The sequence below is a fragment of the Alteribacillus sp. HJP-4 genome (assembly GCF_042139015.1).
In the GTDB taxonomy this organism is placed as follows: domain Bacteria; phylum Bacillota; class Bacilli; order Bacillales; family Marinococcaceae; genus JBHIKY01.
In genome coordinates this window covers 1-57,671 of the sequence record NZ_JBHIKY010000016.1, presented here as the reverse complement: position 1 = coordinate 57,671, position 57,671 = coordinate 1, and the positions used below count along the sequence as shown (strand labels likewise).

Genomic DNA, 57,671 nt, shown 5'->3' with positions numbered 1-57,671 from the left:
GATACAGCTGTAAATTAACGATCGCTTCTGCCTGCTCATCGGTGAAGCCGAAGGACGAAATTAAGTTATCCTTTGCATCTTTTTTGTCTTTTGAAGCACGGATTTCAGCAATAACTTCATCTAGAATGGAAATCGCTTTGATTAGTCCTTCTACGATATGTTGTCTTGTTTCAGCTTTATTCAAATTATATCGAGTGCGGTTAAGGACTACTTCTTTTTGGTGGTTGATATAGGCATCTAACATCTGCTTAATTCCAAGCAGCTGGGGGGTCTTATTATGAATAGCCACCATATTGAAATTATATGACACCTGCAGATCCGTCGTTTTATATAAGTAATTGATGATGCTGTCAGGGTCAGCTTCTTTTTTCAGCTCTACTACAATTCGAAGGCCTGTACGGTCAGTATCATCACGAACCTCTGCAATTCCTTCTACTTTTTTATCAAAACGAATTTCATCCATTTTTTTGACGAGATTCGATTTTACGATATCATAAGGAATTTCAGTTATAACGATTTGTTTCTTTCCGCCGCGGATCGTTTCAATTTCTGTTTTGGCACGAACAATGATTTTTCCTTTGCCGCTTTCATAAGCTTTTTTTATACCGTCGGTTCCTTGAATAATTCCTCCCGTTGGGAAATCAGGGCCTTTTATGACAGTCATTAATTGATCGACCGTGCAGTCAGGCTTATCAATCTGCATCATGACAGACTCTATAACTTCTCCAAGATGATGAGGAGGAATATCAGTGGCATACCCGGATGATATGCCGGTAGATCCGTTGACTAAGAGATTTGGATACATTGCCGGCAGGACGACCGGCTCTTCTATCGTATCGTCAAAATTTAAAATATGCTCTACGGTGTTTTTTTCTATATCTTTCAATAATTCTGCAGCAATTGGTGATAATCTAGTTTCGGTATAACGCATGGCGGCTGGCGGGTCTCCATCGATGGAGCCATTGTTTCCGTGCATCTCCACCAGCAGATTGCGTACTTTCCATTGCTGACTCATTCGGACCATCGCTTCATATACAGATGAATCACCATGGGGATGGTAGTTGCCGATAACGTTACCGACAGTTTTTGCTGCCTTTCGATACGGCTTGTCAGAAGTATTACCGTCCTGCAGCATTGCATATAATATCCGGCGCTGTACGGGCTTTAAGCCATCTCTCGCATCCGGGAGGGCTCTTTCCTGAATGATATATTTGCTGTAACGGCCGAATCTGTCGCCGAGTACTTCTTCTAATGGTAAATCAAGATATTTCTCTGCTTCTGCCACTATTGGCCCTCCTCGGTATGAAGGTTTTCGTTGTCGAGGATGTTAGATTCTTCCTCAAGTCCGAACGCAACGTGAGATTCAATCCATTTTCTGCGAGGCTCCACTTTATCGCCCATCAAGGTAGTCACGCGTTTATCCGCTCTCGCTAAATCATCCACAGTAACACGGATAAGGGTGCGTGTCTCCGGGTTCATCGTCGTTTCCCAGAGCTGGGTCGCATCCATTTCCCCCAGACCTTTATAACGCTGGATTGAATATCCCCTCCCAACTTTTTTTATAGCATCCTTTTGGCCATCCTCATCCCAGGCGTATTCAACTTTTTGCTTTGCCCCGGTTCCTTTGCTTACCTTATATAATGGCGGCAGTGCAATATAAATCTTGCCTGCTTCTACAAGAGGCCGCATATAGCGGTAAAAAAAGGTAAGCAGCAGTACCTGAATATGAGCGCCGTCTGTATCAGCATCTGTCATGATGACGACCTTATCGTAGTTACGGTCAGCAATCGTGAAATCAGCACCGACGCCTGCTCCCAGTGCATAAATAATTGTACGGATCTCTTCGTTTTTCATGATATCATCGAGCTTTGCTTTTTCCGTATTTATCACTTTTCCACGCAGCGGCAGTACCGCCTGAAACTTACGGTCTCTCCCTTGTTTCGCCGACCCTCCGGCAGAATCGCCTTCTACAAGATAAAGCTCGTTTCGCTCCGGGTTTTTCGATTGTGCGGGAGTCAGCTTTCCGCTTAAAAGAGCGTCTTTTTTACGGTTCTTCTTTCCACTTCTTGCTTCCTCGCGTGCTTTGCGGGCTGCTTCTCGTGCCTGCGAAGCTTTAATTGCTTTTTTGATAAGCATTGAGCTGATGGTCGGGTTTTCTTCAAAGAAATAGGTCAGTTTATCGGAGACGACCTGATCGACTGCAGAGCGGGCTTCTGTGGTGCCGAGTTTACCTTTAGTCTGCCCCTCAAATTGTAGGAGATCCTCTGGTATCCGGATGGAGATAACGCCTGTAAATCCTTCACGGATATCAGAGCCGTCCAGGTTTTTCTCTTTATCCTTGAGAAGACTCATTTTCCTTGCGTACTCATTCACTGCCCTGGTAAGCGCTGTTTTTGCACCTGATTCGTGTGTTCCTCCATCTTTCGTTCGAACGTTGTTAACAAAGGAGAGGACGTTTTCTGTATAGGCATCATTAAATTGAAACGCAATCTCTACTTCGATGTCGTTGTTTTTACCTTCGAAATACACGACTGGGTGCAGCACTTCTTTATCTTCATTCAAGTACTCGACAAATGCTTTAATTCCGGTATCATACGCATAAACTTCTTCAATCTTATCTGTTGAACGTTCATCTCTAAGCCGGATGGCTACCCCATTTAATAAAAAGGCAGCTTCTTTCAGCCGTTCCGACAATATATCAAATTGGTACGACGTAGTGCTGAATATTTCCGGATCTGGTTTGAAATGAATCGTTGTGCCGGTGCGTTTTGTCTTTCCCTGCTGTTTTAAGTCCGTAATAGGTTTGCCCCCATTAGCAAACTCCTGGGTATATACACTGCCGTCCCGGTGGATGGTCACTGTCAGCCATTCGGAAAGTGCATTAACAACAGAAGCACCGACCCCGTGCAGGCCTCCACTGGTAGAATAACCTCCCTGCCCGAACTTGCCTCCGGCGTGAAGAACAGTGAAAATTACTTCAGCTGTTGATTTTCCAGTTCGGTGCGTTCCGGTTGGAATACCCCTGCCTTGATCGGAAACGGTCACACTGTGATCCTTGTGAAGAATAACGTCAATCGTATTTCCAAACCCTGCCAAGGCCTCATCTACAGCATTATCTAATATTTCGAATACCAGGTGATGGAGGCCGCGGGAATCCGTGCTTCCAATATACATCCCCGGTCGTTTGCGAACAGCGTCAAGACCTTCCAGCACCTGGATGGCATCATCATTGTAATCAAAGGCTTGTTTCTGCGACAATGGCTCTTGCTCCTTTCTGAAACTCAACCAAACATAATCTATACTATAACATAACATATTGGAACGTATGTTTCATATTGATAAGTAAGGTTCAATATACTCCTCATTTTACCTGCTTCTTTCAAAAAGCCAAGAAATTTTTATACTAAACCAAGTTATTCTTTATGAAAAAGGAGCGCTCATTTTTAGGAGCGCTCCAGCTTTTTCTATTATTTTATCCTTTGATATTCAACTTTAATACATTTATCCATAATTACTGTCATTCCTGCCCCATTTGCTGTCTCATAGGCTTTCTCATTTGAGAGACCAAGCTGAGCCCAGAAAACTTCGCAGTCCAATCCGGCTGCTTCCTCTGCGACTTCTGGTAAATGCTCACTGCGTCGAAATACATTAATGATATCCACCGGTCCTTCGATTTCTGTCAATGATGCATATGCTGGCTGGCCCAGCGCTTCTTTGATTGTCGGGTTCACCGGCAGAATTTCATAGCCTGCTTCCTGCATAACCTTGCTCACCTGATAGGAAGTGCGCTCTGGATTATTAGAAAGCCCAACCACCGCAATTCGTCTGCTTCTGTTCAAAATATCTTTAATTTCTTCCTGGCTTGGATTTTTAATAGTAGTCATGTGTGTGCCTCCTTTATCATTCGAGAAATCCGTTTTCTGTCAAATAGTCCTCTGCAACTTCGGAAGGGTCTGCATCTTTATAGTCTACCATATAGTTCATGTCCTGCATCTCTTCATCAGAAATTTCGCCGCCAAGTTGATTGAGGATATCTTCAATCTCTGGATACTCCTCTAAGGTCTCCTCTTTCAGAAGAGGAGCGCCTTGATATGGCGGGAAGAAATCCTGATCATCCTCTAATAATGTTAAGTCAAACTCTACAATATCTGCATCTGTTGCGTATGCATCAATCACATCGACATCTCCAGTCTGCACTGCTCTCGTGCGCAGCCCGGGCTCCATTGTTTCTACTGTATCAAATGTAAAATCATAGACATCACTCATTCCTTTATAGCCGTCGCTCCGGTCGGCAAATTCAAATGTGAAGCCGGCAACCAGATTATCGGCTTCAGATGCTGCATCTGAAATTGTCTGCACTTCTAATTCTTCAGCCAGGTCCTCATTCATTGCCAGTGCATACGTGTTATTAAATTGCATCGGCTCAAGAAGTGCCATATTGTGCTCCTCGCTCATACCTGCTCTGGTTTCTTCATAGACATCTGCTTCACTGCTTCCTGGTTCCGCTTCTTGATTCAACAGCTCTACAAGCGCTGTGCCCGTGAACTCGAGATACATATCGACTTCATCAGAGCGAAGGGCATTAAAGGCGACATCAGTGCTTCCCATCCCCGAGTCAACCGCAACACTAATATCTGTTTCCTCTTCAATCAGATGTTTATACATGTTTGCAATAATTTCCGGTTCTGCGCCAACTTTTCCTCCTACGACCAGCTCTGTCTGCTGGCTTGCAGTTACAAGCGGAGTAAATACAATGGCAAGAGAAATACCGAGCACTACCATAATCGGCGTAATGGATTTTCCCTGCGATTGTTTTTCCATCATTCGTAAAATAAAATCAAAAAAGAGAGCAAGCAGTGCAGCAGGTATCGCCCCGAGAAGAATGTAAGCATTATTAGCCCGGTCAATTCCTGTCATGATAAAATCACCGAGTCCCCCCGCGCTGATCAGTGCAGCAAGAGTAGCTGTTCCGACAATAAGTACCATCGAAGTGCGGACACCAGCCATGATGACAGGCATAGCCATTGGAAGTTCAATTTTCTGCAGACGCTGCATGGAGGACATGCCCATTCCTGTTGCAGCTTCAATCAACGAAGGATCCACACCTTTAATACCGGTATATGTATTGCGAAGAACAGGCAGCAAAGCGTATGCCGTAAGGGCAACCACTGCAGGAACAGTACCGATTTGATTTAATAATAAAATCATAAATCCAAGAAGGGCCAGGCTGGGTATAGTTTGCAGCACGGCTGCTACACCAATGACCGGTTCTGCTATTTTTTGTTTGCGTGATAGCATAATACCGAGCGGAACAGCAATTAACACAGCACAAAGCAAAGACAGCACTGACATGTAGATATGCTCCCACATTAAATTCCAAAATTGATCCTGGCGCTCAATAAACATGCTCGCTACTTCTGAAAAAATGCTCATTTAGATACGCTCCTTTTCTTTAGCAGCCTGGTCTTTCTGCATAAAAAGAACGATATCTTTATAGCTGAGCACCCCGATGACTTTTTCGTCATCTACAATCTTTAGAGCCTGTTTTTCTGTTTGATCAAAATAAGGAACTGCATCTCTCAGAGGAAGATTCGAATGCACAGTCACACCTTCCGCTATGTCTCTTTCTTCAGCCCGGTCATCGGATAGAATATCTTTGACAGGAACATCCCATGCGCTCCGCCGATCCCCGATAAAGTCTTTGACAAAGTCGTTTTCCGGAGAAGTGGTAATTTCCTGAGGCGTGCCGATCTGAACTACTTCTCCTTCTTTCATAATACAAATGCGGTCACCAAGAGCAAGAGCCTCATCTATATCGTGAGTGACAAACACAATCGTTTTTTTGATATCTGTCTGAAGCCTGCGGATATCTTTTTGAAGCTGTTCCCGGCTGAGTGGATCGAGGGCACTGAATGGTTCATCCATAATAACCACGTCAGGATCTGCCGCAAGGGCACGGATTACTCCGATGCGCTGCTGCTGGCCTCCTGAAAGCTCGGAAGGCACCCTCGTTTTGTAAACTTCCGGTTCGAGTCCAACCATATGGAGAAGTTCGTTTACTCGCTGCTTTATTTTGTCCCTGCTCCATTTTTGGAGCTCCGGCACTACGGCAATATTTTCTTCAATATTCATAGTTGGAAAAAGTGCGATCTGCTGTAGAACATATCCTGTCTTCCAGCGGAGCTCCTGCACATTCCAATCCTTTAAATACTTACCTTCTCGGGAAATATTACCTCCTGTCGGCTCTTCAAGCCGGTTTATCATTTTTAAAGTGGTCGTTTTTCCACAACCGCTAGGACCGATAAGAACAAATAGTTCCCCTTTTTCGATGGTAAAATCGATATTGTTTACAGCTAGTGTTCCATCCTTGAATTTCTTTGAGACTTGTTGGAATGAGATCATAGCGTTATCCTTTCATAGGTCTTAATTCTATCATTTACCCGAAACTAGTACTTTCAAACGAGACAAAGCAAAAAACCTGCCACAATTCTTGTGACAGGCAGCGTGTAATTTATTTAAATGACGACACCTCCATCGACGCTAAGGACCGTTCCGGTAATAAAACGGGCTTCATCGGACGCGAGAAACGCATAGGCATCAGCTATATCCTCTGGGCGTCCAAGGTCCTGGAGGACTGATTTTTCTTTCATCGTCTGCAGCACTTTTTCCGGCATTTTCTCTGTCATTGGGCTTAAAATAAACCCGGGGGCCACTGAATTAACTCGAATCTGATAGCGTCCCAGCTCTTTTGCCCACGATTTAGTCATTCCATTGAGGCCGGCTTTTGTGGCGGCGTAGTTTGTCTGCCCAAAGTTACCGTACATGCCAACAACAGAGGAAGCATTTAAGATCACCCCGCGGTTTTTTTGTTTCATGTGAGGAGCGAGAGCTTTCGTCATCAAAAAAACACCCTTCAAATTTACATTTATTACTTGATCCCACTGCTCTTCTTCCATTTTTAAAAGCTGGGCATCCGAAGTAATGCCGGCATTATTAACGAGAATATGAATGTCTTCGAAATGAGAAATCGCTTTAGAAACGATGGCCTCAGTATCTTGTTTACTAGTGACATCCCCCTGCAGCGCCAACACCTCCCCACCCTTTTCTTGTAAAATTGAGGCGGTTTTCAATACATCTTCGAGATGAAGGTCAACTAACACTACTTTTGCCCCTTCACGGACAAATTTATCTGCGGCTGCCGCACCGATTCCACGGGCAGCGCCAGTAATAATAGCGGTTTTATGTTGTAATCTCATTATTGGATTTCCTCCTGAATAATATAGCTTTTTAAATTAGGCCGATCATGGCAAGCAAGATCGCGACTCCGACAGAAAGCACCGGAATACCAACAGCAACCACGAATATATCCTTATAACAGTCTTTGTGGGTCATACCAGTGATTGCAAGCAGCGTCAGGACAGCTCCATTATGTGGCAGCGCGTCAAGCCCCCCGGATGATAACGAAGCAACTCGGTGAAATGCTTCCGGATCTACTCCAGTTTCCATAGCTATTTCATAATATCTTGATCCAAGTGCTTCAAGCGCGATTCCCATGCCCCCTGAGGCAGATCCGGTTGCACCTGCTAAAATATTAACTGCGATTGCTTCTGATATGAGCGGACTGCCTTTTACCCCCATTAATATTTCTGTTAATCGTTCAAAACCTGGTACTGCCTGAACTACGGTGCCGAAGCCTACGGCAGCACTTGTATTAATAATCGCTGTAACTGACCCGGCAGCACCACCGTTGATAGCTTGAACAAACTTCTTCACCTTATAGGCATTCAACAGCATAATTAAAACAATTCCGGATAATAACGCAACGATAATATCCCAGCCCAGTAAATTTAATGTAAGCAGAACAGTAAGCAGCGGCAGGAGAGACAAGAGAAATGGCGGGGTGCTTTCCTCCTCGCCAAACACTTTTTTATCCTTTGGCTCTGTATATTGTTCTCCAGCCTGCTGCAGCTTTCCTTCTCTCCATCGTAAATAAAAGTATCCTCCAAATGACATCACAGACCCGGCAGCGATCCCCATGATAGGAGCAGCTGTTGCAGATGTTTCAAAATAATCAATCGGAATGAGATTTTGAATCTGCGGGGTGCCGGGAATGGCTGTCATCGTAAACGTAAACGCACCTAGTGCGACGGTCGGCGGAATAAGGCGCCTGGAAATATTTGCTTCGCGGAAAAGTGTCAACGCGAGTGGATAGACGGCAAAAACAACGACAAAAAGACTCACACCGCCATAGGTTAGTACAGCTGCTGACACAAGTACTCCGAGGATCGCCCGTTTTGTACCGATGAGCTTAGTGAGCGCCACCGCAACTGAACGTGCCATCCCGGTGTCCTCCATTAATTTTCCAAATACAGCTCCCAGCATAAAAACTGGAAACCATTGCTGGGCAAATCCCACAAAACCACTCATGTACGTATCCTTATAGGCATCGAGCAGGTCAAGGCCGCCGGTGAGGGCAACGACACCTGCTGCAATCGGCGCCACCCAAATAATCGACCAGCCAAGATAAGCAAGTACCATCAAAACAATTAAACCCAATAGTATTCCGAACATATAGTTTTCCCCCTTATCTCTGTTTCAGTACGTATTAATTTGCTGTGACGGGTTTTCCTTTTTGGAAGGTAAGGTTCATTTTTTCTTCATGAAAAATGGATGCATTCATTTTTCGCACATTATCGACCACGACTGGCTGAAAATCCATCTGCGCGAAGATATCCCGCTCTATCTCAATGCCCGGAGCGTATTCAATCAATTCCAGACCGGAGCGTCCGAGTTTGAATACTGCCCGTTCTGTGACATAGTAAACTTCCTGACCGGTTTCATTGGCGTATTCTCCACTGAAGGTAATATGTTCTACCTCCCTGAGAAATTTTTTGATGCGGCCTTCTTTAACAATTTCGAGGCGGCCGCCGGCTACACGAAGCTCCAGTCCTCCTGCGGTAAATGTTCCGCAGAATACGACTTTCTTGGCATTCTGGGAAATGTTAATAAATCCGCCGGCTCCAGCAATTTTAGGACCGAATTTACTAACGTTAACATTTCCCGCTGCATCGGACTGAGCAAGACCCAGAAAAGCGACATCAAGTCCACCGCCATCATAAAAATCAAATTGATAAGGCTGATCAATGATGATGTCCGGATTGGTGGCTGCTCCAAAGCTTAACCCGCCAGCCGGCACCCCGCCTATCGGTCCGGATTCAACCGTCAGCCGCATTTCTTTTCCAATTCCTTCTTCATTGGCAACCATGGCTACTCCTTCCGGCATACCGATCCCAAGATTTGTGATCGCCGCAGGCACAAGTTCCATTGCTGAGCGTCTCGCAATTACTTTTCGCTCATCGAGAGGAAGTGTTCCAAGCGATGCGGTGGAGGATTTGATCTCACCGCTGTAGGCAGGATTATAATGTTCACCAAAAGTCTGCATGTGATTTTCTGGCGCTGATTCAACAATCGCATCCACATAAATGCCGGGAATTTTAGCCATTCGTGGATCAATGCTTCCATTCTCTACTACTTTTTCGACCTGCAGTATGACTATGCCCCCGGAATTTCTAACTGCCTGGGCAATTGATAAAATTTCCAGAGTGCCTGCTTCCTTCTGCATGGAAGCGTTTCCGTTTTCATCGGCAAAAGTTGCGCGTAACAGGGCAGTGTGAATTGGAAAAGTTTTATATAAAAGATAATATTTTCCGTGTATGGTGGTTAATTCAACATGTTCTTCTGTCGTGCATTGATTGAGTCTGCCTCCATCATTTCGTGGATCTACAAAGGTTTTAAGTCCAACGTGAGTTAATGTGCCGGGTTTTCCTGCCGCGATATCACGGAATAAATGAGTAATCACGCCCTGTGGCAGGTTATAAGCTTCAATTTTGTTTTCGATGGCGAGCTTTTGAAGCTTAGGTGCCAGGCCCCAGTGTCCGCCGATTACTTTTTTTACAAGACCCTCGTGGCCGAGATGGTTTAATCCTTTTCGTTTTCCATCCCCCTGACCGGCAGCGTAGACGATGGTAACATTGGCCGGATGCTGCTCTTCTTGAAACCTCTCCTCTACTGCTTTGGTTAATTCTTCTGCGTGCCCATTTCCAACGAAACCGCCCGTTGCAATGGTGGCCCCGTCCGGAATGAGCTGTACTGCCTCTCGTGCAGTCATCACTTTTGACATAGCTCTTGCCTTCCTTTCTTGAAATCGCTTACTTATCGACACTGTATGGTTAAAGTTGCAAGATTCATGCCAAAAAAAGCCCCCCTGCTGCCGCGGAAACGGCGGGGACAGAGGGGGTATCCTTATGATGCACAGAACTAAGTGTAAACTTTTACGGACAATATAAAAGCGTTTACATTATAAATGTTAACTTTTCAGTACAGTCTGTTCAGTGTATTGTTCAAATATTGAACAATACTGTTCATTGAGAAGGCAGTTCATTGCAGCTTGTATTTATTAATTTTTTCATATAAAGATGTTCTGCTGATTCCAAGCCAGCCGGCGGCCTGACTTTTATTACCGTCAGCTTTTTTTAAACTGGTGCTGATGGCTTCTTTTTCCGCTGCTTCCACTGTTGCTGAAAGGGGTAGAATCTGCTCCTCTGACAATTGTCCAGTAATTCTGGTAGATAAATGTCGTTCTTCTATAAAAGAATGCGGGTCCGCCATATTAATGGAGCGTTCAAGAACATTTTCCAGCTCACGGATGTTTCCCGGCCAGTCATAATCAGAAAGCAGACGTAACGCCTGGTCCGAAATGCCGCGGATGTGTTTTCCAAGCAGCTGGGAAATCCGTTTAATGATTAACTTGGAGAGCAGCACGATATCTTCTTTTCTCTCTTTTAAAGAAGGTATATGGATAGGCATAACATGAAGGCGATAATAAAGGTCCATCCGGAAGTCTCCGCGTTGTACCATGTCTTCAAGGTTTCGGTTTGTCGCTGCTATAATGCGGACATCGATGGCTGTTGATTGGTGGGAACCAACCTTTTCTACTTCCTTTTCCTGCAAAACACGCAAAAATTTAACCTGCATATGCAGTGGAAGTTCCCCTACCTCATCGAGAAAAATCGTACCTCCTTCCGCAGCTTCAAATTTTCCTTTCTTACCGCCTTTTCTCGCCCCCGTAAAAGAACCCTCTACATAGCCGAACAGTTCCGATTCAAGGAGCTCTGCCGGAATTGCGGCACAGTTGATTTTTACAAAATTACCGGGAGCTCTTGCGCTGGCATTATGAATAGCATGTGCAAATAATTCTTTTCCGGTGCCGCTTTCCCCAAGCAGGAGAACATTTGAGCTGGTCTGAGCTGCTTTTTCCGCTGTTTGTTTCGTACAGCGGATAATATTACTATCGCCGGCGATGTTTGAAAATTGATATTTGGCCTGATTTTGTTCTTGAAACTCTCCTTTATATTGCTTCAGTTCTTTTTCCATACGGTGAATTCTTTTATATAACGAATTAAAGCCTCCGACATTCTTAAACAGCACTTTGCCGACCGCCCCGGTGCATTCACCATTTTTTATGATTGGAATGCGGCTTGCGATCATGTAGTCTCCTTTAATGCGCTGAAGGTCTGCAATTTCTGCTTTGCCACTTTTCGCGACGATGTGCATGCGCGTGTTCTCTACGACCTCCGTGCAGTGCCTGCCAAGTACGTCTTCGGCATCCACCTCTAAAAATTCTGCGTATTCTTGACTGAGCATAGTGACAAACCCATCCTGGTCCACCATAATAATCCCGTCATACAAATACTCATAAATGGTTTCCAGCGTTTCTGCCCTGCCTCCTGTTTTTTCCCAGAATGAAGAGGTATTGTCTTCTAAAAGTGCATAGAGAACGGCTTTTCTGTGAGAGAAAGTAACTATTTTTTTTCGAACCTTAAACGTGCGGTCAGGAGTGGAAAACGTCATGTTTTTTTCTTGATTATCCACCATGTTTTGAAGAATATCAGCTTCTCTTTTCGTAAAAATCTTGCTTTCCGAAGACTTATCGCCTTTCTGAAACGAAGCGGCGGCCCGCTCATTTAAGAACAAGATCTCTCCGTTTTCATCTGTGATGATCACCGGCTCATGGACGGCGTGAAGTAGATACGCCGCCTTTATGTCTTCTTTTCGCAGCGGCTTCAAAAACAGAGTGACCGATTGTTCCGGAGATTCTCCTGCAATAATCATTTCAAAAATATCATTTTTATGTACGATTCCAAGTGCTTGATCATCTTTTGTAATAACAACGGCTTCCTCTGCATAATTTTCCTTTAATATTCTGGCGGCTTCCTGAATCGAAGTATTAACAGGAATAGTCAGTTCTGATTTTTTCATAAGATCCACCTCATATTGATAAATACAGCCTGCTCCAACTATTAAAGCAGGCTGTGCCCGTTATCGCTCAACAATGAGAGCAGTTCCCTGTCCGCCGCCGATACAAAGTGTCGCAAGTCCGCGGGAGGCTTCCCTGCGTTTCATTTCATGGAGAAGCGTGACGAGAACTCTTGCTCCAGAAGCGCCGATCGGGTGGCCGAGCGCAATAGCCCCGCCATTTACATTCACTTTATCAGATTCTAACTCTAAATCTTTGACGACCGCGAGTGACTGGGCTGCAAATGCTTCATTTGCTTCAATCAGATCGATATCAGAAATAGATAACCTCGCTCGTTCAAGTGCCTGCTTTGATGCCGGAACAGGTCCGTATCCCATTATTTTGGGGTCCAGTGCAGCATTCCCGTAAGAACGAATCGCAGCAAGCGGTTCGACTCCCAATTTTTCGGCTTTTTCCCGGGACATCACCACAACCATAGCACTGCCGTCATTTATACCGGAGGCGTTACCGGCAGTGACCGTTCCATTCTTTTTAAAGGCAGGTTTTAATTTCCCCAGCTTCTCGGATGTTAACCCCGTTTTTGGAAATTCGTCCGTATCTATCAACAAAGGCTCTTCTTTTCGCTGTGGAACCTCCACCGGCACAATTTCCTCTTTAAATCTACCTGCGGATATAGCTGCCTGTGCCCTTTGCTGGCTTTGCAGGGCAAAGGCATCCTGTTCTTCCCTTGAAAAGTTCCATTGCTCGGCGATGTTCTCTGCGGTAATGCCCATATGAATGTTGTGGAAAGAATCCATTAAACCATCACTCATCATCGTATCAATGATGCTGCCATCACCCATTCTCTGGCCCCAGCGGGCTTTCGGCAGGACATAAGGCGCATTGCTCATTGATTCTGTTCCGCCTGCTAAAATCACATCAGCATCACCAAGTGCAATAAATTGTGCTGCCATGCTGATGGTTCGCAGTCCGGAACCACATAATTTATTGACTGTCATCGCGGGAGTCGACTCCGGAAGACCGCTGTAAATAGCTATTTGCCTTGCCACATTTTGACCTGACCCAGCAGACAGTATATTACCGACAATAACATCTTCAATATCCGATGGAGAAATTCCGGCTCGTTCGACCGCCGCTTTCGCCGCGGTGACTCCGAGATCTACCGCTGATTTTCCAGAAAGTGTTCCTCCAAAGCTTCCAATTGGTGTCCTGACGGCACTTACAATTACTGCTTCTCTCATAATTATTAGCTCCTCCTTTACATAAATAAGAGGGAAGATCATCTCCCTCCCCTCTCATATTTAATGCAATTATTGTGCCAGAATAGATTAAAAGCTGTACAATGAACGGTATTTGTCTGTTAAGTATTGAATGAGCGGTTCCGGGTTCGTGCCTTCTCCGGCGGCGTCCTGAATGATTTCAACCGGCTGCTTCTTCCGCCCATGCTGATGAACTTTATTGGTAAGCCATTCTCTTATTGGTGAAAGTTCTCCTGAGCCGCAGAGCTCATCAAAATTCGGAAGGTCTTTATTCATCGCTTGTTTTAACTGGGCTGCGTATATATATCCGAGTGCATAAGAAGGAAAGTATCCAAAGGCGCCAAACGACCAGTGCACATCCTGAAGCACCCCTTTTCCATTATGCGGCGGCACGATACCTAAATACTCGTCCATTTTTTCATTCCATAGACTGGGAAGGTCTGCTACATTCACTTCTCCGCTGATGAGATCTTTTTCAATCTCATATCTTAAAATAATATGAAGGGCATACGTCATTTCGTCAGCTTCAATACGGATTAAAGATGGTTTTGCTTCGTTAATGGCTTTATAAAAAGCATCAAGCGGAACATCGTTAAATTGGCCAGGTGCATATGATTTTAACAGCTCATAATTTTTCTCCCAGAAATGGTAGTTCCGGCCGACAAAATTTTCCCAAAAGAGGGATTGAGATTCATGAATACCCATGGAAGCCCCATCACAAAGAGCCGTTCCAATTAATTTGGCAGAGAGGTTTTGTTCGTACAGAGCATGGCCGCCTTCGTGGATGGTTCCGAATACCGCGGTGCGAAAATCAGATTCGTCGTATTTAGTCGTGACCCTGACATCATTCGGGTTTAATCCTATGGCAAATGGATGAACGGTTTTATCTAATCTTCCGGCGTCAAAGTCATATGTCATTTGGTTTAAAATATCCAGACTGAAACTGCGTTGTTTCTCTGCAGGAAAGTGCTCAAAGAGAAAGTCTGTAGCAGGTTGATGGGAAGACTGGGTGACTCCTTTCACTAATGGAGCCAAGCCCTGGCGGAGACGGCTGAAAACGTCGTCGAGTGTCGCGACATCCATTCCAGGTTCGTAGTCTTCAAGCAGCGCATCGTATGGATGCTTTTCATATCCCCAGTAATCAGCGAAGCGCCGGCTGAAATCGACAATTTTTTCTAAGTATGGCTGAAATGTCTCAAAATCTGCATTTTCTTTGGCGTCCTCCCAGACTGATTCGGTTTTTGACGTTAAAATACTGTATTCTTTAAATTCGTTTTCCGGGATTTTTTTAAAACGGTCGTATTCTTTTTTCATTTCTCTTGCAGAGAGACGACTGATCTCTGATATCTTTTTTTCGGCCCCATTTTCCAAAATAGTATCAAGATATTCGCCTGTTTCAGGGGAGGTTCTTAATTTAAATAGCTCGGTTGAAAGGGTACCAATCGCTTCTGACCGCTGATCCACTCCTTTTCTTGGTGCTCCGGTGCGTGCGTCCCACTGCATGAGACCCAAAGCCTGTTCATATGAGGAAATTTTTTTCATGTGCTCCTGAAAGGCAGCTTCTGTTTGTTCAATGGATTTACTCAATACATTCGCTCCTTTAGTACTTTCATTATTTATTTCGACTTCAGAAATACATTCTTCACGAATGTCTAAATTCCTGCTGCTAGATCTATTTTAGCATATTTTTTTCTTCTCTTTTCCAGCAGTGCTATACTAAAAGAAGAAGATTGCTGGCAGGGAAAGGAGAGTTTCATGCAGCTAACTTTAACCAAGGAAGCAGCGGCATTATATAAAGAGGAAATGTCACTTGCAGATGGAGCTTATGTTCGATTGTTTGTCCGTATCGGAGGAGTCGGCTCCGGCGGTTTTTCAATAGGAGTAGGCAAAGAAAAACCTGAAGCGGAGGCATATACACTTCAGGTGGAGGGAATTTTATTTTTTGTAAATCCGCAGGATCAATGGTATCTTGACGGAATGACGATATCGTATGATCCTTCCATTGATTATTTACATTTTGAAAATCCTAATTTTCATGATGTGATCAATCCGGAATAGCATTAACGCGAGTGATTTAATTGATACAGCCACGCTTTCTGCAGGCACTGTTTCGCTTCCTCAATTGCTTCAGCTGCTGGAAAGCTGTCCTTTTCATGTTTAGTGGAAATGACGGCTTTTTCTGCATTTTCAATAGCTTTTTCTACTTTTTTCAATAAGTAGCATTCGTTATCAGTAAACATATCGTTCCTCCTTGAATAGGCTCCTTTACCATTCTATCCAAAGGAATGAACGATTATGCTGATTATTTACGACGGGGCGGTCTCGGCCCGAAAAATTGGTAGTAATCAGTTTTTATGTTGCCGTTATAGAGCTTTCGTTTTTTCGAAGCTTTTTTTCCATATAACTTCTCGAAATCTTGGTGAGAAGTAATAACATAAACAGACCAGGTAGGTAAATGTTCGGTAAAAGACTGCCCCATGCTTTTATACAACGCTTCTACTTCTTTTTTATCATACAAGCGCTCGCCGTATGGGGGGTTTGTGACCAGGCAGCCATATTCCCCTTTCGAATAAAAATCAGCAACCTGCATCTGTTTAAAGGAAACCACATCGAAAAGACCTGCCTCCATGGCATTTTCTTCAGCTAATTTCACATTATTGTGATCAATGTCTGAGCCCTGGATATCGAGAAGCTGCTCATAATCCGCACTTGCTTCAGCTTCTTCTCTTGCTTCATCCCAAATATTCTGGGGCATCCACGGCCACGCTTCTGCAGCAAATTTCCGGTTAAAACCAGGGGCGATATTTTGTCCGATTAACGCAGCTTCAATCGGGATGGTACCAGAACCGCATAATGGATCTGCAAATGGTTTGTCCGGTTTCCAATTGGTCAGCATAATCATCGCAGCAGCGAGCGTTTCCTTTAAAGGAGCCCGACTGTGAAGCGGACGATATCCGCGTTTATGGAGACCCTCTCCACTGGTGTCAATCGTGAGGGTGGCTATATCTTTATGAAGAGCCACTTCAATTTTATAGAGAGCGCCGTTTTCTTTGAACCAGTCCGTATGGTATGTTTTTTTTAATTTTTCCACGACAGCTTTTTTTACAATGGCCTGACAATCTGAAATGCTGAACAACGTAGATTTTACGGACCTTCCCGTAACGGGAAATTCCGCATTTTCCGGCAAAAATTCCTCCCATGGGGCTGCTTTTGTTTTCTCAAATAATTCATCAAAGCTGAATGCATTAAATTCAGCTACTTTAATTTTGACCCGGTCTGCCGTACGAAGCCACAAGTTTGTGCGGGCGATGGCAGAATAAGGTCCGGTAAACTCCACTTTTCCATTCTCTGTTTTTACATTATCATAGCCAAGTGCACGCACTTCTTTTGCAACTAGTGCTTCAAGCCCCATCGTGGCCGTTGCAATCAAAGTCACTTCATTTTTCATAAGGAATTCTCCTTTGCTTCATTATGTATTTAACAGAAGCTGGTTATGGTTTATATTTCACTAAAGATTAAGAAAGATTCATTATTCCTCTGGATTAGAAAGATTAGATAAATGAAAAAACCCCTGGAACAGGGGTTGGGATCAGAGGCCGAAAATATCTTGGTAAGCCATGTTCTGTCCCTTTGTGCTGCTGCGGTTATTCACCTCGCACGCCGGGGGCAGTCATCTATCTGAGAAGAAAATTAGGTTTCCTTCTCCCTTTCGTTCCGTTGAATTCCTTCCGAAAGGCGCCCCTACCAAAGTTTGGGTTTCTCGCTCGAGGGGTTTACCTCGTTCCACTCCATCCGTTTCCGGGAGGACTTCGTCACTGTGGCACTTTCAGGGTATTTAAGCCGTATTCAAAGCGAACTTAGGCTTTTTCCCCGCCGTCAGTCTTATAAAAGACTGCCCAGGCTTATTGTTTTGCCTGGCACGAACACTACAGCCGTTTCAGGCTGTGCGAGCATGGACTTTCCTCTGCGTGAATACGCAGCGACTGCCTCGATATTTTCAGCGTCATTTTTTTGTGACAAATGCTATTATATCTTTTTGTGTTTGGTTTGGCAAGCTGATTATTCTCCCACACTTTCCAGTGTTACCCATTTTCTATTTGGCTGCTTCGCAGTACGGCTTGTTTGGACAGTTTGTCTGCAGCTTTATTCTGGCTGGAAGGAATCCATTTGACAAACCACAGTTCATGAGAATCAAGAATCGTTATACAGTCTTGCAAAAGAAGCTTAAATTGATTATTTTTGGTATGCCGCTTTTCCACAGCTTCATCTACCAGCTTAGAATCCGTATTGATGGATACCAAGGGAACTTCTTTAGATTCGCACCATTGCAGCGCATGCAGCAGAGCAGAAAATTCTGCTTCATGGTTGGTGCACTGCCCCAGTGGAATTATTAAACTCTCCACAGGCCCGTTCGCATCCTTTATGAAAATACCTGCTCCTCCAGGACCTGGATTACCAGCGCTTGCGCCATCAATAAAGATTTTTAACAAGAAAAAACCTCCTGCACGCTGCTACTCGTAAAGCTTTTTACCAAATACTTCTTTCTCAAGATTCGACAACCTCTTTAAAATGTCATAATTTGTACCGCCGGCAGCAGGTGCAGACGGTACGGAAGGAGCCGAGTCCCTTGCCATTCTTGTATCCCCGGCTGATGCTGCCGGCCCTTGTTTTTTCATACGTTCGATTTCATTCTCAAGATCGCCGACTCGTTCTTCAAAAGCTTCATAATCCTGGATAATCACATCCAGATACTGGTCAACTTCATCTTTATTGTAGCCTTTCACACTGCTTTTAAAATCTTTATCAAGAATTTCTTTTGCGCTTAACCGGATAGATTGCATATTATGTTTCACCTCAACTGTCATTCTGTAATAAATGCAAGTAGTTGTCTATATTTTTTCAGAACTTAGCGAAAAAGTCAATTTGTTAAAGACATCACTCGTCACTTTGCCCCCAAAACTCTTTCTCTTTTTCTTCTCTCGCCGTCTCTTCCAAGTCTTCCGGGGTAATAAAAAAAATGGGATAGTCTGCTTGTTCGCCACGACGCTGCGCAGAGTGCAGATAATACTTCGGAGTACCTTCCTGCTCTTCTGTGTACAATAGAAGGAGTCCGTCGGTTTTCAAAATGATGAAATCATTTTTCGCACGCAGCTGGCCGGGATTGTCATATTCCTGTTTGGATATGGAATCTACGAAATCCGCATGGGATAAAATAAATTCGTAATCCTGCTTTGCTTGCTCCGGCCAAATTTTTTGCTGATTTAAAAATGGGGTAAGTACCGCAAGCTTTAACTCCGGGTAGGTGGTTTTTAGAGATAAAACCACGTCTGCGGTCCATAGCTCAACTCCCGGCTGGCCGGAAATGACAATCCACTCGATTCCTTCCTCAACAAAAGCGATTATGCGTTTTTCGAGTGCCTTTTTTATATAATCAATTTCTTTTGCATCCGGTTGGAAAATTCCCAATTCAGCAGGCTTATAGCCGCTTACGGCAAGTACTTTCATCGGGGTTCCTCCTTTAAGTATAAGAAACCGGGCAGATCAATCGCCCGGTTCATGGCTAAAATAGGCGAGGGCGCCTCGGTCTTGGTCCCTGGCCAGGGCCGCAATTAAAATGCTGATTGTATACTTCATTTACCGTAGATTCCGTCTGCGGGTATGAATGATAATGTTTATACAAATGCTTATTCACATTTGTAGTGTGGACAGGATGAACTTCTGGTACAATATATTCGTTACATTGATAATTTTTCTTTTCAGTGACAGGATGATTAACGGCAGGCATCATATGCGTTTTCTTGCCGTTATTATTGTTCATAGCCTGGGTGCCCATGACATTATTCTTGTTGTTCTTACCATGCATACCCATGACATTATTGCTGTTATTATTATTGTTGTTCATGCCGTGCATACCCATGACATTATTCTTGTTGTTCTTACCATGCATACCCATAACATTATTGCTGTTATTATTATTGTTGTTCATGCCGTGCATACCCATGACATTATTGCTGTTGTTATTGTTATTCATGCCGTGCATACCCATGACATTATTGCTGTTATTATTATTGTTGTTCATGCCGTGCATACCCATGACATTATTGCCGTTGTTATTATTGTTGTTCATGCCGTGCATACCCATGACATTATTGCTGTTATTATTATTGTTGTTCATGCCATACATACCCATCATGTTGCCGCCATTATTATTCATCCCATTGTTATTATTTGGTCTTCTTTTTCCGAACAAAACAGTTCCCCTCCTTTTCTGTACTATACAGCCTATGACGCGGAGGAGATACATGTACTAGGGAAATCATCTATTTTCACGGATGAATGTTTCGACAATATCAATCAATGCCCGCCAGCATCAGACAATCCAAATTTGTCAGAATATTGATAAAAGTGTTGAAATTAATGATTTTCTGCGCTTGCCCGGGAAATAATTGCCGGTTATTTCTGCATTTATTTCCCTTGTGATTTGCTGCGGAGTCGTTCTTCTCTTATTAAAATTTCCCGAAGGCTGCGTTTGTCCTGTTCTCCACTGTAAATCTCAAGCTTTTGTTCACGGGCCTTCACGGTATAATTTAAGGCCAGGTCAATATCTTGTTGTTTATGCTCGGCAAATTTAGCAAGCTCCACCGCCGCTTCAATCTGCAGCGGTCCTTTTAATTCCATCACTTTTTGAAAATACATGTTTGCTTTTTCATGCCGTTTTTGCTTCTTAAGCAATTTCCCAAGTGAAAAAGCACAAGAAGCGTACCAGGTTTCTTCTGAATTTATTGATGCCAGAGCTTTCTCATAACACCAGGCAGCTTTCTCAGGCTCTCCACTCGCTTCGTACCAGCGTCCGATTTCAAATTTCTCCTGATCCGGAGTCCTGCGGTTCAAGACCCGCTTTGATAAATCAATATACAGTGTAATCAGTGACAGGACATCCCATTCGTTATGCTTTAGAACACCTTCTATCAGCTCTGGATGTTTTTCCTCTAAAAAATCGAAATAAAGCATGGGGGCAAGATACCCCGGGGTATCGTCAGTCCTTTCAAATCCTAGTATTTCTTTTTCTACCACGGAAAGCCGGCATGATTCCAGCTGATGCTTAAACAGCCTTCTCGCTGCATGCAGTAAATCAAAGTGTCCGAATGCAGGAAGCTTAGGAACTTCGTTTCGTACAAACGTATGCCTGGTTTTCAGCTGTGGCCAGTCAAACGATTTTCCATTATAAGTGACAAGATGGCGCTCCGGAGGCATATCTTTTAAAAAGTGATAATAAAAAGCAACCTCTGCTTCGGGGCCAGGCAGAAAGAACTGCCGCACGAGCACTTCTTTTTCAGTCAGGCGCGCGCCGCCGAGTATAAAGATCATGTTGCCGGCACCGCTGTTTAATCCGGTCGTTTCTGTATCGAAAAATAACAAATCTTCAGGTTTTCTATGCTCCGGATGGAGTGGATGGTAGGCGGTTTCTTTTTCCCACTGTTCAAACACATCAAGCAGTTCGGAAAATCGATAATTACCATGCTGATGATCAAATTCATAAGTAACGTCACGCTTCCACGTCACATTTCCGTCGAAGAAAAGCGGAGAAGCAGAGAGGTCTTTCCATTTCTTTTCAAAAGGAAGTTCTGCGGCTTTTTGCATTTCCGCCCCCGTGTTTGGAGGTTTATATACTCTTTCTTTCTGATCAGCAGCCGAGCTGAGGTGTTGCTTCATTCGATTCAGTTTATTTTTCATCTTCACGTTTTCTGGTCACCTCCATCAGTTGAATCAGTCGGAGGGTCAGCCATTTCGCTTCTTCTTCCAGGTTAAGATCCGAGCCGACACATGATGGGCAGCCGCCTGCACATGGGCACGCTGCAATGAGCTGCCTCGTCCGCTTCAAAAGCTCAGGCAAGGAACGGTAAACCGCTTCAGATAAGCCGACTCCTCCGGGATAGCGGTCATATAAAAAAATAGTCGGCTGTTCAGAATGAGTTGCTTTCATTTGCGGGACGACATGAAGATCGCCGGGGGCGCACATCACATGCACTGGCGCCACATGCCGAAGAACATTTGCCAGACCTATTAAAGCCTGTTCAAGATCGTCCTTTCCTAACTCATAGATAATTATTTCTGAAAAGCTGATCCAGCATGCGTTTGAATGCAGTTCCTCTTCCGGCAGATGAATCGGACCGGATCCGATGTTTTCGAATGTAGTCAGTTTAATTTTCTTAAATATGGTTGCTTTTGCATTGACCATAACATCTCCGAAAGCCCATTCCACTGCGTTATGAAATTGTTTTTTATCCTCTTCAAGCACTTTTAAATCGACGGCAAGATTCGCATCGGTGTAATATTCCACCTGAACTTCTTCCACATATGCCTTTTTTTCCTCCCAATCAAGGTCCTTCACCTGGTATTGAACGCCTTGATGCAGATATACCGCTTCGTCATGAAGAAGAGTCATAGCACTGAATCGGTCCATTTCTCCTATGACCGTGGAATGAGAAGGTATGGTTTGGTCTATAATAACGACATTTTCCTGCGAAGCAGAGCGCAGACTTATCCCGTGGGCGGGAAAAGTGTCATTCATCCAATACCACTTGGAGCCGCGGTGATGAAGCACCTGTTCTTCTGTTAAATACTCTAATATATCCTCCAGATTTACGCCGTCAAACGTTTCGCCTTCCCTAAACGGTAATTCAAATGCTGCACATTTTACATGGTCTACGAGGATGACGAGATTATCTGGATGAATGCGTGCGGATTCCGGGCTTTTATCAAAAAAATATTCGGGGTGCTGAACCATATATTGATCCAGAGGTGCAGAGCTTGCCACCATTAATATTAATGATTCATCCTGGCGGCGGCCCGCCCGTCCTGCCTGCTGCCAGGCACTTGCCACCGAGCCGGGATAGCCGGTCATAATGCAGACCTGCAGCTGGCCTATATCGACTCCGAGCTCAAGAGCATTCGTACTGATGACACCAAGAATATCGCCCTTCCGGAGGCCCTGCTCGATTTCTCTTCGCTGTTTTGGAAGATACCCCCCGCGATATCCACGAATCGATTTTGCGCCAAGTTCTTTTTTTACCAGCTCCTGGAGATGACTAAGTATGACCTCGACTCTGACCCTGCTCTTTGCGAATACTATTGTCTGAACTTTCTCTTTGAGAAAAGCTGCCGCGATTTTGTTTACCTCGGAAGTGGCTCCTTTTCGCACATTTAAAGATTCATTTACAAGAGGCGGGTTATAAAACACAAAATGCTTTCGTCCACTGGGGGACCCATTATTATTAATCAGTTGAAAGGTCTCACCGGTCAATGTTTCTGCCAGTTCCTGCGGGTTGGCTATTGTTGCGGATGTGCTGATAAAAACAGGACTGCTCCCATAATAGGCGGCAATCCGCTTCAGTCTACGGATAACATTTGCTACATGGCTCCCGAATACACCGCGGTAAGTGTGAAGTTCATCGACAATAATGTACTTTAAATTCTCAAAAAGAGAGATCCATTTCGTATGATGCGGCAGAATGGCTGAATGGAGCATATCAGGGTTTGTAATGACGATGTGGCCTGCCCTGCGGACAGCCTGTCTAATATTTGGCGATGTATCTCCATCGTACGTATAGCTTTTTATATTAACTCCGATTTCATCTATCAACTCATTTAATTCACTTTTCTGATCTTGAGCGAGTGCTTTGGTCGGAAACAGATAAAGGGCACGGCTTTCTTTATTATCGAGGATGGACTGCAGCACCGGCAGGTTGTAGCATAACGTTTTGCCAGAAGCTGTCGGCGTGACAGCTACGGTGTGCTGCTGTTGATTATAGCTGCGTTCAAAAGTGGCAGCCTGATGAGAATACAAGGATTTTATTCCCCGCTTGTTCAAGGCATGAATAAGCCTTTTATTAACTGCTTCCGGAAACGCTGCAAAAGAAGCAGGTTTTTCTTCGATTGTGTGCCAATGTTCTATGTTATCTCTTAACTCCGGTTCTGTTTTCATCCACTGAATCAGTTCCGGAAGGGTTTTTTTTCGCATCCAAATCACCTCAATTCCTTCTATTATAGCGAATATATGTTTGATTTTCTAATATTTTTAATTACCCTTTCTAACACTCAGAGACATAATCAGCTTTTCATCAAAAAAAATACCCTTCTCAGGGTATGGTCACTGTGTAATGAGAACTATTCCGTTTCCCCTGCGGTCATTAATTTCTCTTTCCCTTCAGGTTCGAAAGAGCCCACCCTTTCACGGTAGAGAGAAAACAATTCTTCATCATTTAAACGAAGCAGCAGGGAGCGGGGGATCCCGCAGAAAGATTCTAATTCTCTGATGACGGTCGTGCGATCCATGCTTTTCATGAATCTGCCTCCTGTATAACAGAGTGAGTTGCTTGTCTCCTATTATATAGAATATGAACAGTGCTTTCAAAACATTCTGATTTTTATTTTAATAATAAAGAAAACACCGACAAACCAAGGCCGGTGTTTAGATATATTCTTTAAGGAAGTTTCATCTAATGAAAAGTGTAATAACCTGGGGTTCATTCAAATCTATCTTTATCGAGCTGTGTGATACTCATTGATCATCTGCAGTACGGATTTATCTTCCTTTGTTGGTGTAAATCTGCGTTCATTTGTTTTTGTTTGTGTCTTTTTCATGGTAACCCCTCCCATTTTGTTATATGTTAAATAGTATTATAAACTGTTGTTATAATACAGTCAAGAGATAAAAATAAAAAACCACTCTCTTTTTTGAGAGAGCGGTTCCTTATTCAAATAATAATTTATCGAGTTCCTGAACGAGCTCAAGAATTTCAGGCTTACTAACCTGAGCATCAGCACCGACTTTGCTCCCTTTGTGGTATAAATCTTCCGAAATGAGTGAAGAAAATATAACGACAGGAAGGTGTTTTAATACAGGATCCTCTTTTATCCTCACTGTTAAGTGGTGTCCGTCCATTTTTGGCATTTCGATGTCTGTGATAAGCAGGTCAATAATTTCTTCCTCTGCAGCCTTAGATTGCAGAGCCTGCCACGCTTCCTTACCATCTTCAAAAATATGCAAAGATGTGTAACCTGCTTCACATAGTGTGTCTTCGAGCAGTTTACGCAAAACCGGAGAATCCTCCGCGATATATATAGATTTTATGGAACGGTCTTTGGAGGGAAGCTGCGTAAGCGCTTGTTTATCTATACCAGCCTGCGGCGCAATATCCATCACAATCTTTTCGTAATCTAATAAAAGAGCCATTCTCTGTTCAAGTTTAACGATACCAATTGTGTGGGCCTGATGTCCTCTCGACAGTTCTCCTGGTTTCTCAATCTGCTCCCAGGAAATGCGGTGAATTCTAGATACTGAATGAACATGAAAGGCGACCTTCATTTTATTTAATTCCCCGATAATAAACTTATCCTGTCCTGTTTGTTCAGGGGCCTGGTATTCCAGCACCTCAGCCAAGTCAATTACGGGGATAACTTCCTTACGAAGACGTATAATTCCTTTCATATGAGAATGCCGGTTCGGTGTTTCAGTTATTTCTACGGGCTGAATTATTTCTCGAACTTTTAAAACATTAATACCAAATGTCCCTGTTCCTACCATAAACATAACAATTTCCAGTTCATTCGTACCACTATCGAGCAAAATATCAGTTTGATTTGTAACAGACATCATCCATCCTCCATCGTATAATTTCTTGATTGTAGTGCTTTTTAGTTATGTACCGTGTTGTTGACGGAATATTCCCTTCATATTTATTATATCGGAGAATTAGTGAAGTTTTTTAATAAAGAAAAACCAGGTCCGCAATGGACCTGGCAGCTCTTGATTATTATAAGTTGACAGTGACGTCTCCTTCTTCGCGGAGCTCTTCAACAAGCTTCTGAACTTCCTCGCCTTCCTTTTGTGTGGCAAGCTGTTCTTCAAGCTGTGGTTTCATTTCTTCAAATGACGGTACTTCTGCTTCCTCGCCATCTTCACCTTCACCGCCGCCCATTTGTTCCTGCTGGGCAGTCATTTGATCATAGGCTTCTTCTAGCTCTTCATCGGATACTTCGATTTCACCGGCTTCTTCTTCTACCAGCTGATCAACCTTTACTTGAGTTTCAATATCTGACTGAAGATCCTCTTCTGTATAACCCTGCTCTTCAAGAGCAGTTTTAAATTCTTCATCAGATCCGAATTGCTCCTTTAAGGAATCCATTTCCGCATCTACATCTTCTTGAGAAACTTCAAAATCACGGCTGTCGGCTTCTTGAATAAGAAGCTCCTGACCGATCATCTGTTCTACAGTCTGCTCCTGCAGCTGTTTTTCCATTTCTTTATCTTCTTGCGGGTTCATTCCCTGCATTGCATACGTTTGCATTGCTGTTGTGTATTGTGCTTCAAAATCTTCTTTTTGAAGTTCTTCTCCGTTTACATCAGCTACGACATCAGGAATATCAGAGAAATCGGGCTCAGGCATTTCTTCCTGTGCCTGCTCCGGGTTTTCTTCCGGCGCTTCTTCGCCGCCTTCGCTTTCGCCTTCACTGCTATTTCCAGCAGGCTCTTCTTCCTGCGAATTATTATTTTCTCCAGCAGACTCATCGGAATCCACATCACCGCATGCAGCTATTACAGATACAGAAACGGCAAGGGATACACTTAATAACCATTTTTTACTCAACGTCATACTCCTTTCCAAATCCATGCTGTCGGTTATTGTAACATATCCGAAGGGAGTATATACACTTAAGCATAGAGAATAAAAATTCGTTTGACTTCAGGCTTATACAATTTTACATTTTTTTTTGGTACAAGTCTTGTCATACCAAGGATGAGCAAATATTCATAATAAAACTGAGAATGATTATGTAAAATTCTATGACTTTCGTTGAATAATTCTAAAAGTAGAAATCACCATATAAACTTACAGAAAAAGCACTCCAGCTAAATATGTCTGGAATGCTTTTTTCATTAACAGCAGTCACTGCCGGGACCATTCATGACAAGACCAGGCTGGCCGTCAATGTTTGATTTTACATCAAGGGTCACACCAGAGACATGCTCTGCAATCTGCTCTTCAATAGCAACATCTAATCCATTGATTTCTCTTCTGACATCAGTGCTTTCTGGCTCATCCAGAGCCAGCCCGAATTTTGGCCCGCCTCAGCCCATGCCAGAGAAAACTACGCGAATGGTAGACATACTTTGTTCTTTCATTACATCTTCAATAAATTGCTTCGCGCGATCTGTGATTTGCAAGTACCTTCACCTCTTTCCCTATTTATTGTAAAGGATCTGTAAGGAATTGAAAATTAGTTTGCTTCAAATTTATTTAGATTTTTCTTGTCAAGAAAGCGGCGGAAATTTCCGTATGCGATTCCTTTTACTATGTCTTTAGAAAAATGACGAAGGAGGTGATCGACCAGGATGGGATAATCTTCTGGACCCTGAATGGAAGTGACTGTATGGTCTATACCGTCAAAATCCGATCCTATCCCAATAATGCGTTCAGCGCCAATGCTGCAGGCATGATCAATCTGGCGTGTGAATTCTAAAAGAGCGGCCTCGCTGCTGCCATTGATAAATAAAGGATAAAAGGTCAATCCAATAAACCCATCTTTTTCCTTGACAGCTTGAATCTGGGCATCTGTCAGGTTGCGCGGATGGTTATAGATACTTTTAATATTTGTGTGGCTTACAAGAAATCGATCTGCGTGTTCCAACGCTTCCCAAAACCCCTTTTCATTTAAATGTGCCCCGTCTACGATAATGTTATTACTGTTCTGCCAGGCAATAAATCTTTTTCCGGCTGCTTTTATTCCTAAATGAGAAGGCTGAGAACTCCCATAGGCCAGTGCATTTTCCTCATTCCATGTCAGTGAGGCCATCGAAACGCCCGATTCCAACAGCTTTTGCTGCAAAGATTGATCTTCTCCAGGTAAAGAGGCCCCCTCTAAGGCAAGAATAGCTTCCGTGGAAGCTGGTAACGCCGGTTTAATTTGCGAATGAAACAGCTCCATCTGCCGCTTCAGTTCGTGACGCTGTTTTTTTATTGGCCAGTGTGGAGGTACATATAAGGCAAAAACCTGAGTTTTTACATTTCCGTTCTTTAAAGAATTTTTGTTCACAGTGACGCGGCTGGACGTAAATGGTACTGACTGCTGCGTCATTTTCCATAGGGCGTCACAATGAGCATCCGCAATATACAATAATATCACCACTTTTTTTCTATAAAGATTACTTGATATATTCATATGTATAAAGTAAGAAAGCCGTCCCTGTCCTCTTGTGGACAAGAACGGCTGTATTATTTTTCAGAAGTAATACGAGCTTTTATGCCTAATGCAATCGTCTCATTTTTGTTTTTCAGCGTCCAGCCTAATGACGGATGATGATCGAGCACAGGATCTGGCATGACTAATCTCAACGTACCGTTATCCGTTTGAACGTGTGGAGTATTCGTATTCGCTGATTCATCCAGAATCAGTTCGTATTTAACATTCCCTTGTCAACCACCAGTAAACCGGGAAGTGAGTACTGTTCCAGCATAACTGCGGTTTTCTATTCGAAGTTTTTCAGCTGCACGCTCTGTTATAGTAATTTCAATCATGGGTTCCTCCTGAAAGGAGCCATCTGCATATTAATGTGTGGCAAATCGCAGCGGCAGGGGCCGATGTAATAATTTCACATTTTGTGGGAGTTCCCCAGTCTTTTGAGCATCCTGTAAATGTCGATACATCTTTTTCCCGTCTACGGCATTTGCAGAATGGATTGTTATTTTCTCTGGAAACACGTTTTGTTTCAACAGATAAATAACAACTTCAAACCCATTCTTTTCTTTACTTCCCAAGTCATGATCTAAGGAAAGATGGGAAACAGGTTGTCCATCTTTCATGAGTAAAATGCATTCCTCAGCCGTTTTCGCAAGAATGTGATTATCTGGACAAGGTCTCACATCGTCAAGAAAAATATTTAGTCGTTCCATCATATCCATCCTTTAGCACTTCATTCGCGGTAAGGAACTGTTGATGTTTGTGCCTCATAAGCTATTATAACACAGTAAACTATTATTCACCAAATTCTGGAGGGATTAATTTAAGCAGCCTATCTTTCGACTTTTCATAGTTATCTACATTTAATTCTGTACCTGTTTGAGAATAGTATTCGAGGTGAAATTCAGCTCTTTCGATATGACCGGTCCGAAGCTGCTGCCATTCGCTTTGAAACCTCTGCAGGTATTCAGTGAGCAGAATTTTTTCATACTTTTGTAGATATTCACCGGCATATGGCCGCAATTTCTCCTCGAGCAGTTCCTTCCACTGACGGCTGAAATTTTCGATAAAAAACTTATGGGAGTCTCCTGCCTGCTCTGGGACTGATATATTCATGCTTTTAACGGTTGTTTCTTCAATTACTCCGATTCCTGAAAAGTCCATAAAAGGCTGCTCGATATAGACGGCGTGCATATATGCGGGTAAGCCTTGGAGAAGTTCTCTCTGCATATATTTCCAATGCTTTTCTATAAAATTCTCAATCCGAATTTGAGCTGTTCTCAGCTCCTGTGCAAGCTCACGAAAGACAAATCTAATAAGCTCGTTAGTCTGTCTTTCTAACTGTTTTTGAAAAGACTGGGACAGATTGAACTGCACCGGGCTGAAAAGTCGATTATATTCATCGAAATAACGATAAAAAACACGCTGTTTTATATAAAATAAGAGCTCTCTCCACTCTTCAGCTATTAAATGTTTATCGGTCGATATAGAATAATTGTTAAGTACTTGATAAACAAACAGGTGGTGCTGATACCTCTCATTAATTTGTGCCTGCCTCTCTGCTGCATCTAAGGACTGCTGATCAATTAATTGTTCTATTACCTGTACCGCTTGTTTTATTTCTCCTGAGCCATCGGCTGTCATTGTCTGTTGGGACAGATGGTCCACAAACGAATCTATGCACCTAATAAGCCCATCCATACCGGAAATACGGAGATTTTGTACATCCAAGTTTTGTTTAGCTGTTAAAGCTTGTTTTCCTGATATGGGATGGACTTTACGTTCTGAGAGCCCGAGCCTGGAGAGCTCTGTCGATACATAAGTAAGAACGCTTTGTACTTCCTCCCCATTTTCAGCAAGATCTGCTGCATTTACCAGAAAAAATATTTTATCGTACGTAAAGAACTGGTTCACTCTGCCTACATGTCGGAGAAACTCCTCGTCAGCTCTTCCAAATGCATGATTATAATAGCTTACAAAGAAAATTGCATCCGCACGCTTGACTTCTTGATGTGCCACGTAGCTGTGGCGGCGGTAAACGGATCCAATTCCTGGAGTATCGATTAATTGACAGCCTTTTTTTGTGAAATCGCATGAAAAATATATAGTGATATGACGTATCAGAGCCGACCGGCGTCTGTCTTTTGAAAGAGTAAGATAATCGGTGTGAGAAAGCAAATCCTGCTCTGCTAATATACTATCGTATTGAAGTCCTGCCTCGTACAGTTCCTGAACGATAGAAAATTCTTCTTCTGTTAATAATGAAAATGGGTTTTTCAGCTCCTTTCTCTCATCTTTGGAGCTCTTATTTTCTTTCTGCTTTTCTTGTTCGAGAAACAGCTGATACTCGTAAAGTAATGTTTCCCAACCACGTAACGAATCAATAAACAACGAGGCGGTTTGAAGATTATCATTTATATCCTCGATTAACTCAGAGCGGCTTTTATAGGTTACATTTACCGTGCCGTGTGGACGATCCTTCTTGGGATATACAATATAATGAACGGCGGCAGTCGTAGGAGCAGCAGAGACAGGAAGTACTTCTTCTCCGAGCAGTGCATTGGCGATGGTTGATTTACCCGCGCTAAATGCTCCAAAAAGGGATACACGGTACCGCTTTCTGCGGATTCTCGCAGCCCGCTGAGTAAGAGCTTCCTTAAGTACCAGAAGTTCTGGATAGGATTCTATTTCTCTGGCCGCATTATCAAATATATCTGCATATTTTGCGGAGGGCAGTGTCGATTTATCCTCAGAAGAGCTTTGATAATAGGCTGATAGATCGATTTCAGCCTTTTTACCAGATCGTTTCTGAGGAACAAAAATTGGCGGTTGAAGCGCCGGTAAACCGCTTTTCTCCGCTTGTACCGCAGATTTATCCAAAGTCTGCAGAAATGTTTCCGTGAAATTTTTTAATTCGTGGGATTGCTTCCACCAGCAGCGAGCTTTCTTCAATATCGTTTCTAATTCTTTTATTTGTCCCTGTATTTGCTCGGTTTGATATGCTTTTTCCAACTCTGCCGCTTTTTTTAACCCTGGCAGCAATTGAGAAACGTCTTCTTTGTACATTCTTTTTATCTCTTCTGTCAGAAATCGGCTGTACAGCAGCACGTATTCCTGAGAATATTGGGCGCCTCTTCGTTCTGCCCGGTGCAGATTTGATTTTTCTAGATTATGCTCAATGGAGAATATTTTTAGTGCCATAGAGCGGCTGTAAACACCAAAGCGTTCGCAAATGCTGCGCAGCGTTTGTTTCACATGAATTTCTACATAAGCTTTCATATTTTCATTTAGACTTTCAAGAAGACGTTCTTCCCGCAGCTCTTTTTCAGCTGCTGTTTTCTTTTTTGAAAACAGCCCTTTTATCCGAAAAAACTGCTGTCGTGATTGTAGATAGTCCTTGGCAAAATTTCTCGTATGATAAGGAGTCAGCTTTGCGTTTGTAAATATTTTATCAAACTCCCAGCGTATTTCTCTTTCTAACAGTTCTGGCAGGTGCTCAATCTGTTCCTGTCGTTCATACAAATGCCGGACTTTATTTTCAATATCTTCTAATCGTTGATAGCTTTGTAACGTGTGTTGCAGCTTGGAATCAGGCATTATCTGCTGTTCTCTTCGGTGTACCGACCGTGTAAATAGTTTGTATAAAGAACGCGCACAGGTTTTGTTGATCTCTTGTTCTGCTTGTAAAGGAACTCGAAGAAGATCAGCGCAGAAGTCCTGCCAGCTGTTTTCAAAAAGGTCAGGCTGAATCCCAGATAGAAAATAAATGTTATCTACTTCAATATGATGATTGAAGAGTGCCGCCTTTATAGAGTCTTGAAAATCGGATAAAGTCATTTCAGCCTCGTTATGTTTATCCATTTGATTGATAACAAGCGCGGGCACATGGAACTGTTCATTAAGCATTTTAAGAAAATCTATGTTTTCCTTTGATTCAGCCTGCTGGTAATCTGTGACGAAAAAAATTTTGTCCGCTTCCTGCAGGCGGGATTCTGCAGCTTCGCGGTGATGGTAATTTGATGAATCCATCCCCGGTGTATCGAGCAGCTTGAGCCCACTTGGGATATGCGGTATCGGCCGCTTCCAATAAATTTCTTCAATCTCCCTGCCATCAGTGAACCAGCTTTCCTTCAAGTCAGTTTCTGCAACGGCATTCCATGTCTCTGTCCCATAATTTTTCAACAATACTTCTTCCGCTCCATTTTCGATATGAACAATGGCAGCACTGGTTGGGATTGGATGGGCGGGAAGAAATGTCTCACCGATAACGCGGTTCAGCAAGGTTGATTTTCCAGCCGAAAACTGGCCGCAGACAGCTGCTGTGCGGACCTGTCTTTCCCATTTATGCTCAAGCCGCAGGATAGCCTTGCGATCGTCAGTATTCATGTAATCATAAGACAACAAGTATGCAGCTGCTTTTTTCAGTTCAGGGACTGGAAGATATTTATCACCGAAAAACTGTTGTCGTTTGTCCTTTTTCCAGAATGCTTTGGAAGCAGACGGGACCATCAATAGTAAGAGCTCCTTTCTGAATTATACTGCTGTATTCTTTCGGACCCTTAACGTGTAGAAAATAAGCAGTGCAGCGCCGGCAGCACTGAAAAGCGCCAGCGTTTGATACAGCCCTGCTCCGCTGAAATTCTCCATGAGCCACCCGCCGGCGAGTGCACCAGTAATTCCTGAGATTCCAAAAAACGTCGTAATAAACAGAAGATGCCCAGTGGCTTGCAGCTCTTCTGGAATTATGCGGCTTATATAGTTTAAAGATGAAAAATACATCAGGCCGAAAGTTATACCGTGCAGGATCTGAATCCAAATGATATGTACAGGATCATCAAGCGTTGACATGATGAGCCAGCGGCCGCTGTAAAGAAACCCTGCGATAATAATAAAAATCAAGGGGGGGTACCTCCGGAACCATAAAGCAGACAGGGCAAATACGGCTGCTTCTGAAACGACTCCGACAAACCATGCCTGGCCGATCATTGACTCGCCGCCTCCAAGTTCAACTACAAATAATCCGAGAAAACTATCGTTCGCCCGGTGCCCTATTGAGATTAAAAAAACTAAGCCTAAGAAATAAACAATTTCCGGCCGTTTACCTAAAGAAAGTGCGTGAACGATCGTTACAGGTTTTTTTGCCGGGGCAGTGTCACTTAATAACAATACGAGTATCAGTGCGGCGGTGCCACAAAGAAAAAAAGGAAGATAAATGATCCCCGGGCTCCATTTTTCAAGTATCCAGCCGGTGATGAGAGACGTAACGGCAAATCCGAGAGAGCCCCACATTCGAATTGATCCAAAGTTTACATGGTGCTGAAATGCCGTCTTTTGTGTAAGACTATCTCCGAGAGCGGTACAGGGGGCCAGAAACAGAAACAGGCAAAATAAAAAAAACATCATCGCCGGGTAGGACGTGACTTGAAAAAAAATAAGCGCAGCGACCAGCGTGCTTATTACACAAATAATTAAAACTCGCTTGATTGTTTTCCATTTATCACTCATATACCCCCAAAAAGGCTGAGCGAAAACGGATGCAAGCGGCCCCATCGCCATGAGGATTCCTATCTGAGATTGAGTTAACCCCTGGAATTGAAAATAAATCGGCATATATCCACTCATAATGGTTATTAAAGAATAAGCAAAAAATAAGTAAAACATTAGTGGAAGAATTCCTTTTTTTGTGTGCATGTTTCTCCTCCGCTATCTGCTGAAAAAAAAGCCGGATCTGACAGGAGCATCTGCCAGACCAAATGATCATCCAGTAGTATTAGATTAAAAAGTCTTTCTCGTAGAGATACGAGTATGGAATATCGATAAATACGTATAAATCCTCCTGTAGTGGATAGGAATACGTACGGATCATCTCCTCGCGGTGAATATCTGCATATAAATCTGATAAAATTCCATCTTTTTCATAATTCATCCGAACAATGTTCTCCAGGAAATATGGACGCCAGCTCCAGTTGCGGTTTCTTTCTTCCGCATGATATTCCCAGGCATTATCAATCCTTTTAACAGCATTTCCGGATTGTTGAAATCCTTCATTATCGCATATATAAACACGAAAGCAAATATCTTCAAGGGAGACCGCTATGCTTTTCGTAAGCTCGTCAATATCTGCGGTTTTCTTTGAATCTTTTATCTCTTCTTTTAAGCGCTGGCTTAAAATTTTACTGAGCTGCATCTGCGCTTCAATTTTTTTTCGTTCATAATTTATAAAATGACGAAAATCTTTTTTTAGAGATTCTTTATGCGCATCTTTTTTGATCATTTCCTGCTTTGGTTTCCCTAAATACGGTCCCTGGTAATAGCGGGAACCGTGGCGCCATGCATAATTCAACTGATTAAAATTACGTATTCTTTCGAATAAAAGGGAAGCCCCGATTTTTTTTGACAAGAGCGACAGGGATTGCAGCACATCACGAAACATGCTGGGAAATGATTCATCCTCCATAAATGCAAGATCGACCTTGATAATATTTGGCTTTAAATAAGCAATTTCATCAAGGTGGGTGGTGCTCTTTCCAACATCATCCAAGGCAATAAATAAGCCGAGAGATTGGGCGTATTGTACAAAATGCTTTAGATGTGACAGTTCTCCGTTAAAATCATGTTCTTTAATTTCTAATATGATATTTTGAAAGGGAAGCCCTTGTTTCTGCCATTCAAACAGCTTTTCAAAGAAAGCTTCTCCCCCGTCAGAAACAACCAGGTTTATATCAACATTTAAAAATAGATAATCAGTACGCTGCTCTTTTATGTATTGATTGAGTGCGATATGATGTATCCGCTCTTCAATTTCTAACCGGTATTCTTCTGGAATGGAAGGATCTTGAAAGAAAAAGCCCAGGCTGATGAAATCCCCTTCGTCATCCTGAAAAAAACCTAGCACCTCATAGCCTGCAACTTCAAGCTTATCGGCGCTGATAATGGGTTGAAAAAATGGAAAAACCCTATCTTTATTCATAACAACATCCAGTGCATCCATAGTTTTCACCTTCTCTTCAAAACGCTCGTTCTCATTATACCATTAAATTTTTATTGGCCATTATATAAACAAGCCGGAAAAAAACTGCCTCAAGGACGTTCCTGGAGACAGTTGTTTCTTTACGCAAAATCGTAAGGTGTTTGTTGATATACATAGTAATTAAGCCAGTTCGTAAACAAAAGATTGGAGTGGGCACGCCATTTTAACGATGGTTTCAATAAATGGTTGTTCTCCGGAAAATAATTAATTGGCATTTTTGTGGAAATACCTCGTCTGGCATCCCGTTCAAATTCATATCTTAATGTTTCCGCATCATACTCACTGTGGCCTGTAACAAATATCTGCTTACCGTTTTTCGCCGCCAGCAGGTAAAGTCCTGCTTCTTTCGACTCGGATAAAATTTCAAGATCAGGGACTTGTTCTACATCCTCGCTGCGTGTTTCTGTATATCTTGAATGAGGAGCAAAGAACTGATCATCAAATCCTCTCAGCAGGCTGCTGTTTGGATTTTTTACCTGGTGTTCGAATACCCCAAATATTTTTTGGTCCATGGCGTGTTTAGGGATAGCATAATGATGATATAAGGCTGCCTGGGCTCCCCAGCAAATATGAAGAGTGGAAGTGACGTTGGTTTTGCTCCATTCCAGGATGTTTTTCATTTCCTCCCAGTAATCCACTTCCTCGAATGGAATTTTTTCCACTGGAGCACCAGTGATTATCATGCCATCAAATTTCCTGCTGCTAACTTCGTCTATAGTCTTATAGAAGCTTGCCAGGTGCTCATGAGGGGTGTTTTTTGACTGGTGTGTATCAGGATGCAGCAGCGATACATCCACCTGCAAAGGCGTATTGCCAAGCATTCTTAATATTTGTGTTTCGGTAGTTTCCTTTAATGGCATCAGATTTAGTATGACAATTTTAAGCGGGCGGATATCCTGGTTATACGCCCTGCTTTCATTCATTACAAAAATATTTTCTTTAGAAAGGACATCTTTCGCTGGCAGATAATCAGGTACTTTAATTGGCATATTACTCTCTGACTCCTTCATGAAAATCGATTCTCTCTCTATTTATGTCTATCCTGTTAATTTTACAAAATATCATGAATTCGTCAAGAAGGCAACACTTTTCTATCAGGAAGTGGCATCTTCTCCCTCCCCGCTTTGTGCGGAAGGCTCAAGCGCCCAGGAAGCGAGACCGCGGCCAGTATGATCAGTGTAGGAAAATTCATAGTAATCACTCTGTTTATCAAGCTCAAAGGCGACTGTGCCTCTGCGCAGACCTTCCGGACGAAGCTGGCCGCCGATCAAACGGCGGTCTTCGAAATCGGACACGTGAGTAAAGCTATAACCTTCTTCATTCGTTACCATTGTATTAAACAATGGAATTTCCTTATTGGACTCAGAGTTATTAAAAAAGGAAACATCTACTACTAATAATTCTTCGTTATCCTGAGACGTTATGTAAGACTCGTGCACGGTGATATCAAACCCATTGATATCAGCCGTTTCCCCGTATCCCAGCACGTGCTCAGAATCTGCAGAAATTACTTGCTGCAGAGGTTGGGTGTCTCCAGCTGATCGAAAAGTTTCAATGACAATACCGCTCATGATTCCGAGTAATAAAGTCAATCCGAGCAGCACCCAATATTTCTTTTCCATTCCGTCCTCTCCCATTCTTTATACTGCACATCGTTTGCTGTCACATACACATAATTCTTGAAAATGTATGGCAGCACGAATTCTAAATTATAATTATTTCCACCAGTCATCATGTACCGTCACTGGGATGGCTCTTTTGTGCTCGGTGGTATTATAGCGGTGAATAATGTTTTTTTCCGCTTCTGAATCAATAATTTTTCCTTCTAAGAAATCATCAATTTGATTATAGGTCAGGCCGAGAGCTTCTTCGTCGGAGAGGCCTGGTTTATCGCTCTCAAGATCGGCAGTCGGTATTTTTTCGAAGGTCTGCGGCGGTGCCTGCAGTTCCCGCAGCAGCTCTTTACCCTGGCGTTTATTGAGCCCGAACAGTGGTGCGATATCACAGGCGCCGTCCCCGTGCTTCGTGTAAAATCCGGTTACTGCTTCTGCTGCATGGTCCGTACCAATAACGAGGCAGTTATATTCTGCAGCGATATCATACTGTACTTTCATTCGTTCTCTGGCCTTCGTATTTCCCTTGTTAAAATCGCTCATTTTTCTTCCAGTAGCTTCTTCAAACGCTTTCTCAGAAGCATCGACGGCTTTTTGAATGTTTACCGTATATTTACTGGAAGGGGAGATAAATTCGAGTGCTCTGACAGCATCCTCCTCATCGAACTGACGTCCATATGGAAGACGAAGAGCGATAAATTGATATGGTTCTGTCTGCTCTTTTGTCTTCTCTTTATTTAATTCATCTACAGCCATCTGGGCAAGTTTTCCGGCTAAGGTTGAATCCTGGCCCCCGGAAATCCCGAGAACAAAACCACGCATACCGGCATTTTCCACATATGTTTTTAAAAAATCTTTTCTTTCAGAAATTTCCTTTTTTACATCAATGTTCGGCTTCACCTGTAATGCATTTATAATTTCTTGTTGATCTGCCTGCATAATTTACCCTCCAAAACTTATTTAACCTTTCTCTTACCTCTGTTGTTTCCCTTTAAACATATGAATTATGTCTTTAAAATAAATCGCCGGATATGATCGTACTTTCCTTCTGCCTGGAGAATACGCAGCTGGCGGTCCCCAAGTAAATCAAAATGAGGGAAGTGCTCCCTTTGGTGAATCCATTCCTCTTTTAATCCGTACTTCCTTCCCCATTGTATAAGAATGTCAATATCTGTACATCCGGCTTTGGTCACTGAGCGGTGTTCCGGAAAACGAGGGTCGTACCAATAATGTGTCAGTAGAGAAACGCGGCCATTTGATGCTTTTTCTTTCCACTCGTTTAATTCGGATTTTGAGATACCAAATGCCATGCCGTTCCTTCCTTTCCCTATTCTTCTATGTTATAACAAAAAATTGTCATTTTGTCGCTGAATATGTGAGAAAATGTTTAACTTGAACTACTCCACCTTAATGGATAACGCTATTTGAAGATGGAGATTCCTGAGAACACCGCTGTACCCACCGGTTACTTTATCAGGCTAACTCCGCAGTCCCCGCGGTTAGAATCCATTCGGCTTCGGTTTTAATATTTTGTGCTACATTCTTGTCTCTATGATGATGACGGCCGCATGTTGGGCAATTCCATGCACGGATGGCAGTGTCTTTCACTTTTTTGTGCTGATATCCACAATGAGAACACAACTGACTGGAAGGGAAAAATGTCGAAATAGGTACGGCTTGTTTTCCATACCAAACGCCTTGTATTTGAGCATCGTATGGCTTACCGGCCAGCCGGCATCCCCGACAACCTCCTCGTTTTGATGATCGGAACTTATGTTCTTATTATAGCAACCTCCCTATCTAATGACAAACCGAACTCCCAAAAAGAGGGCACGATTCATCCCCCACTTTACACTTCGTAAGAAGTGGAGGGTATTCTCGCATAAGTTAGATAAAAGCCCTTCGTAATGATCTTACGAAGAGCTCCTTTCTCCATTCATTTCTTTGAAATCTTTACTTTTTCATAGGCCACGTGCCATTTAGGTAGATGTTTTTTTATGGAGACTGGACGAAAGCTGTCTTTTTTTACACATACATGAGAACTTGTCCCTGCCGCACATTGAGCTCCTTTTTCATTACGGATATCATAGCTGTACATTACTTTTACGCCGTTGTAGTTTTCAAGCCACGTATCCAATGTAACAGTCTCCCCATATACCGCGGCTGCTTTATAATCCAGATTAAAATTAATTACTGGAGATAGAATCCCGCTTTCTTCAAGTTCCTTGTACTCAAAACCGAGTTTGCGGATAAACTGAGTCCTGCCTAATTCACACCACACGAGATAATTGGAATGATGAACAACTCCCATTTGATCTGTTTCTGCATACCTTACTTCAATACTTGTAGATTCAAAGAACACAATCTTCTCCCCTTTTATGATTGCTTATTTTCCAATGCTTTTGAAATATCTTCTCTTATAATATTATTAAGGTCGGACTTTTCAAAGTCTGCATTGGCAAGTCGCCAGGCCTGCTGCTGAAAGACTTCTTCTGCCACGTCCATCGCAAATCGTGCGTTACCGGACGTATCCATTTGATCATAAGCACTGGAGAATTCAGCAAGCAGGCTGTTATCAACGTTATACCCGAATTGCCTGATCGCAGCGATTGTTATAGAAGCGAGCTGCTCAGCAGAGTATGAAGGAAAATAAAGTTGTTTTTTGAATCTGGATCGCAGGCCGGTATTCAAAGCAAACAGCTCAGCCATCGGTTCGGAATAGCCGGAAAGCACAATGACTAAATTATCATCGTACTTTGTCATTTCCTCTACGATAGTATCCATTGCTTCTTTGCCAAAATCATTTCTACTTGAGGAAGTCAGCGAATATGCCTCATCTATGAAAAGCATCCCACCAAGCGCTTCTCTTATTTTCCTTCTAGTTTTCATAGCGGTTTGACCTGTGTATTCTGCGACCAGGTCGCTGCGGCCGGCAACGATTAAGTGACCTCGTTTTAAAAAACCGAGGTTTTTTAAAATGGATGCGTATAAACGCGCCACGGTGGTCTTTCCCGTTCCCGGGGGACCGGAAAACACGGTATGAAGATGAATCGGAACGGCCTCTGCCCCATGATCACGCCGGCGCTTCTGGATAGAGGCAAAGGAAGCAAGTTTTTTAATTTCTCGTTTTACGTCCTCCAGGCCAACCAGGGCATCCAGCTGTGATTCCGGAGAACGTATATCAGTGGTGGACTCATATTCATCAGGGTCCTGCATGTCCTCTTTTGTCAATAATGAAAAGTCATTTTCTTCTGAATGTGGTGCATCGCCCACCATAGAACCCTTCAGAAAAATGGCATCCATGATAATGTTTTTTACAGTTCTTGCGTTGCCAAATGTATCATCCACTTGTTCTTTTTCAATTCTTTGCTGCAGCTTCTTTTTACCATCTGCTGTAATGATATAATCATTATCCATTGCCATTTTGTCGCCTATGGAAAGCAGCTCTCTGGCTGAGTAATCAGGCAGGTGGATATGGTTGCTTTCAGGGAATCTGCTGCGCAGACCAGGGTTAGACTGAAGAAACTGCCGCATCTCTTCTGGGTACCCGGCCATTATTACCGCAAAGCTTCCTGCGTATTCTCCACCAGTCATGGCTGCTACGAGTGTATCCACGGCTGTCTGGCCAAAATCATTTCCCGCCATACCTTCTCTTCTTAAGCTGTATGCCTCATCAATAAATAAAATACCGCCTACCGATTCTTTAATTACATTCATCGTTTTTTCTTCAGTTTGACCGACGTATCCTCCTACTAGATGAGAACGGTCTGTTTCAAGCACTTCATCTCTGGGCAGCAGGCCGAGTTGATGATAAATTTTAGCTAATAGCCTCGCTAGCATTGTTTTACCGGTTCCAGGATTGCCGGTTAAAATCATATGCAGACTCCGTTCATCATTCCACTGATAGCCTTTTTCTTTACGGAGCTTTTGATATTGGAGGTAATGATACATCCGTTCTACTCTGTTTTTTACTTTTTCAAGGCCGATCATCTCATTTAATTCAGTAAGAGGGTCAGCCGACGAAGTTGCTTCCTCCTGTTCAGAAAGCCAGGTTTGCCACTCTCTTTTCAGTTTTTCAATCTCAGCTGATGTTTGTTTTATCTCCTTTACTTGTTCGGGAGAATAAAAAGAGCCGGAAGCGGTTTGTAAATATTGATCCGCACTCTCTCGTAAATGGTTATATAAGTCCAACCCTTCTTTAAGAAAAGCGGACAGCTCTTCTGCTGAATCAATTCGGTTAATGAGGCGGCTGCTGTGAACAAGTGAAACAGCGGTCTGCAGTTCTTCAATCTCGTTATCGGCGATATTTTTTAACTGTCCCGCTGCTTTTTTACGGGCTGAGCTTTGGTCTGTTTCCCGCATTGATGGCACCGGCAACGTAAAAACTCGCGCCTGCAGCTGCTTTATTTGTTCAATGGATTTTAGAGAAGTGGCTCTATCTTCTGCTTCGTTAAACTGTAACGCTTGATTCATCCAATTTTTAATGAGGGGATCAAAGCGTTTGACCTTCTTCCAGCGTTGTTCAGCCAGCAGACCATAAAGATCTGCTGCTGTCTGCTTTTCTTCTTCAAGTGTTTCATCCAGCAGCTCAATTTTGGAAAGCGCCGACTTTTCCTCAAAACGTTCAGGCTTATTTTTCCAGTGAGCTATTTCCTCCTGAAGTTCTTTCAATTCGGAACTATTCATTCAGCATTCTCCTTTGCTGAAAAAACTCAGCAACATAAAAAGGCAGCTTCACCGATCTTTTGCAGAATCGATCATACTCCCTATTTCTTAATTGTACTATTTCTTTATATATCTTGATATGGAGGTAACCATCGCTCCGATGAGTCCCCCCAGCGTATTTAACATGACGTCATCCACATTGGCTACTCTGTGAGTAAATAAAAATTGACAAGTTTCGATACCCACGGAAAGGGTGAATGAGCAACCAATTACTATAAAAATATTTTTCCATCCGCTCTTTAATAAAGACAGTAAAATGATGCCAAACGGCAGAAACATAATTACATTTCCCCCCAGGATCCGAAGCGGAGTTACCCAGGAGGAACTATAATAGGCGATGTTGTGAATGCTCTCAAACAATGTCAAGTTGTAGTTTCTATCACCTGGGGCCATGGGACCGTATGAAGAGCCATAATTCCAGGCGAACAGGGTGACATAAACTAAAGCAGTGAAATAAATACAAAGCAATAGTAATTTCCAGCGTCTGAGAACATATGGAGGTTCTGTTTTACTTGCAAGTGTCTCGGGTTTACTCATTCTTTTCCCGCCTTTACGTAGTTCCCTATCCATTATCAATTTTATGAAGTGGTTTGGCAAGCCTTCATTTTTCAATTATATATGCGGGGAAAAAGAAAAGATTCTGCTTCTCTTAGAAACAGAATCAGGAAGGCAGGTTATTTGATTGATGTTTCTCATCCAGGCGGGCATCAATTTTTTCAAGCTGCTCAGGGTCTTTTAAAATATCTTCTTTTATCGATTGAGTGAGCTCCTGGAGTGTTAATTTTTTCTTTTTCATTATTTACACCTCGGGTTTAAATTTTTACTATTATGAACAGTATTTAAGTTTTGTATACTTGTAATATAGTACGGTGCGTGAAATTATTTATTATTTAAAGAAAACACCGCTCTCGTTTAAGAGGCGGTGTTTACTCTATTACTGGGTTTTCGCATCCTTCTCTGCGAATTTGTTACGTAGTACCATTTGCAGAATACCGCCATGACGGTAATAATCCATCTCTATCTCACTGTCAAAACGAACAAGTGCTTCGAAGGTTTTCTTATTGCCTTCTTCATCCGTCGCTTCCACTTTCACGTGATCATGCGGCTGGACATTGTTATCGATTTTAACATCAAAGGATTCTTCACCAGTTAGTCCAAGTGAATCAGCACTGTCCCCTTCTTTAAACTGAAGCGGAAGCACACCCATAAATACGAGATTACTACGGTGAATGCGCTCAAAGCTTTCGGCAATAACAGTTTTAATGCCCAGCAGGTTGGTTCCTTTTGCAGCCCAATCACGGGAGCTTCCCATGCCGTAGTCCTTACCTGCTATAACCATGAGGCCTGTATTGTCTTCTTTATATTTCATCGCTGCATCATAAATGGCCATTACTTCACCTGTCGGCCAGTACGTCGTAAAACCGCCCTCAGTTCCAGCAGCAAGCTGGTTTTTAATGCGGATATTGGCAAAGGTTCCTCTCATCATAACTTCATGGTTTCCACGGCGGGAACCATAGGAGTTAAATTGAGCTGGCTTCAGACCTTTGCTGATCAAATATTTTCCAGCCGGGCTGTCTTTTGCAATGGAACCGGCGGGAGAAATATGGTCTGTCGTAACAGAATCTCCGAATTTCCCAATCGCACGAAGATTCGAGAGCTCTTCAATATCCTGCGGGTCTTTGGACATTTCTTCAAAGAACGGCGGGTTTTGTATATAGGTTGAATCATCTTCAAATTCATACAGCGCGGCATTTTCATCAGACTGAAGGTCGTTCCAGCGCTCATTGTTATCAAACACATTTTCGTATTCCTTTTTAAACAGGGCCGGGGAAACATTATTATGAACGAAATCTTTGATTTCCTGAGCCGTTGGCCATAAATCTTTAAAATAGACCTCGTTGCCGTCCTTGTCTTTCCCGAACGATTCGTTATTCATATCAAAGTTAACATTGCCGGCGAGTGCATATGCGACAACAAGCGGTGGTGAAGCAAGATAATTCGCTTTTACCAGCGGATGAATACGCCCTTCAAAGTTACGGTTCCCACTTAATACGGAGGAAACGAGGAGATCACTGTCAGCGATTCCTTTTTCAATTTCTTCCGGAAGCGGTCCGCTGTTACCGATACAGGTAGTGCAGCCATATCCAACAAGGTTAAATCCAAGCTGATCAAGAAATGGCAGCAGCCCGGCATCCTCGAGATAGCGTGTTACCACTTTAGAGCCTGGTGCAAGAGATGTTTTTACATATTCCGGCACTTCAAGACCTTTTTCAACCGCTTTTTTCGCTAGGAGTCCGGCACCAATCATGACATAAGGGTTGGAAGTGTTGGTACAGCTGGTAATTGCTGCAATAGCTACCGCACCTGTTTTCATGACTGACGTCTTCTCATTCGGGTGCTTGATTACTACCTCATTGTCCACATCTTCTTTCTCCATCCCGAATCCCTGGTTTCCAGCTGGAGCAGTCAGTGCCTCATTGAACTTCTTTTTCATATCAGAAAGTGTAATGAGATCCTGTGGCCTCTTCGGGCCGGAAAGACTTGGTTCTATCGTGGAGAGATCAATCTCCACCACCTTTGTAAACGTTGGATCTTTCTGATCCGGTGTATAGAACAAGTGATTGGACTTGCAGTATTCCTCTACGAGTTTAATGTGCTCTTCTGTACGGCCGGTCAAACGAAGATAATTCAGAGCTTCTGCATCCACCGGGAAAAAACCACATGTAGCTCCATATTCAGGGGCCATATTAGAAATTGTCGCCCGATCGGCAAGCGGCATTTCAGAGAGACCCGGCCCGAAAAATTCAACAAACTTACCGACAACGTTCGTTTCACGCAGTGTCTGGGTAACTTTCAAGGCAAGGTCTGTTGCTGTGGCACCTTCTGGGAGCGATCCTTTTAATCGAACACCAATTACGTCCGGGGACGGGAAGTAGGATGGCTGTTGAAGCATTCCAGCTTCTGCTTCAATCCCCCCGACACCCCAGCCAAGAACACCAAGTCCATTGATCATGGTCGTGTGAGAGTCAGTTCCCACCAATGTATCCGGGAAGGTTTCTACTTCACCGTTCTCAAGTTCTTTTTCATGAACGACTGCTGCCAGATATTCAAGGTTTACCTGGTGGACAATCCCTGTTGCCGGCGGCACTGCACTGTAATTATCAAATGCTTTAGTGGCCCAGCTTAACAATTTATATCTTTCTTCATTTCTTTCAAATTCAAGGTTCATATTCTGGCGCAGGGAATCGGATGTTCCGAACTGGTCAACCTGCACAGAATGGTCCACGACGAGATCTGCCGGAATCGCAGGATTGATGGACTGCGGATCACCGCCGAAATCAGCCATAGCTTTTCTAAGTGAAGCCAGGTCCACCACGGCCGGTACCCCTGTGAAGTCCTGAAGAATAACACGGGACGGTTTAAATGGAACATCCTCGCTGCCGCCATCTTTTTTGCCCCAATTGGCAAGACTTTCGACATGTTCTTTCTTGATTACCTTTCCATCCTGCTGTCTTAGTACAGATTCAAGCAGCACACGGACAGAAAATGGGAGTTCGTCCACTTTGCCGACGCCCGCCTCTTCGAGAGCTTTAATGTCGTAATAATAGTACGTTTTTCCATCAGATGTAAAGGACTTGCGCGCATTGAATACATCTTGATTACCACTCATATGTATCCCTCCTCTAAAGTCTATGGTATAACAGTTTCGCTGCTTTGTCGAAAAAAGAGTCTTGTTCATCTCTATCTGTCTAATGAAAAAAGCGCTCGATTTTCGCCACCTATATAAGAATAGCAAAACTTGTTGTAAATATAAATGCCTTGTGAAAAATTTTGTCAGTAACGCTTTGTCTTCCCGGCTGTCAGTTTCCTCTCAAGCATTTGGAGGCGTTCCAGCAGAATGTCAGCTTCATTCTCGGCTACTGTTCGAAAATCTATGACTATATTCTCCTGTGCCACCCTGACAATAATAGCAGGTGTTTGTTCAAGGCGGAGGTGTGCGGCTGCCGTATGTGCATCAATTTCTTTTGTGTCGATCACTACAGTCATAGTGGGAAGTTCCACCTCCGGCATTGTTCCGCCTCCGATCATTGAGACATCATCCTGAGCTCGTAATTCCCAGTATCGAAAAGTGTTGTTGCTGATAAATTCTTGTACTCTCTTTGCGATCTCTGCCTTTGTCTCTAAAATCATACGTGGAGCGGGGAGGGTTTTTACATGTTCCGTACCTCTCATATACGCCTTTAAAGTGGCTTCAAGTGCTGCGAGTGTCATCTTATCCACCCGGAGCACCCGTGCCAGCTGATGTTTCTTTAACAGATCCACCCATTGTTTTTTTCCGGCAATGATTCCTGCCTGCGGCCCGCCGAGCAGCTTGTCACCAGAAAAAGATACAAGGTCGGCTCCGTTCTGAAGCGCTTTACGCACGGTAGGTTCCTCCCCTATACCATGCTCAGAAAAATCAAACAGCGCACCGCTACCCAGATCTTCATAAACAATAGGATCGTTATGGCGCCGTGAAATTTCTCGAAGTTCTTCCAGCGAAACCTCACTTGTAAACCCGATTGTTTTAAAGTTGCTTGTATGAACCTTCATCAGCATTGCTGTCTGCTCCGTTATTTTTTCTTCATAATCTCCCGGATGTGTTTTATTGGTCGTTCCGACTTCAACAAGTTTGGCCCCACTTTCCTCCATGATTGAAGAGACACGGAACGAACCGCCTATTTCGACCAGCTGCCCCCGGGATACGATCACTTCACGATTTTTTGCTAACGCGCTCAGTGTGAGAAATACAGCAGCTGCGTTATTATTGACGACCATCGCAGCTTCTGCTCCAGTCACTTCAATGAGAATATCTTCTAAAATTTCATGGCGTGACCCGCGCCTGCCTTCGTCAATATTGTATTCAAGATTGGTATAAGAACTGGCTGCTTCCACCACACGAGCGGCAGCCTCCTCACTGAGAAGTGCTCTTCCGAAATTCGTATGTAAAATAGTGCCGGTCCCGTTAATAACTTTGGACAGACGATGACGGAAAAAGTCATCGGTTCTTCTTTCCAGCCGGTTCAGCACCAGCTGCAGCATTTCATCTGCGGCCATCGATGATTTCATAGTACTGCTCATAAGATGATTTCGCAATTTATCAATTTCCCAGCGGAGCCAATCTGTGACAATATTTTTATCACCTGCTTTACTAACAATACGCTGATAATGTTCTGTTTTCTGATACTCATGTACAGGTGGAATTCGTCTTACCTCATCGTACATCGACATCAACCTTTCTACCGTAACGAAACGAAGCAGGCATAAATCAGGCCAGCTGCAGTTGTTTCTGCCTGCTGGCCCCACCTACTCATTGGTGTTTTCCAATTTCTGCGACGAGTTCGTCTTCGTCGGGAAACCGGCCCGTTTCTTTTTTTGAGTAGATGGTTCTGCCGTCTACCGAGACTTCGAATACGCCTCCGGAGCTTGTAATTAATTCAATCGATCGGATTGTTCCTTTATAGGTATCATATAACTTTTCCGTGACACTCACGGCCTTTGGTGAATAGTTTCACTGCATGCAGAACTCGATTGAAATTTTCATCGTATCGGCCTCTTTCTGTATAGTCTGTTGGTTATATTTTAGTGTATCGTTTGTGTTCATGCAAACTTCGGGATTATACTAAGATAAGGAAAGTAGCTGGAGGTGATTCGATGAGTAAAGAAGATTATATTAAGCTGACGAGTCTGTCTTCAAAAGCGGGCTGAGGATGCAAAATAGGTCCTGAAGACCTGGCGCAAGTATTGCGCCATTTACCAAAAACTGAACCAGATCCAAACCTGCTGGTAGGCACAGACACTTCTGATGATGGCGGTGTTTATAAATTGACAGATGACATCGCACTTGTACAGTCTGTTGATTATTTCACTCCGATTGTCGATGATCCGTATATGTTCGGACAAATTGCGGCCGCAAATGCATTAAGTGATATATACGCGATGGGCGGCATTCCAAAAACGGTCCTGAATATTGTCGGATTCCCTATAAAGGAGCTTCCCGATGAAATTCTTGCCGGCATCATGAAAGGTGCTGCGGATAAAGTAAGAGAATCCGGGGCGGTGATTGTCGGAGGGCATTCCATAGATGATCAAGAGCCGAAATTCGGCCTGGCTGCCACCGGGATCGTGCATCCTGATAAGGTGTGGGCCAACAAAGGAGCCAAACCCGGAGACGTTCTCGTGCTTACAAAACCGATCGGTGTTGGAATCATGACGACGGGAATCAAACGTGATGCATTAACACAGGATCAAGTGGAGTCTGTGACCAACCTGATGGCAGAACTTAATAAAGAAGCAGCTGAGGCGCTTCAGGCATATAATCCACACGCCGTGACAGACGTGACCGGCTTCGGACTGCTTGGACATGCGTATGAGATGGCTTCTGCAAGCGATGTTTCCTTCCGTTTTAAAACAAAGGCGGTTCCTATGCTGGCAGGCACGCGTGAGCTTGCTGAAAATGGGATCATTCCCGGAGGATCAAAAGCAAACGCAGCGTATCTCGCCCCGCATATACACCGGGAAGACAGTGTTTCAGCACTGACTCAGGATATTTTATGCGATGCCATTACTTCTGGAGGGCTTCTTGCTGCGATGAACAAAGAAGAAGCTGAGCAATATGTCCAGGATATGCACCAACGTAGAAGCGCCGGCACAGCCATAATCGGCGAGGTGCAGGCAAAAGCTGAAGTTCATTTATTATTAAATTAAAAAGAGGCCGTCCCAAAAGCTATTTTTTGGTGACGGCCTCTTATCATTTTTAAACAGACACGGCCTGGCCGTAGATCTTTTCAATCATCCCATTTTGCAGCTCCTGAGGCGGGCCGTCAAAAATTACTTGACCGCGGGATAATCCGACGACTCTGGAGGCAAATTCCTTTGCGAGAAATACATCATGTACATTAATGATCGAAATTAACTTATTCTCGTCATGGATACTGCGAAGCAGCTGAAAAATTGTACGTGCTGTTCCAGGATCAAGACTCGCCACCGGCTCATCCCCTAAAAACACACTCGGCTCCTGCATCAGAGCTCTTGCAATTCCTACTCGTTGTTTTTGGCCACCGCTCAGCCATTCGACACGCCGTTCTGCCATTTCGCTTAAACCGACCTGTTCTAACACGAGCGCTGCTTTGTTTTTTTCATCCTCCGTAAATGTTCCGAAAAAGTTAAAAAACGCACTTTTCTTTCCAAAAAGACCTGTCAGAACATTCTGGCGAACACTCATTCTTGGAATTAGATGAAAGTGTTGAAAAATCATACCGGCTTCACTTCGCCATTTTCTGACTTCCGGTTTATTCAAATGATGGATGCTTTTTCCGTTCAGAAGAACTTCGCCCTCTGTCAGCGGCTGCAAAGCATTAATAGTCCGTATCATCGTCGATTTACCAGCACCACTTGGCCCGAGTACACAAACGAACTCACCCGGTTTAAAGGAGAGACTTACATTTGAAATCGCAGGCTGGTGCGATGCCTGATAATACACGGATGCTTGCCTTAATTCAATCATCATTATCTCTCCTTTTTAAATAACCCGTTTCCTTACAAATGCACCGAATAAATCGACAATAATAACAAGTGCCATTATAAGCAGTACCTGCACTGTTACCGCTGAATAATTGAAGCTGTTAAAATCATTGAATAATTGCTGACCAATCCCGCCTCCGCCTATAAATCCAAGAATCAGCGAGGTTCGTATCGCCACTTCAAAACGGTAAAAATAGTGTGATAACACGTTAGGCCAGATCTGAGGAACTATCGAAAATAAATTACCGAGCCTTCTAGTGGCACCGACAGACTGCATCGCTTCCTGCGGCCCTTCGTCTGCCGCTTCAATCAATTCTGAAATAAGCTTGCCGAGCACACCAATATTATGAAGAAGAATGGCGATTACAGCAGGAAATGGTCCAAGGCCAAAGACCACGACAAAAATTAGTCCGAATACAATTTCAGGTATGGAACGAAGAATCGATAGAAAAAATCGGTTAACATAATAAAAAACACCATGACCCGCCGTATTTTTAGCGGCGGTGAAACTGAGAGGCAGTGCAATTATCAGTGCGAAAAATGTCCCAAGAAAAGCAACGGCAAGCGTAACCAAAATAGGCTCAATCATGTCAGGGAGGATTCCCCATTCTGCCGGGAGAAAGCGATCCTGTATGAAGGCAAACGCGTTGCTGAATTCTTTTAAATTGTTCCAGTCAAAATCTGTCTGACCCATGCTCCACCAGGTGAATACGGCAAGCACTGCCAGATACAGCCATACTCTTTTCCGAAACCAGACCATTATGCTTTCCCCTTTATGACCATCAGGTTAGTCCTCGATGCTCTCCATGTTCAACATGCCAAAATCCTGCGCAGCTTGAGTTATGCTTTCATAGTTTTCGTGTTCCGTTTCAATAAACGCATTCGCACCACCGAAAATATCCAGAATTTCTTCATCATCTATTGCAGTGAACGCCTCCTGAATTTCCTGCTTCGTTTCATCGTCCATCCCTGCAGGCACAGCCCATGGATATTGATAAAGTCTCTCCGACTGCCAGATCGTCTTCAGTTGACTGTCATCAACAGCTCCATCCTCAACTAATTCGTTATAAATAGCACTGTCAATCGCACCGGCATCGACGTCACCGCTTTCAACTGCTGAGGCAGTCACATCATGGGAGCCAGTATATTGAACATTAGCGAATTCATGTTCATTTTCCGATTCAAACGCCCCGCGTTCCATCAATTCAAGACCTGGTATAAGGGAGCCGGAAGTCGAGGAAATACTTCCAAAAGCAAAATCTACCTCACCGGCTTCTTCAAGCATGTCATCAAGATTCTCCCATTCCCGGTCTGCCTGGGTAATTATTTCGGAATAATAATATGGTTCTCCATCAATTTCCTGCGTAAGTATTGCTTCAGCACCACTCGCATCATTGGCAATAACATACGTAAGCGGTCCGAGGTAAGCAAGATCTATGTGTCCATAATTTAATGCTTCTACTACTGCGTTATAGTTCGGGTACAGCTCGACCTCAACGTCATCTTTCATACTTTCATTCAAGGTATCCTCAAGGGACTGAAGGCCTTCATCCATTTCTCCGGAGGATTGAGCCGGAATAGCTGCGATAGATATAGTTCCATCGTCGTCATATACGCTTTCTGCAGAATCCTCGCCGGAATCTGAGCTCTCTTCATTTCCGGACGACTCATCTCCAGAGTCTTCCGCTGTGTTTTCCTCTTCCGAACCGCATGCGCTCAGTGCTATGAGAGAGCCTGCCGCAAGTGATATTACGAATTTTTTCATCTTTTTCCCCCTATGCCAAAAAGTCATTATCTTCATTCTCAAATGGAATATTATTGCGTTTTTAAGCTACCACTGTTTACTATAAAAGTAAAGATATCCGCCCTGATTGGAGGTTTATTTATGAATGAAAAACAGCTGCAGCTGTTTCAGGAGCTCGCACGCCAGAGAAGCTTTTCAAAAACGGCAGATAAAATGCACATTTCTCAATCAACCGTGACAAAAAACCTGCAAAATTTAGAAAAAGAACTCGGAACTCTTCTCATGGACCGTAAAACGTTATCCCTGACAGAAGAGGGAAAACTCGCTCTGGAGAAAATTCAAACGCTTCTCGCCAGCTGGGAGGAGCTGCGATCTCTCAGTTCAAAACTTGGCAATAAATATGAGCGCACGCTCCGGGTGGGGGCAAGCACTACTCCAGGCACCTATTTTCTACCCTCCATTTGTAAAAAATGTCATGAAGAGCTCCCGCAGCTTCGCCTGCATCTTCATATTGATAATTCAGAGACAATTATTCAGTTATTAAAGGACCAAGAAATTGATATTGCAATTGTCGGACATGACGTCAAGGGGGACGACTTTCAAACTAGTCCTCTGATTTCAGAAAAGCTTGCCATCATTGCTCCTCCAGAGACCGAAGAGGATCAATGGAACTGCTTTGAGGAATTAAAAATTCATCCATTTATAAAACGAAAAGAGGGCTCTGGCACGTATCACGCCGCCAAAGCCGGACTTACTAATTGGGGAGGCAGTTTATCCCTGCTCGAAACAGCCGCCATTGTACCGAATACCGAAAGTGTCATCTCACTGGTTGAAGCAGGCATAGGCTGCGGATTTATATCAGAGCATGCATTAAAAGGAGCAGTGACGCGAGGCTGCCATTTTAAAGGCTTTCTGCCTGGGGAACGAACCTTTTTTATCAGCGTTGCTTCACAGGATGATCCAATTATGGAAACTCTTTTAGAACTTATGATGCGCTGGAGCCGCACACGCACTCTTTTGTAAAAGCTGTTCATAAACACGGGCATATTTATTCATTTCCTGAGAAGGAAGATGATGCTTCATAACGTGCTCCCATACTCTTTGAGAGTATCGTTCATACTCGTTTGGATTCTTAAGAAAAAAACGGATGTGGGACAGAAATTGATCCGGTGTTTCAAACAGTACATTTGTGCACGAATCAACGACGCTGGCGTTTCCCGGATTATTACGGACAATCACTGGAATTGAATGACTCATTGCCTCTAATATACTGATCGGCTGCCCTTCTGAAACGGACGTGTTTACGACAAAATCTGCCTCCTCGTACCATTCACTCATTTGTGAAGGAGGAACCGCTCCGGCGTAAGTAAACCATCTGTTCTGATTCTCCAGTTCCTTCACCTGCTCGAATATCGTATTATTGAGTTTCTCACCGAGCAGAATCACTTCGAGATGTGGATATTCTTTCCCAAGCTGTTCCCAGGCAGCCTTTAAAAATAATACGTCCTTGACTTCACGAAGCCCGGCAGGCAAAAGAATTTTGCATTGCCCCGACTCTATCAGAGAGCGGCGCTGAAAAGGCCTGGGGACGACAGATTGAGGGATAACGAACATTTTCCTTTCTAGGAAAGGAAAGCTATTAATGATTTTTTCGCTTGCATCCTCAGTAAATACTGTTAAAGCCCCGGCTTTCTTTAACAGCTCCTCCATCGTCTTCCTTTTTCTGCTGTCTTCGAGGTCAATATTTATATCCGTGCCGCCGGATGTAATCAATAATGGCTTCTCTGGTTTAAGGTTATTGTTACTCAGCCATTCGGCTGTACGACGGACATGGAGAGCATGAATAATATCTGCCTTAGCAATTAAATTCGCTGCGTCCTTTTGTTCTTCTTCAAATGCAAACACCTCTACATTAGCCCCGGCTTTTGTTAAATAATGCTCCATCCGCTTAGCAGTAGCGGCATTTCCCCGCCGAGAACGCACATACGGAGTCAAATACAATATATTCAGATCTGCTATATTGTCGATTAAATAAGCCACTTTCGCGTTTCTCCTTCTCTTTTTGTCCTTTTCCGTTTATCCATCTCTTCGAGCAGAGGAACGAGAAATTTACGGGAAAGAACCAGTGCTTCTTTTGCTTCCTGGAGAGTAAACGTTTCCTGTGTCTCTTTTTTGAGCCTGGCCGCTGTTTCTTCAAATGCTTCTGTACACCACAAATGTTTGTCATCCATCGACACAGCCTCACCCTGGCCTAACAACAGTCGTTTCCACTCTTCCACAATACCGGCAGGAAGTCCCTGTTCTTCACAATATACTGTCCAGGGCTGCACCTGAATGCCATCGGACTTCCATTCATTCAGCACCTGCTGCATTCTTTTTTCCCATCCTTTTGGAAAATGAGGTTCAAATTCACACATACTAATAAATTGATTGTTTTTGATGATTATTTTTTCTTTTTCTGCTTTTTCCAAAAAGCGCTCGAATAAATCCTTTGGCAGTTTTTTATATTTTACAGCGCGGAGCTCTTCCTTATTTTTTCCATACCGTAGAGGATGTTCGTCATGGAAAGACTTCAGCTCGGATATAATCTCTTCGGTAAAACTCTCATAAAACGTGCGGAGTGTCGCTTTTCCATTAGAAAACACCAAAACCTCCCCTGATTGGTGCAGTTGTTCCACATTTTGTTCTGTTTCTTCCATAGGAAGACCTGTCGCTTTTGCAAGCTCATCAACAGTCAGCCATTTTTCCTCTATCAGCGCTTGTTTGATGTGTTCCTCCGGCGTTCCCGTCATCTCCTTTTCCAGCTTGTGTATCGTTTCATTTCCAAATCGGAGCTCTCCTCCAGCAGGGTTAATCACCCAGCCACCGCCAATAGTTTCCATAGGGGAAGGGCGCCGCAATATAAAACGGTCTCCGCGTTTAGTAACCACCGGCTCGTCCAGCCGGAGCTGACAGAGCACTTCCATTCCAGAACCGGTTTCAAGTACATTGCGATCGAAGAATACAATCTTTCCAAATACCTCCGCCGTTCCTAGATGAAGCTTGATGGCACCACGTTGTTTCAGCGCATGTGAAAACAGCGAGGAAGTATACAGTACAATATTTATCTCATAGGTCGTAATATAATGCTCAGCCGAAACGAGCACGTCCCCTCGGGAAATTTCTTCCTTCGGTACGCCGCTGATGTTGAGAGCTAGTCTCTGCCCGGCAGAAGCCCGGTTTACCTTTTCTCCATGAACCTGAAGCTGGCGGATATTAACCCGCTGCTGCTGAGGAAGCAGGGTGAGTATTGAATGCTCCTGTACTGATCCTTCATAAACCGTGCCTCTCACTACCGTTCCCTGGCCGTGCACGGTAAATACCTGATCAATTGGAAGGCGGAACGCTCCTTTTGCCTCGCGCACTGGAACTGAATCCAGCATCGATTCAATAGCATTTTTTAACGGATCCAGCCCCTTTTTCGATATACTGTCGACATACAACATCGGGGAATGTTCAAACGGTGTACTTCTCAGCTCTTTGCGAATTTCTTCAGCTGCCAGCTCGAGCAGGTCCTCTTCTACATTATCGATTTTAGTTACGGCAATCAGACCGCCTTTTACTCCAAGAAGAGACAAAATGGCGAGGTGTTCCTTTGTCTGAGGCATCACTCCTTCGTCAGCGGCCACCGTCAATATTACTCCATCAATACCCGCGACACCGGCAATCATCTGGCGAATAAAGCGTTCGTGTCCCGGCACATCAATAATGGATACCTTCGTTTCGTCACTTACATACAGAGGCGCAAAACCAGGCTCAATCGAAATGTTCCTCGCTTTTTCTTCCTTCAGCCTGTCTGTATCTATGTTTGTGAGCGCCTTCGTCAGCGTCGTTTTTCCATGGTCAATATGACCTGCCATACCGATCGTGTAAGTTTTCATCAATATCTCCCGCCTTCAACGGCTGTCTTTGTCCTGCTTATATTCGTATGAGTTTATCTTACAATATTCGCCGGGAGGATGAAAACGAAAGGTCCCTTTCTTGCAAAATGTATAAGAGGAAGGTAAAATAATCCATATTTAGATTCAAACTTAAAATTCACTATGTACTCGGGGTGCTTTTCTGCATGGACCTGCGGTACATTTTAGTACAAATCTATCTTCCACTAAAATTTTGTGAGAGGTTTTTTTATGGAATATTTTCGTCAACCAATACGAAAAGGAAAAAGAACAGAAAAGAGAAAGCTACCAATCCAACCAAAACAAATCAATGTTAATTTATCACTGACGGAAATTTTTGAGCGTTTTATGGTATTTAAAAAGTCGGAAGCATTAAGACAACCATCAAAGATTATTACACTCATTTCCAATGGCTGTGTGATTATTTGGAAAGAGATTTAACCAGAGATGAAATTACCACAGATGTTTTTTTATCTTACACACACTTCATGTTAAATGATTTAAAAGTAACACCTGTTACCGCAAATGTCCGTATTAGAACGATTCGAGCTATTCTGAGATATGCGTATCAAGAATGATAGATAAATGAGGCTATACATGAGAAGTTATAACCTGTCAAAACTCCAAAGACACAAATTGATGTGTTGTCTTCTGACGAGATTAAATTAATTTTTGCTCAAATTTATGAAGATTTTTTTGGAGGATACAGAGACAAAGTATTGCTTTATACGTTGCTTGATACGATGGTTCGTATCACTCTGGTTAGGATTCTTAATCTTTCCACTAATTCATGTCTGTTTGTTCAATTACCCATGATAATCTCTATATGACCTTCAAACAAAAGAAAAAACCCTTCTGAGATTATTCAAAAGAGTTTTTTTACATTAGTTTTCTGTTTTAGATTTTTTCTTTTATTATTAGAGCCTGTAAACCAATGAATCAGTCGCAAAATAATTACCACAAACAAGGACAGTATTGCATTTGAAAGCAAAATTATTGAAAGACGTTCGTTACTGATGTCGCTATAGGAGTGCTTTTAGGAGACGCATACAGTAAGCTAAAAGGAAGAAGAGTAGTCTTAAATCCTTTCTGAGATTGAGATTATTCAGAGGGGTTTTTGAATAAAATGCCAAAATAAACCAAAGAACGGAAACAAAGTATGATACGAAGAAACCGCATATGGCTTATTGCTTTTTTATTAATTACGCCACTAGAGCCCCGTATTTCCCCATTTAATAATCTCCTTACAGATATTGTCTTTTTAAAGCTGTGCTGAGGCTCATTGATTTTTTAATGATTGGATCAATCCCCACACAAAAAAGCCAATGCCCAATGATAAAGCAATTATAGTAACAATCATTAAGCTGATCGGAATATGAGACATGTACCGAGCAAAATCCTTTTCGCCCCATGTTGTTGCCCCAATTCTTCCTATAGCTCCACAAATAAAACGCGTGGCATAAAGTATAGTAGCCATAAATAAAAAAGAAATGCCTATACTTGTTTTGTTCATAATTTTTCATTCTCCCTTAATAAACATCTAATTATAATTCTACTACGCGATATTGCCGTTCAACCCATTTTTTTGGATAAACATATTTTGTATCATACACTTTAGCGCGAGGATGAGCAGATTTCAGTTCTTGTTTAACTTTATACTTTTTGTATACATGTCTATATTCTAATCTATATTCTCCATCTGGGTAAGAATGCGTTGAATAGCTTACCGTTTTATCATCAGTATACGTAATATCAAAGCCTACCTCTGAACTTACTGCACTCTTTGTTGCCTCCAATGAACCGGAATAAGTGTTAGACACTGCGGTTGTGTGAGAAGCAGTTAAAACACCACCGCTTAAGGTAGAAGCTCCAGCATATTTCCAGTTTCCATAAGAATGTCCCTCATATGATTCACTTACGGCATACCATTTTAACGATCGTTCAGATGTAGAAAATTCAGTGTCTTCATCTGAATCAACAAAGCTGTCATCTAACTCATCAGATGTTTCTATATAAAAGTCTACAACAGTTTCTCCTTCGTTTAAATCGACATTTAAAAAATCATCATTTGTTTCTGCGCTAACCATGGAAGTAGTCGTAAAGCATAGAGCAATTAAAGCAGCTAAAAAACCTAGTGAAAGCAATATATTTTTCATTCTCATTCCCCTTGTTAGTATGTATTTTAATTATTGGGGGTTTCTTTTTTCTTGTTTTTATAAATTACAACCCATTGCCAAACATTCATATGTTCACCCCTTTCATGGTTTGGCTTCTCAAACGTACCAGAATTTTACTTTTGTGAAAATGAGGAGAAAATAATTAAAACACCTTCTGTTCTAATTGTTCATTACATATTTCCGTATTATTCGCATCAGTTTTTCTAAATTTTTCAAATATTAATTGACATTTATTAAATTTCCATTTTATTTTTTTTGACCTTTGTTTTCTTCTTTGCTCAGTTGTTCTATGTATTTGGCAATACCTTGTGGAATCGGCACACCGATTTTCCCTAAGTTTTCGAATATACTTATTCCTTCATTTCCAATATAAAAATAGGTAGCCATTGTCCGAAATACAGGTGTTCCTGTACCAGTAAGTAAATCAAGCATATTAGCCAAAATGACAACTAGCATAATTGCACCTTTTTTGAGCATACCTTTATAACCAACAGCAGAACGTAACTTACCTGTGTAAGTGCCTTTGATGAATTCTGTAATCAAATCAGCAACCATAACAATGGTGGTTTTGTTGTTGTGATTGGCAATCCTCCATATGTTCGAGAAGTGCTGGAGTCAATGTAAGAGTTAGCGGAGCAACGGTAATTGAAGTATTAATAAATGAGAAGTACAAAGAAATTTATGGGAGAGATGATAAAAATGGAGAATCAGACGACACAAGTTAGTAGTAATGGAGGCAACCCTGCCCAAAATTTGAATGCAATTTTGGTTTTGGAGCATCTTTTGTAAAGCCAGTTTATTCTTCTGGTTAGGATTCTTCAATCTACCCATGATAATCTCTATATGACCTTCAAACAAAAGAAAAAACGGTGCTGCACCCCAAAAGTTAGAGTAAAAAACTAACGTTTGGGGTGTTTTTATATGGCTAAATATAGTGGTGATTTTAAATTTAACGTGGTGAAAGAGTATCTAGAAGGTTCGTTGGGGTATAGGTTGTTGGCAAAAAAACACAATATACCGAATAAACAACAAGTAAGAAAATGGGTAAAGGCATACAAGAATCTT

Annotated in this window: 54 protein-coding genes, 1 other RNA gene and 1 pseudogene (1 of these 56 running past the window's edge); 8 read left to right on the top strand and 48 right to left on the bottom strand. The window is 43.0% G+C overall.

Going from position 1 to position 57,671, the window contains the following annotated elements:
* The 11 genes from parC to ACE4RR_RS14695 form a co-directional block, all read right to left on the bottom strand.
* Positions 1-1,285 carry the 5' portion of a DNA topoisomerase IV subunit A gene (gene parC, locus ACE4RR_RS14745; protein WP_375536193.1) on the bottom strand. The gene continues 1,193 nt to the left of window position 1, outside the view, so only the first 1,285 of its 2,478 coding nucleotides appear in the window; the start codon lies at positions 1,283-1,285; its stop codon lies beyond the left edge, outside the window.
* Positions 1,285-3,258, bottom strand: coding sequence for a DNA topoisomerase IV subunit B (gene parE, locus ACE4RR_RS14740; protein ID WP_375536192.1), 1,974 nt, complete (start codon positions 3,256-3,258; stop codon positions 1,285-1,287). Before parE ends, parC begins: the two co-directional genes overlap by 1 nt.
* A gap of 209 nt (positions 3,259-3,467) precedes the next feature.
* Positions 3,468-3,884, bottom strand: a complete 417-nt coding sequence (locus tag ACE4RR_RS14735; RefSeq protein ID WP_375536191.1) for a CoA-binding protein — start codon at positions 3,882-3,884, stop codon at positions 3,468-3,470.
* Between the two features lie 16 nt (positions 3,885-3,900).
* Positions 3,901-5,433: an ABC transporter permease/substrate-binding protein gene (locus ACE4RR_RS14730; protein ID WP_375536190.1), complete on the bottom strand. Its 1,533-nt coding sequence runs from the start codon at positions 5,431-5,433 to the stop codon at positions 3,901-3,903.
* Complete coding sequence (locus ACE4RR_RS14725; protein ID WP_375536189.1) at positions 5,434-6,402, bottom strand: ABC transporter ATP-binding protein; 969 nt, start codon at positions 6,400-6,402, stop codon at positions 5,434-5,436. It abuts the gene before it with no gap.
* A 113-nt stretch (positions 6,403-6,515) separates the two neighbouring features.
* The gene (gene fabG / locus ACE4RR_RS14720) at positions 6,516-7,256 is read right to left on the bottom strand and encodes a 3-oxoacyl-ACP reductase FabG (RefSeq protein WP_375536188.1); all 741 of its coding nucleotides are present in this window, start codon (positions 7,254-7,256) and stop codon (positions 6,516-6,518) included.
* A 31-nt stretch (positions 7,257-7,287) separates the two neighbouring features.
* Complete coding sequence (locus tag ACE4RR_RS14715) at positions 7,288-8,571, bottom strand: GntP family permease (RefSeq protein ID WP_375536187.1); 1,284 nt, start codon at positions 8,569-8,571, stop codon at positions 7,288-7,290.
* A 34-nt stretch (positions 8,572-8,605) separates the two neighbouring features.
* Positions 8,606-10,180: an acyl CoA:acetate/3-ketoacid CoA transferase gene (locus ACE4RR_RS14710; RefSeq protein WP_375536186.1), complete on the bottom strand. Its 1,575-nt coding sequence runs from the start codon at positions 10,178-10,180 to the stop codon at positions 8,606-8,608.
* 257 nt (positions 10,181-10,437) lie between these two features.
* Positions 10,438-12,318 carry a sigma 54-interacting transcriptional regulator gene (locus ACE4RR_RS14705; protein ID WP_375536185.1) on the bottom strand — a complete coding sequence of 627 codons (1,881 nt, stop codon included), beginning with the start codon at positions 12,316-12,318 and terminating at the stop codon, positions 10,438-10,440.
* Positions 12,319-12,378: 60 nt separating this feature from the next.
* Positions 12,379-13,557 carry an acetyl-CoA C-acetyltransferase gene (locus ACE4RR_RS14700; protein ID WP_375536184.1) on the bottom strand — a complete coding sequence of 393 codons (1,179 nt, stop codon included), beginning with the start codon at positions 13,555-13,557 and terminating at the stop codon, positions 12,379-12,381.
* An 87-nt stretch (positions 13,558-13,644) separates the two neighbouring features.
* The gene (locus ACE4RR_RS14695; RefSeq protein ID WP_375536183.1) at positions 13,645-15,162 is read right to left on the bottom strand and encodes a carboxypeptidase M32; all 1,518 of its coding nucleotides are present in this window, start codon (positions 15,160-15,162) and stop codon (positions 13,645-13,647) included.
* 168 nt (positions 15,163-15,330) lie between these two features.
* Between ACE4RR_RS14695 and ACE4RR_RS14690 the strand changes: the two genes are divergently transcribed.
* Positions 15,331-15,633, top strand: coding sequence for a HesB/YadR/YfhF family protein (locus ACE4RR_RS14690; protein ID WP_375536182.1), 303 nt, complete (start codon positions 15,331-15,333; stop codon positions 15,631-15,633).
* A gap of 2 nt (positions 15,634-15,635) precedes the next feature.
* Here ACE4RR_RS14690 and ACE4RR_RS14685 read toward each other — a convergent pair whose 3' ends face one another.
* From ACE4RR_RS14685 to ACE4RR_RS14655, 7 genes are all read right to left on the bottom strand, one after another.
* Positions 15,636-15,815 (bottom strand): hypothetical protein, encoded by a 180-nt coding sequence (locus ACE4RR_RS14685; RefSeq protein ID WP_375536181.1) that lies wholly within the window; start codon positions 15,813-15,815, stop codon positions 15,636-15,638.
* A gap of 62 nt (positions 15,816-15,877) precedes the next feature.
* The gene (locus tag ACE4RR_RS14680) at positions 15,878-17,023 is read right to left on the bottom strand and encodes a THUMP domain-containing class I SAM-dependent RNA methyltransferase (protein ID WP_375536180.1); all 1,146 of its coding nucleotides are present in this window, start codon (positions 17,021-17,023) and stop codon (positions 15,878-15,880) included.
* A gap of 159 nt (positions 17,024-17,182) precedes the next feature.
* An RNA gene (rnpB, locus tag ACE4RR_RS14675) (RNase P RNA component class B) lies at positions 17,183-17,570 on the bottom strand.
* A gap of 87 nt (positions 17,571-17,657) precedes the next feature.
* On the bottom strand, positions 17,658-18,065 hold the full coding sequence (locus ACE4RR_RS14670) for a reverse transcriptase-like protein (RefSeq protein ID WP_375536179.1): 408 nt from the start codon (positions 18,063-18,065) through the stop codon (positions 17,658-17,660).
* Between the two features lie 21 nt (positions 18,066-18,086).
* Complete coding sequence (gene gpsB, locus ACE4RR_RS14665; RefSeq protein ID WP_375536178.1) at positions 18,087-18,416, bottom strand: cell division regulator GpsB; 330 nt, start codon at positions 18,414-18,416, stop codon at positions 18,087-18,089.
* A 94-nt stretch (positions 18,417-18,510) separates the two neighbouring features.
* The gene (locus ACE4RR_RS14660) at positions 18,511-19,080 is read right to left on the bottom strand and encodes an SLOG family protein (RefSeq protein ID WP_375536177.1); all 570 of its coding nucleotides are present in this window, start codon (positions 19,078-19,080) and stop codon (positions 18,511-18,513) included.
* A 55-nt stretch (positions 19,081-19,135) separates the two neighbouring features.
* The gene (locus tag ACE4RR_RS14655) at positions 19,136-19,360 is read right to left on the bottom strand and encodes a CotD family spore coat protein (protein WP_375536221.1); all 225 of its coding nucleotides are present in this window, start codon (positions 19,358-19,360) and stop codon (positions 19,136-19,138) included.
* 3 nt (positions 19,361-19,363) lie between these two features.
* On the opposite strand from ACE4RR_RS14655, the gene ACE4RR_RS14650 reads away from it, so the two are divergent.
* Positions 19,364-19,975 (top strand): hypothetical protein, encoded by a 612-nt coding sequence (locus tag ACE4RR_RS14650; protein ID WP_375536176.1) that lies wholly within the window; start codon positions 19,364-19,366, stop codon positions 19,973-19,975.
* Positions 19,976-20,040: 65 nt separating this feature from the next.
* On the opposite strand, the gene ACE4RR_RS14645 is transcribed toward ACE4RR_RS14650, so the two are convergent.
* The 22 genes and pseudogenes from ACE4RR_RS14645 to ACE4RR_RS14540 all read right to left on the bottom strand — a co-directional run.
* Positions 20,041-21,309 (bottom strand): ribonuclease H-like domain-containing protein, encoded by a 1,269-nt coding sequence (locus ACE4RR_RS14645; RefSeq protein ID WP_375536220.1) that lies wholly within the window; start codon positions 21,307-21,309, stop codon positions 20,041-20,043.
* Positions 21,299-23,596: a DEAD/DEAH box helicase gene (locus ACE4RR_RS14640; RefSeq protein WP_375536219.1), complete on the bottom strand. Its 2,298-nt coding sequence runs from the start codon at positions 23,594-23,596 to the stop codon at positions 21,299-21,301. The genes ACE4RR_RS14645 and ACE4RR_RS14640 overlap by 11 nt, the downstream gene beginning before the upstream one ends.
* A 146-nt stretch (positions 23,597-23,742) precedes the next feature.
* Positions 23,743-23,919 (bottom strand): hypothetical protein, encoded by a 177-nt coding sequence (locus ACE4RR_RS14635; protein ID WP_375536175.1) that lies wholly within the window; start codon positions 23,917-23,919, stop codon positions 23,743-23,745.
* A 409-nt stretch (positions 23,920-24,328) separates the two neighbouring features.
* Entirely contained in the window at positions 24,329-25,231 is a 903-nt protein-coding gene (locus tag ACE4RR_RS14630) for a chemotaxis protein (RefSeq protein WP_375536174.1), read from the bottom strand.
* Between the two features lie 160 nt (positions 25,232-25,391).
* Positions 25,392-26,225, bottom strand: coding sequence for a SurA N-terminal domain-containing protein (locus ACE4RR_RS14625; RefSeq protein WP_375536173.1), 834 nt, complete (start codon positions 26,223-26,225; stop codon positions 25,392-25,394).
* 631 nt (positions 26,226-26,856) lie between these two features.
* Complete coding sequence (locus ACE4RR_RS14620; RefSeq protein ID WP_375536172.1) at positions 26,857-27,753, bottom strand: dipeptidase; 897 nt, start codon at positions 27,751-27,753, stop codon at positions 26,857-26,859.
* Positions 27,754-28,184: 431 nt separating this feature from the next.
* Complete coding sequence (locus ACE4RR_RS14615) at positions 28,185-28,529, bottom strand: cyclic-phosphate processing receiver domain-containing protein (RefSeq protein WP_375536171.1); 345 nt, start codon at positions 28,527-28,529, stop codon at positions 28,185-28,187.
* A gap of 82 nt (positions 28,530-28,611) precedes the next feature.
* Positions 28,612-32,325 carry a dynamin family protein gene (locus ACE4RR_RS14610; protein WP_375536218.1) on the bottom strand — a complete coding sequence of 1,238 codons (3,714 nt, stop codon included), beginning with the start codon at positions 32,323-32,325 and terminating at the stop codon, positions 28,612-28,614.
* A gap of 24 nt (positions 32,326-32,349) precedes the next feature.
* Complete coding sequence (locus tag ACE4RR_RS14605) at positions 32,350-33,507, bottom strand: MFS transporter (RefSeq protein ID WP_375536170.1); 1,158 nt, start codon at positions 33,505-33,507, stop codon at positions 32,350-32,352.
* A gap of 79 nt (positions 33,508-33,586) precedes the next feature.
* A complete protein-coding gene (locus ACE4RR_RS14600; protein WP_375536169.1) occupies positions 33,587-34,807 on the bottom strand; it encodes an EAL domain-containing protein in 1,221 nt (406 codons plus the stop codon).
* A gap of 119 nt (positions 34,808-34,926) precedes the next feature.
* The gene (metA, locus tag ACE4RR_RS14595; RefSeq protein WP_375536168.1) at positions 34,927-35,835 is read right to left on the bottom strand and encodes a homoserine O-acetyltransferase MetA; all 909 of its coding nucleotides are present in this window, start codon (positions 35,833-35,835) and stop codon (positions 34,927-34,929) included.
* Positions 35,836-35,940: 105 nt separating this feature from the next.
* Positions 35,941-36,468, bottom strand: a complete 528-nt coding sequence (locus tag ACE4RR_RS14590) for a DUF4352 domain-containing protein (protein ID WP_375536167.1) — start codon at positions 36,466-36,468, stop codon at positions 35,941-35,943.
* A gap of 93 nt (positions 36,469-36,561) precedes the next feature.
* Positions 36,562-37,398, bottom strand: coding sequence for an ammonia-dependent NAD(+) synthetase (nadE, locus tag ACE4RR_RS14585; RefSeq protein WP_375536166.1), 837 nt, complete (start codon positions 37,396-37,398; stop codon positions 36,562-36,564).
* 65 nt (positions 37,399-37,463) lie between these two features.
* Positions 37,464-37,769 carry a hypothetical protein gene (locus ACE4RR_RS14580; RefSeq protein ID WP_375536165.1) on the bottom strand — a complete coding sequence of 102 codons (306 nt, stop codon included), beginning with the start codon at positions 37,767-37,769 and terminating at the stop codon, positions 37,464-37,466.
* Between the two features lie 163 nt (positions 37,770-37,932).
* Positions 37,933-38,100, bottom strand: a complete 168-nt coding sequence (locus tag ACE4RR_RS14575; RefSeq protein ID WP_375536164.1) for a zinc ribbon domain-containing protein — start codon at positions 38,098-38,100, stop codon at positions 37,933-37,935.
* Between the two features lie 295 nt (positions 38,101-38,395).
* On the bottom strand, positions 38,396-38,821 hold the full coding sequence (locus tag ACE4RR_RS14570) for an acyl-CoA thioesterase (protein ID WP_375536163.1): 426 nt from the start codon (positions 38,819-38,821) through the stop codon (positions 38,396-38,398).
* A gap of 14 nt (positions 38,822-38,835) precedes the next feature.
* The gene (locus ACE4RR_RS14565; protein ID WP_375536162.1) at positions 38,836-41,145 is read right to left on the bottom strand and encodes an AAA family ATPase; all 2,310 of its coding nucleotides are present in this window, start codon (positions 41,143-41,145) and stop codon (positions 38,836-38,838) included.
* 96 nt (positions 41,146-41,241) lie between these two features.
* On the bottom strand, positions 41,242-41,721 hold the full coding sequence (locus tag ACE4RR_RS14560) for a VanZ family protein (protein ID WP_375536161.1): 480 nt from the start codon (positions 41,719-41,721) through the stop codon (positions 41,242-41,244).
* Positions 41,722-41,845: 124 nt separating this feature from the next.
* On the bottom strand, positions 41,846-41,980 hold the full coding sequence (locus ACE4RR_RS14555) for an FbpB family small basic protein (RefSeq protein ID WP_375536160.1): 135 nt from the start codon (positions 41,978-41,980) through the stop codon (positions 41,846-41,848).
* 138 nt (positions 41,981-42,118) lie between these two features.
* Positions 42,119-44,854, bottom strand: coding sequence for an aconitate hydratase AcnA (gene acnA, locus ACE4RR_RS14550; RefSeq protein WP_375536159.1), 2,736 nt, complete (start codon positions 44,852-44,854; stop codon positions 42,119-42,121).
* A gap of 164 nt (positions 44,855-45,018) precedes the next feature.
* Positions 45,019-46,449 (bottom strand): L-seryl-tRNA(Sec) selenium transferase, encoded by a 1,431-nt coding sequence (selA, locus tag ACE4RR_RS14545; RefSeq protein WP_375536158.1) that lies wholly within the window; start codon positions 46,447-46,449, stop codon positions 45,019-45,021.
* An 85-nt stretch (positions 46,450-46,534) separates the two neighbouring features.
* Positions 46,535-46,723 (bottom strand): annotated as a pseudogene (locus tag ACE4RR_RS14540) (Rdx family protein); the annotation flags it as partial.
* A gap of 155 nt (positions 46,724-46,878) precedes the next feature.
* On the opposite strand from ACE4RR_RS14540, the gene selD reads away from it, so the two are divergent.
* Complete coding sequence (gene selD, locus ACE4RR_RS14535; protein WP_375536156.1) at positions 46,879-47,931, top strand: selenide, water dikinase SelD; 1,053 nt, start codon at positions 46,879-46,881, stop codon at positions 47,929-47,931.
* Between the two features lie 49 nt (positions 47,932-47,980).
* Here the strand turns inward: selD and phnC are convergent, their stop codons facing one another.
* The 3 genes from phnC to phnD are packed head-to-tail and all read right to left on the bottom strand — an operon-like array spanning position 47,981 to position 50,512.
* Positions 47,981-48,730, bottom strand: a complete 750-nt coding sequence (gene phnC / locus ACE4RR_RS14530) for a phosphonate ABC transporter ATP-binding protein (protein ID WP_375536155.1) — start codon at positions 48,728-48,730, stop codon at positions 47,981-47,983.
* Positions 48,731-48,745: 15 nt separating this feature from the next.
* Complete coding sequence (gene phnE / locus ACE4RR_RS14525; protein WP_375536154.1) at positions 48,746-49,507, bottom strand: phosphonate ABC transporter, permease protein PhnE; 762 nt, start codon at positions 49,505-49,507, stop codon at positions 48,746-48,748.
* 27 nt (positions 49,508-49,534) lie between these two features.
* Positions 49,535-50,512 (bottom strand): phosphate/phosphite/phosphonate ABC transporter substrate-binding protein, encoded by a 978-nt coding sequence (phnD, locus tag ACE4RR_RS14520; RefSeq protein ID WP_375536153.1) that lies wholly within the window; start codon positions 50,510-50,512, stop codon positions 49,535-49,537.
* 120 nt (positions 50,513-50,632) lie between these two features.
* On the opposite strand from phnD, the gene ACE4RR_RS14515 reads away from it, so the two are divergent.
* Complete coding sequence (locus tag ACE4RR_RS14515; protein WP_375536152.1) at positions 50,633-51,514, top strand: selenium metabolism-associated LysR family transcriptional regulator; 882 nt, start codon at positions 50,633-50,635, stop codon at positions 51,512-51,514.
* Here ACE4RR_RS14515 and ACE4RR_RS14510 read toward each other — a convergent pair.
* A complete protein-coding gene (locus tag ACE4RR_RS14510; RefSeq protein WP_375536151.1) occupies positions 51,470-52,531 on the bottom strand; it encodes a glycosyltransferase in 1,062 nt (353 codons plus the stop codon). The genes ACE4RR_RS14515 and ACE4RR_RS14510 overlap by 45 nt on opposite strands.
* A complete protein-coding gene (gene selB, locus ACE4RR_RS14505; protein WP_375536150.1) occupies positions 52,519-54,411 on the bottom strand; it encodes a selenocysteine-specific translation elongation factor in 1,893 nt (630 codons plus the stop codon). The genes ACE4RR_RS14510 and selB overlap by 13 nt, the downstream gene beginning before the upstream one ends.
* Before the next feature lie 249 nt (positions 54,412-54,660).
* Between selB and ACE4RR_RS14500 the strand changes: the two genes are divergently transcribed.
* Both ACE4RR_RS14500 and ACE4RR_RS14495 read left to right on the top strand, forming a co-directional pair.
* Positions 54,661-54,870, top strand: coding sequence for a hypothetical protein (locus ACE4RR_RS14500; RefSeq protein ID WP_375536149.1), 210 nt, complete (start codon positions 54,661-54,663; stop codon positions 54,868-54,870).
* On the top strand, positions 54,855-55,007 hold the full coding sequence (locus tag ACE4RR_RS14495) for a phage integrase SAM-like domain-containing protein (protein ID WP_375536148.1): 153 nt from the start codon (positions 54,855-54,857) through the stop codon (positions 55,005-55,007). Before ACE4RR_RS14500 ends, ACE4RR_RS14495 begins: the two co-directional genes overlap by 16 nt.
* Before the next feature lie 701 nt (positions 55,008-55,708).
* Here ACE4RR_RS14495 and ACE4RR_RS14490 read toward each other — a convergent pair.
* From ACE4RR_RS14490 to ACE4RR_RS14480, 3 genes are all read right to left on the bottom strand, one after another.
* Positions 55,709-55,942, bottom strand: coding sequence for a hypothetical protein (locus ACE4RR_RS14490; protein WP_375536147.1), 234 nt, complete (start codon positions 55,940-55,942; stop codon positions 55,709-55,711).
* Positions 55,943-55,973: 31 nt separating this feature from the next.
* Positions 55,974-56,585 carry a hypothetical protein gene (locus ACE4RR_RS14485; RefSeq protein WP_375536146.1) on the bottom strand — a complete coding sequence of 204 codons (612 nt, stop codon included), beginning with the start codon at positions 56,583-56,585 and terminating at the stop codon, positions 55,974-55,976.
* A 267-nt stretch (positions 56,586-56,852) separates the two neighbouring features.
* Positions 56,853-57,161, bottom strand: a complete 309-nt coding sequence (locus ACE4RR_RS14480) for a phage holin family protein (protein WP_375536145.1) — start codon at positions 57,159-57,161, stop codon at positions 56,853-56,855.
* Here ACE4RR_RS14480 and ACE4RR_RS14475 point away from each other — a divergent pair.
* Both ACE4RR_RS14475 and ACE4RR_RS14470 read left to right on the top strand, forming a co-directional pair.
* Positions 57,150-57,230: an Eco57I restriction-modification methylase domain-containing protein gene (locus ACE4RR_RS14475; RefSeq protein ID WP_375536217.1), complete on the top strand. Its 81-nt coding sequence runs from the start codon at positions 57,150-57,152 to the stop codon at positions 57,228-57,230. The two genes, ACE4RR_RS14480 and ACE4RR_RS14475, sit on opposite strands and share 12 nt — an antisense overlap.
* Before the next feature lie 297 nt (positions 57,231-57,527).
* The coding region (locus ACE4RR_RS14470; RefSeq protein WP_375536216.1) for a helix-turn-helix domain-containing protein at positions 57,528-57,671 on the top strand (144 nt) is incomplete at its 3' end.

What these genes read in the sequence shown, in the direction of transcription:
- ACE4RR_RS14735 (WP_375536191.1), bottom strand. Translation starts at nt 3,884, where the DNA reads ATGACTACTATTAAAAATCCAAGCCAGGAAGAAATTAAAGATATTTTG.
- ACE4RR_RS14730 (WP_375536190.1), bottom strand. Translation starts at nt 5,433, where the DNA reads ATGAGCATTTTTTCAGAAGTAGCGAGCATGTTTATTGAGCGCCAGGAT.
- ACE4RR_RS14725 (WP_375536189.1), bottom strand. Translation starts at nt 6,402, where the DNA reads ATGATCTCATTCCAACAAGTCTCAAAGAAATTCAAGGATGGAACACTA.
- fabG (WP_375536188.1), bottom strand. Translation starts at nt 7,256, where the DNA reads ATGAGATTACAACATAAAACCGCTATTATTACTGGCGCTGCCCGTGGA.
- ACE4RR_RS14715 (WP_375536187.1), bottom strand. Translation starts at nt 8,571, where the DNA reads ATGTTCGGAATACTATTGGGTTTAATTGTTTTGATGGTACTTGCTTAT.
- ACE4RR_RS14710 (WP_375536186.1), bottom strand. Translation starts at nt 10,180, where the DNA reads ATGTCAAAAGTGATGACTGCACGAGAGGCAGTACAGCTCATTCCGGAC.
- ACE4RR_RS14705 (WP_375536185.1), bottom strand. Translation starts at nt 12,318, where the DNA reads ATGAAAAAATCAGAACTGACTATTCCTGTTAATACTTCGATTCAGGAA.
- ACE4RR_RS14700 (WP_375536184.1), bottom strand. Translation starts at nt 13,557, where the DNA reads ATGAGAGAAGCAGTAATTGTAAGTGCCGTCAGGACACCAATTGGAAGC.
- ACE4RR_RS14690 (WP_375536182.1), top strand. Translation starts at nt 15,331, where the DNA reads ATGCAGCTAACTTTAACCAAGGAAGCAGCGGCATTATATAAAGAGGAA.
- ACE4RR_RS14685 (WP_375536181.1), bottom strand. Translation starts at nt 15,815, where the DNA reads ATGTTTACTGATAACGAATGCTACTTATTGAAAAAAGTAGAAAAAGCT.
- ACE4RR_RS14680 (WP_375536180.1), bottom strand. Translation starts at nt 17,023, where the DNA reads ATGAAAAATGAAGTGACTTTGATTGCAACGGCCACGATGGGGCTTGAA.
- gpsB (WP_375536178.1), bottom strand. Translation starts at nt 18,416, where the DNA reads ATGCAATCTATCCGGTTAAGCGCAAAAGAAATTCTTGATAAAGATTTT.
- ACE4RR_RS14660 (WP_375536177.1), bottom strand. Translation starts at nt 19,080, where the DNA reads ATGAAAGTACTTGCCGTAAGCGGCTATAAGCCTGCTGAATTGGGAATT.
- ACE4RR_RS14655 (WP_375536221.1), bottom strand. Translation starts at nt 19,360, where the DNA reads ATGCCTGCCGTTAATCATCCTGTCACTGAAAAGAAAAATTATCAATGT.
- ACE4RR_RS14650 (WP_375536176.1), top strand. Translation starts at nt 19,364, where the DNA reads ATGCGTTTTCTTGCCGTTATTATTGTTCATAGCCTGGGTGCCCATGAC.
- ACE4RR_RS14645 (WP_375536220.1), bottom strand. Translation starts at nt 21,309, where the DNA reads ATGAAAAATAAACTGAATCGAATGAAGCAACACCTCAGCTCGGCTGCT.
- ACE4RR_RS14640 (WP_375536219.1), bottom strand. Translation starts at nt 23,596, where the DNA reads ATGCGAAAAAAAACCCTTCCGGAACTGATTCAGTGGATGAAAACAGAA.
- ACE4RR_RS14635 (WP_375536175.1), bottom strand. Translation starts at nt 23,919, where the DNA reads ATGAAAAGCATGGATCGCACGACCGTCATCAGAGAATTAGAATCTTTC.
- ACE4RR_RS14630 (WP_375536174.1), bottom strand. Translation starts at nt 25,231, where the DNA reads ATGTCTGTTACAAATCAAACTGATATTTTGCTCGATAGTGGTACGAAT.
- ACE4RR_RS14615 (WP_375536171.1), bottom strand. Translation starts at nt 28,529, where the DNA reads ATGGAACGACTAAATATTTTTCTTGACGATGTGAGACCTTGTCCAGAT.
- ACE4RR_RS14610 (WP_375536218.1), bottom strand. Translation starts at nt 32,325, where the DNA reads ATGGTCCCGTCTGCTTCCAAAGCATTCTGGAAAAAGGACAAACGACAA.
- ACE4RR_RS14605 (WP_375536170.1), bottom strand. Translation starts at nt 33,507, where the DNA reads ATGCACACAAAAAAAGGAATTCTTCCACTAATGTTTTACTTATTTTTT.
- ACE4RR_RS14600 (WP_375536169.1), bottom strand. Translation starts at nt 34,807, where the DNA reads ATGGATGCACTGGATGTTGTTATGAATAAAGATAGGGTTTTTCCATTT.
- metA (WP_375536168.1), bottom strand. Translation starts at nt 35,835, where the DNA reads ATGCCAATTAAAGTACCTGATTATCTGCCAGCGAAAGATGTCCTTTCT.
- ACE4RR_RS14590 (WP_375536167.1), bottom strand. Translation starts at nt 36,468, where the DNA reads ATGGAAAAGAAATATTGGGTGCTGCTCGGATTGACTTTATTACTCGGA.
- nadE (WP_375536166.1), bottom strand. Translation starts at nt 37,398, where the DNA reads ATGCAGGCAGATCAACAAGAAATTATAAATGCATTACAGGTGAAGCCG.
- ACE4RR_RS14580 (WP_375536165.1), bottom strand. Translation starts at nt 37,769, where the DNA reads ATGGCATTTGGTATCTCAAAATCCGAATTAAACGAGTGGAAAGAAAAA.
- ACE4RR_RS14565 (WP_375536162.1), bottom strand. Translation starts at nt 41,145, where the DNA reads ATGAATAGTTCCGAATTGAAAGAACTTCAGGAGGAAATAGCTCACTGG.
- ACE4RR_RS14560 (WP_375536161.1), bottom strand. Translation starts at nt 41,721, where the DNA reads ATGAGTAAACCCGAGACACTTGCAAGTAAAACAGAACCTCCATATGTT.
- ACE4RR_RS14555 (WP_375536160.1), bottom strand. Translation starts at nt 41,980, where the DNA reads ATGAAAAAGAAAAAATTAACACTCCAGGAGCTCACTCAATCGATAAAA.
- acnA (WP_375536159.1), bottom strand. Translation starts at nt 44,854, where the DNA reads ATGAGTGGTAATCAAGATGTATTCAATGCGCGCAAGTCCTTTACATCT.
- selA (WP_375536158.1), bottom strand. Translation starts at nt 46,449, where the DNA reads ATGTACGATGAGGTAAGACGAATTCCACCTGTACATGAGTATCAGAAA.
- phnC (WP_375536155.1), bottom strand. Translation starts at nt 48,730, where the DNA reads ATGATTGAATTAAGGCAAGCATCCGTGTATTATCAGGCATCGCACCAG.
- phnE (WP_375536154.1), bottom strand. Translation starts at nt 49,507, where the DNA reads ATGGTCTGGTTTCGGAAAAGAGTATGGCTGTATCTGGCAGTGCTTGCC.
- phnD (WP_375536153.1), bottom strand. Translation starts at nt 50,512, where the DNA reads ATGAAAAAATTCGTAATATCACTTGCGGCAGGCTCTCTCATAGCACTG.
- ACE4RR_RS14515 (WP_375536152.1), top strand. Translation starts at nt 50,633, where the DNA reads ATGAATGAAAAACAGCTGCAGCTGTTTCAGGAGCTCGCACGCCAGAGA.
- selB (WP_375536150.1), bottom strand. Translation starts at nt 54,411, where the DNA reads ATGAAAACTTACACGATCGGTATGGCAGGTCATATTGACCATGGAAAA.
- ACE4RR_RS14500 (WP_375536149.1), top strand. Translation starts at nt 54,661, where the DNA reads ATGGAATATTTTCGTCAACCAATACGAAAAGGAAAAAGAACAGAAAAG.
- ACE4RR_RS14490 (WP_375536147.1), bottom strand. Translation starts at nt 55,942, where the DNA reads ATGAACAAAACAAGTATAGGCATTTCTTTTTTATTTATGGCTACTATA.
- ACE4RR_RS14485 (WP_375536146.1), bottom strand. Translation starts at nt 56,585, where the DNA reads ATGAAAAATATATTGCTTTCACTAGGTTTTTTAGCTGCTTTAATTGCT.
- ACE4RR_RS14480 (WP_375536145.1), bottom strand. Translation starts at nt 57,161, where the DNA reads ATGGTTGCTGATTTGATTACAGAATTCATCAAAGGCACTTACACAGGT.